Origin of the sequence: Pseudoalteromonas rubra (assembly GCF_005886805.2) — a bacterium.
Taxonomy (GTDB): domain Bacteria; phylum Pseudomonadota; class Gammaproteobacteria; order Enterobacterales; family Alteromonadaceae; genus Pseudoalteromonas; species Pseudoalteromonas rubra_D.
The window spans coordinates 1553604-1611274 of sequence record NZ_CP045429.1; the positions used below are offsets into that span (position 1 = coordinate 1553604).

61 protein-coding genes (2 of these 61 cut by a window edge) are annotated in these 57671 nt (G+C 47.7%); 46 read left to right on the forward strand and 15 right to left on the reverse strand.

What is annotated here, in order from left to right; all coding sequences use genetic code 11:
* The 25 genes from fliH to CWC22_RS06715 form a co-directional block, all read left to right on the forward strand.
* On the forward strand, positions 1-678 hold the 3' portion of the coding sequence (gene fliH / locus CWC22_RS06595; RefSeq protein ID WP_138538170.1) for a flagellar assembly protein FliH. It extends 138 nt beyond the left edge of the window; only the last 678 of its 816 coding nucleotides appear in the window; its start codon lies off the left edge, out of view; it ends in the stop codon at positions 676-678.
* 97 nt (positions 679-775) lie between these two features.
* Positions 776-2119 (forward strand): flagellar protein export ATPase FliI, encoded by a 1344-nt coding sequence (gene fliI, locus CWC22_RS06600; protein WP_125563822.1) that lies wholly within the window; start codon positions 776-778, stop codon positions 2117-2119.
* Entirely contained in the window at positions 2119-2565 is a 447-nt protein-coding gene (gene fliJ, locus CWC22_RS06605; RefSeq protein ID WP_138538171.1) for a flagellar export protein FliJ, read from the forward strand. The genes fliI and fliJ overlap by 1 nt, the downstream gene beginning before the upstream one ends.
* A gap of 110 nt (positions 2566-2675) precedes the next feature.
* Complete coding sequence (locus CWC22_RS06610; protein WP_138538172.1) at positions 2676-4988, forward strand: flagellar hook-length control protein FliK; 2313 nt, start codon at positions 2676-2678, stop codon at positions 4986-4988.
* Between the two features lie 44 nt (positions 4989-5032).
* Positions 5033-5557: a flagellar basal body-associated protein FliL gene (gene fliL / locus CWC22_RS06615; protein ID WP_010385679.1), complete on the forward strand. Its 525-nt coding sequence runs from the start codon at positions 5033-5035 to the stop codon at positions 5555-5557.
* 9 nt (positions 5558-5566) lie between these two features.
* The gene (gene fliM / locus CWC22_RS06620) at positions 5567-6661 is read left to right on the forward strand and encodes a flagellar motor switch protein FliM (protein ID WP_010385680.1); all 1095 of its coding nucleotides are present in this window, start codon (positions 5567-5569) and stop codon (positions 6659-6661) included.
* A gap of 28 nt (positions 6662-6689) precedes the next feature.
* Complete coding sequence (gene fliN / locus CWC22_RS06625; protein ID WP_010385682.1) at positions 6690-7091, forward strand: flagellar motor switch protein FliN; 402 nt, start codon at positions 6690-6692, stop codon at positions 7089-7091.
* 10 nt (positions 7092-7101) lie between these two features.
* Positions 7102-7473, forward strand: coding sequence for a flagellar biosynthetic protein FliO (fliO, locus tag CWC22_RS06630; RefSeq protein ID WP_125563818.1), 372 nt, complete (start codon positions 7102-7104; stop codon positions 7471-7473).
* A gap of 4 nt (positions 7474-7477) precedes the next feature.
* Positions 7478-8218, forward strand: a complete 741-nt coding sequence (gene fliP / locus CWC22_RS06635) for a flagellar type III secretion system pore protein FliP (RefSeq protein WP_138538173.1) — start codon at positions 7478-7480, stop codon at positions 8216-8218.
* 1 nt (position 8219) lies between these two features.
* Positions 8220-8489 carry a flagellar biosynthesis protein FliQ gene (gene fliQ, locus CWC22_RS06640; protein WP_010385685.1) on the forward strand — a complete coding sequence of 90 codons (270 nt, stop codon included), beginning with the start codon at positions 8220-8222 and terminating at the stop codon, positions 8487-8489.
* 6 nt (positions 8490-8495) lie between these two features.
* Positions 8496-9275 carry a flagellar biosynthetic protein FliR gene (gene fliR, locus CWC22_RS06645; protein WP_138538174.1) on the forward strand — a complete coding sequence of 260 codons (780 nt, stop codon included), beginning with the start codon at positions 8496-8498 and terminating at the stop codon, positions 9273-9275.
* Positions 9276-9296: 21 nt separating this feature from the next.
* A complete protein-coding gene (flhB, locus tag CWC22_RS06650) occupies positions 9297-10427 on the forward strand; it encodes a flagellar biosynthesis protein FlhB (RefSeq protein WP_125563814.1) in 1131 nt (376 codons plus the stop codon).
* A gap of 60 nt (positions 10428-10487) precedes the next feature.
* Complete coding sequence (flhA, locus tag CWC22_RS06655) at positions 10488-12584, forward strand: flagellar biosynthesis protein FlhA (protein WP_125563812.1); 2097 nt, start codon at positions 10488-10490, stop codon at positions 12582-12584.
* 20 nt (positions 12585-12604) lie between these two features.
* Entirely contained in the window at positions 12605-14137 is a 1533-nt protein-coding gene (gene flhF, locus CWC22_RS06660) for a flagellar biosynthesis protein FlhF (protein ID WP_010385690.1), read from the forward strand.
* A complete protein-coding gene (locus CWC22_RS06665; RefSeq protein ID WP_010385692.1) occupies positions 14130-14990 on the forward strand; it encodes a MinD/ParA family ATP-binding protein in 861 nt (286 codons plus the stop codon). Before flhF ends, CWC22_RS06665 begins: the two co-directional genes overlap by 8 nt.
* Before the next feature lie 2 nt (positions 14991-14992).
* Positions 14993-15727, forward strand: a complete 735-nt coding sequence (locus tag CWC22_RS06670) for an RNA polymerase sigma factor FliA (RefSeq protein WP_010385694.1) — start codon at positions 14993-14995, stop codon at positions 15725-15727.
* A gap of 43 nt (positions 15728-15770) precedes the next feature.
* Positions 15771-16154, forward strand: coding sequence for a chemotaxis response regulator CheY (gene cheY / locus CWC22_RS06675; RefSeq protein WP_010385696.1), 384 nt, complete (start codon positions 15771-15773; stop codon positions 16152-16154).
* Positions 16155-16173: 19 nt separating this feature from the next.
* Entirely contained in the window at positions 16174-16944 is a 771-nt protein-coding gene (locus CWC22_RS06680) for a protein phosphatase CheZ (protein WP_010385698.1), read from the forward strand.
* Positions 16945-16959: 15 nt separating this feature from the next.
* Positions 16960-19203, forward strand: a complete 2244-nt coding sequence (locus CWC22_RS06685; RefSeq protein WP_138538175.1) for a chemotaxis protein CheA — start codon at positions 16960-16962, stop codon at positions 19201-19203.
* A gap of 80 nt (positions 19204-19283) precedes the next feature.
* Positions 19284-20441, forward strand: coding sequence for a protein-glutamate methylesterase/protein-glutamine glutaminase (locus CWC22_RS06690; RefSeq protein WP_138538176.1), 1158 nt, complete (start codon positions 19284-19286; stop codon positions 20439-20441).
* Between the two features lie 53 nt (positions 20442-20494).
* Entirely contained in the window at positions 20495-21280 is a 786-nt protein-coding gene (locus CWC22_RS06695; RefSeq protein ID WP_010385703.1) for a ParA family protein, read from the forward strand.
* Entirely contained in the window at positions 21273-22085 is an 813-nt protein-coding gene (locus CWC22_RS06700; RefSeq protein ID WP_138538177.1) for a chemotaxis protein CheW, read from the forward strand. The genes CWC22_RS06695 and CWC22_RS06700 overlap by 8 nt, the downstream gene beginning before the upstream one ends.
* A gap of 24 nt (positions 22086-22109) precedes the next feature.
* A complete protein-coding gene (locus tag CWC22_RS06705; RefSeq protein WP_010385708.1) occupies positions 22110-22607 on the forward strand; it encodes a chemotaxis protein CheW in 498 nt (165 codons plus the stop codon).
* A gap of 27 nt (positions 22608-22634) precedes the next feature.
* The gene (locus CWC22_RS06710) at positions 22635-23036 is read left to right on the forward strand and encodes a DUF2802 domain-containing protein (RefSeq protein ID WP_416365153.1); all 402 of its coding nucleotides are present in this window, start codon (positions 22635-22637) and stop codon (positions 23034-23036) included.
* 336 nt (positions 23037-23372) lie between these two features.
* Positions 23373-23741: a hypothetical protein gene (locus tag CWC22_RS06715; RefSeq protein ID WP_195879858.1), complete on the forward strand. Its 369-nt coding sequence runs from the start codon at positions 23373-23375 to the stop codon at positions 23739-23741.
* 110 nt (positions 23742-23851) lie between these two features.
* Here CWC22_RS06715 and CWC22_RS06720 read toward each other — a convergent pair whose 3' ends face one another.
* Positions 23852-24712 (reverse strand): response regulator, encoded by an 861-nt coding sequence (locus CWC22_RS06720; protein WP_138538957.1) that lies wholly within the window; start codon positions 24710-24712, stop codon positions 23852-23854.
* A gap of 5 nt (positions 24713-24717) precedes the next feature.
* Positions 24718-25659: a sensor histidine kinase gene (locus tag CWC22_RS06725; RefSeq protein WP_171045106.1), complete on the reverse strand. Its 942-nt coding sequence runs from the start codon at positions 25657-25659 to the stop codon at positions 24718-24720.
* A 124-nt stretch (positions 25660-25783) separates the two neighbouring features.
* On the opposite strand from CWC22_RS06725, the gene CWC22_RS24540 reads away from it, so the two are divergent.
* A complete protein-coding gene (locus tag CWC22_RS24540; protein WP_268253661.1) occupies positions 25784-25906 on the forward strand; it encodes a hypothetical protein in 123 nt (40 codons plus the stop codon).
* Here the strand turns inward: CWC22_RS24540 and CWC22_RS24545 are convergent.
* From CWC22_RS24545 to CWC22_RS06755, 7 genes are all read right to left on the reverse strand, one after another.
* Positions 25903-26037: a hypothetical protein gene (locus CWC22_RS24545; protein ID WP_268253662.1), complete on the reverse strand. Its 135-nt coding sequence runs from the start codon at positions 26035-26037 to the stop codon at positions 25903-25905. The two genes, CWC22_RS24540 and CWC22_RS24545, sit on opposite strands and share 4 nt — an antisense overlap.
* Before the next feature lie 97 nt (positions 26038-26134).
* A complete protein-coding gene (locus CWC22_RS06730; protein ID WP_171045107.1) occupies positions 26135-26308 on the reverse strand; it encodes a hypothetical protein in 174 nt (57 codons plus the stop codon).
* Between the two features lie 162 nt (positions 26309-26470).
* Positions 26471-26827: a hypothetical protein gene (locus CWC22_RS06735; protein WP_138538959.1), complete on the reverse strand. Its 357-nt coding sequence runs from the start codon at positions 26825-26827 to the stop codon at positions 26471-26473.
* A gap of 76 nt (positions 26828-26903) precedes the next feature.
* Entirely contained in the window at positions 26904-27281 is a 378-nt protein-coding gene (locus CWC22_RS06740; protein WP_138538960.1) for a hypothetical protein, read from the reverse strand.
* A gap of 238 nt (positions 27282-27519) precedes the next feature.
* Positions 27520-27816: an EscU/YscU/HrcU family type III secretion system export apparatus switch protein gene (locus CWC22_RS06745; protein ID WP_010385716.1), complete on the reverse strand. Its 297-nt coding sequence runs from the start codon at positions 27814-27816 to the stop codon at positions 27520-27522.
* 110 nt (positions 27817-27926) lie between these two features.
* Positions 27927-29888: an amidohydrolase gene (locus tag CWC22_RS06750; protein WP_138538961.1), complete on the reverse strand. Its 1962-nt coding sequence runs from the start codon at positions 29886-29888 to the stop codon at positions 27927-27929.
* A gap of 125 nt (positions 29889-30013) precedes the next feature.
* Complete coding sequence (locus CWC22_RS06755; RefSeq protein ID WP_138538962.1) at positions 30014-32641, reverse strand: flagellar hook-length control protein FliK; 2628 nt, start codon at positions 32639-32641, stop codon at positions 30014-30016.
* A gap of 104 nt (positions 32642-32745) precedes the next feature.
* Here CWC22_RS06755 and ccmA point away from each other — a divergent pair, with 104 nt between their 5' ends.
* From ccmA to CWC22_RS06805, 10 genes are read left to right on the forward strand one after another with little or no spacing between them, the layout of a single operon-like run.
* Complete coding sequence (gene ccmA, locus CWC22_RS06760; protein WP_081694295.1) at positions 32746-33369, forward strand: cytochrome c biogenesis heme-transporting ATPase CcmA; 624 nt, start codon at positions 32746-32748, stop codon at positions 33367-33369.
* Positions 33369-34055, forward strand: a complete 687-nt coding sequence (gene ccmB, locus CWC22_RS06765; RefSeq protein ID WP_010385720.1) for a heme exporter protein CcmB — start codon at positions 33369-33371, stop codon at positions 34053-34055. The genes ccmA and ccmB overlap by 1 nt, the downstream gene beginning before the upstream one ends.
* A 1-nt stretch (position 34056) precedes the next feature.
* On the forward strand, positions 34057-34794 hold the full coding sequence (locus CWC22_RS06770) for a heme ABC transporter permease (protein WP_058797778.1): 738 nt from the start codon (positions 34057-34059) through the stop codon (positions 34792-34794).
* Positions 34795-34796: 2 nt separating this feature from the next.
* Positions 34797-35003: a heme exporter protein CcmD gene (gene ccmD, locus CWC22_RS06775; RefSeq protein ID WP_010385722.1), complete on the forward strand. Its 207-nt coding sequence runs from the start codon at positions 34797-34799 to the stop codon at positions 35001-35003.
* The gene (ccmE, locus tag CWC22_RS06780) at positions 35000-35479 is read left to right on the forward strand and encodes a cytochrome c maturation protein CcmE (protein WP_010385724.1); all 480 of its coding nucleotides are present in this window, start codon (positions 35000-35002) and stop codon (positions 35477-35479) included. Before ccmD ends, ccmE begins: the two co-directional genes overlap by 4 nt.
* Position 35480: 1 nt before the next feature.
* Positions 35481-37436 carry a heme lyase CcmF/NrfE family subunit gene (locus tag CWC22_RS06785; protein ID WP_138538963.1) on the forward strand — a complete coding sequence of 652 codons (1956 nt, stop codon included), beginning with the start codon at positions 35481-35483 and terminating at the stop codon, positions 37434-37436.
* Positions 37436-38008 (forward strand): redoxin family protein, encoded by a 573-nt coding sequence (locus CWC22_RS06790; protein WP_138538964.1) that lies wholly within the window; start codon positions 37436-37438, stop codon positions 38006-38008. The genes CWC22_RS06785 and CWC22_RS06790 overlap by 1 nt, the downstream gene beginning before the upstream one ends.
* On the forward strand, positions 38005-38478 hold the full coding sequence (locus CWC22_RS06795) for a cytochrome c-type biogenesis protein (protein ID WP_010385727.1): 474 nt from the start codon (positions 38005-38007) through the stop codon (positions 38476-38478). Before CWC22_RS06790 ends, CWC22_RS06795 begins: the two co-directional genes overlap by 4 nt.
* 5 nt (positions 38479-38483) lie before the next feature.
* Positions 38484-39749 (forward strand): c-type cytochrome biogenesis protein CcmI, encoded by a 1266-nt coding sequence (ccmI, locus tag CWC22_RS06800; protein WP_138539055.1) that lies wholly within the window; start codon positions 38484-38486, stop codon positions 39747-39749.
* Entirely contained in the window at positions 39750-40481 is a 732-nt protein-coding gene (locus tag CWC22_RS06805; RefSeq protein ID WP_138538965.1) for a VacJ family lipoprotein, read from the forward strand.
* A 98-nt stretch (positions 40482-40579) separates the two neighbouring features.
* Here CWC22_RS06805 and CWC22_RS06810 read toward each other — a convergent pair whose 3' ends face one another.
* Together CWC22_RS06810 and CWC22_RS06815 are read right to left on the reverse strand one after the other, a co-directional pair.
* Complete coding sequence (locus tag CWC22_RS06810; RefSeq protein WP_138538966.1) at positions 40580-41083, reverse strand: hypothetical protein; 504 nt, start codon at positions 41081-41083, stop codon at positions 40580-40582.
* Positions 41084-41094: 11 nt separating this feature from the next.
* A complete protein-coding gene (locus tag CWC22_RS06815) occupies positions 41095-42501 on the reverse strand; it encodes a polymorphic toxin type 44 domain-containing protein (RefSeq protein ID WP_138538967.1) in 1407 nt (468 codons plus the stop codon).
* Between the two features lie 461 nt (positions 42502-42962).
* Here CWC22_RS06815 and CWC22_RS06820 point away from each other — a divergent pair, with 461 nt between their 5' ends.
* A complete protein-coding gene (locus CWC22_RS06820) occupies positions 42963-44579 on the forward strand; it encodes a hypothetical protein (protein WP_138538968.1) in 1617 nt (538 codons plus the stop codon).
* A gap of 42 nt (positions 44580-44621) precedes the next feature.
* On the opposite strand, the gene CWC22_RS06825 is transcribed toward CWC22_RS06820, so the two are convergent.
* Together CWC22_RS06825 and CWC22_RS06830 are read right to left on the reverse strand one after the other, a co-directional pair.
* On the reverse strand, positions 44622-46673 hold the full coding sequence (locus CWC22_RS06825) for a TonB-dependent copper receptor (protein WP_138538969.1): 2052 nt from the start codon (positions 46671-46673) through the stop codon (positions 44622-44624).
* A gap of 183 nt (positions 46674-46856) precedes the next feature.
* Positions 46857-48080 carry an EAL and HDOD domain-containing protein gene (locus CWC22_RS06830; RefSeq protein ID WP_138538970.1) on the reverse strand — a complete coding sequence of 408 codons (1224 nt, stop codon included), beginning with the start codon at positions 48078-48080 and terminating at the stop codon, positions 46857-46859.
* A 270-nt stretch (positions 48081-48350) separates the two neighbouring features.
* Between CWC22_RS06830 and putP the strand changes: the two genes are divergently transcribed.
* From putP to CWC22_RS06850, 4 genes are all read left to right on the forward strand, one after another.
* Entirely contained in the window at positions 48351-49829 is a 1479-nt protein-coding gene (gene putP / locus CWC22_RS06835; RefSeq protein ID WP_125564098.1) for a sodium/proline symporter PutP, read from the forward strand.
* A gap of 381 nt (positions 49830-50210) precedes the next feature.
* Positions 50211-50390, forward strand: coding sequence for a hypothetical protein (locus CWC22_RS06840; protein ID WP_138538971.1), 180 nt, complete (start codon positions 50211-50213; stop codon positions 50388-50390).
* Between the two features lie 21 nt (positions 50391-50411).
* Positions 50412-50966 (forward strand): hypothetical protein, encoded by a 555-nt coding sequence (locus tag CWC22_RS06845; protein WP_138538972.1) that lies wholly within the window; start codon positions 50412-50414, stop codon positions 50964-50966.
* A 1-nt stretch (position 50967) separates the two neighbouring features.
* A complete protein-coding gene (locus tag CWC22_RS06850) occupies positions 50968-51291 on the forward strand; it encodes a hypothetical protein (RefSeq protein WP_138538973.1) in 324 nt (107 codons plus the stop codon).
* Between the two features lie 325 nt (positions 51292-51616).
* On the opposite strand, the gene CWC22_RS06855 is transcribed toward CWC22_RS06850, so the two are convergent.
* On the reverse strand, positions 51617-52498 hold the full coding sequence (locus tag CWC22_RS06855; RefSeq protein ID WP_138538974.1) for a LysR family transcriptional regulator: 882 nt from the start codon (positions 52496-52498) through the stop codon (positions 51617-51619).
* 126 nt (positions 52499-52624) lie between these two features.
* On the opposite strand from CWC22_RS06855, the gene CWC22_RS06860 reads away from it, so the two are divergent.
* Entirely contained in the window at positions 52625-53323 is a 699-nt protein-coding gene (locus CWC22_RS06860) for an FMN-dependent NADH-azoreductase (protein WP_138538975.1), read from the forward strand.
* 81 nt (positions 53324-53404) lie between these two features.
* On the opposite strand, the gene CWC22_RS06865 is transcribed toward CWC22_RS06860, so the two are convergent.
* Positions 53405-53851 carry a helix-turn-helix transcriptional regulator gene (locus tag CWC22_RS06865; protein ID WP_125564086.1) on the reverse strand — a complete coding sequence of 149 codons (447 nt, stop codon included), beginning with the start codon at positions 53849-53851 and terminating at the stop codon, positions 53405-53407.
* Between the two features lie 218 nt (positions 53852-54069).
* On the opposite strand from CWC22_RS06865, the gene CWC22_RS06870 reads away from it, so the two are divergent.
* From CWC22_RS06870 to CWC22_RS06885, 4 genes are all read left to right on the forward strand, one after another.
* Positions 54070-54369 carry a helix-turn-helix domain-containing protein gene (locus CWC22_RS06870; RefSeq protein WP_049865423.1) on the forward strand — a complete coding sequence of 100 codons (300 nt, stop codon included), beginning with the start codon at positions 54070-54072 and terminating at the stop codon, positions 54367-54369.
* 302 nt (positions 54370-54671) lie between these two features.
* On the forward strand, positions 54672-55625 hold the full coding sequence (locus tag CWC22_RS06875; RefSeq protein ID WP_125564085.1) for a heme-binding protein: 954 nt from the start codon (positions 54672-54674) through the stop codon (positions 55623-55625).
* A 220-nt stretch (positions 55626-55845) separates the two neighbouring features.
* Positions 55846-57045: an AraC family transcriptional regulator gene (locus CWC22_RS06880; RefSeq protein ID WP_138538976.1), complete on the forward strand. Its 1200-nt coding sequence runs from the start codon at positions 55846-55848 to the stop codon at positions 57043-57045.
* Between the two features lie 72 nt (positions 57046-57117).
* Positions 57118-57671 carry the 5' portion of a TonB-dependent receptor plug domain-containing protein gene (locus CWC22_RS06885; RefSeq protein ID WP_171045108.1) on the forward strand. The gene runs 397 nt beyond the window's last position, so 554 of the gene's 951 nt are visible here — the first part of the coding sequence; the start codon lies at positions 57118-57120; its stop codon lies off the right edge, out of view.

Sequence of the window (57671 nt, forward strand, 5' to 3'; positions counted from 1 at the left end):
CTTGAAGAGCTCTATCAACAAAAAGTTAGTCAGCCAGAGCCAGAGCCTGAAGCCGAAGAAGTCCCTATGCTCACACTCGAAGAGTTGGAGCAGATCAGGCAGGATGCCTATGAAGAAGGTCTGAAACAGGGTCACGAGCAGGGCTATATCGAGGGATTTGATAAAGGTGTCAGTGAGGGGAAAGAAGCGGGCTACAAAGAAGGAGTAACGCTCGGTAAAGAGCAGGGGATAGAAGAATCAAAGCCGCTGATTGAAGAGCGATTACATTCTTTGTCCGCGTTACTTGAAGCCACTCAAAAACCCCTTCGCCAGATAGATGAAGCTGCCGAAAAACAGTTGTTGCAACTCGTCAATTTATTGGCAGAGCAAGTGATCTTTGAGCAAGTAAAAACTCGTCCTGAGCTGATTTTACAGGCCCTTAAGAGAGGCATTGATGCTTTACCGCTGCATGACACACAGATGCGGATCAACCTGCACCCGGAAGATTTAGCCCTGGTTAAAGAAGCCTATGGTGAGGAAACCATCGCTGAGCAACACTGGCAGTTAGTGCCAGAGCCGACGCTTGAACGCGGTGGCTGTCATATCAGAACACCAGAGTCGTCAATTGACCTGAGCCTTAAAAATCGCATTGCTGAAGTGCTTGGCAGTTTTCTGCAAGCCAGTGGTGCTGACACCTGAATCTAAGCACAAGGCGGCGTACTGATTTAGTCGCCGCAAAAAATGTTGGAGAGATTTTTGCATAAGTGAATTATCTGAATTTTTTCACTGACAGCAAATGACCGTATCTAGTTCGACAGAGCAACCCTTGGCTGAGCGCCTGCAAAAGTTTCAAAAACATATCCAGCCTTACGGTGTCGCCGTTGCGGGCAGTTTGACTCGGGTCGTTGGTCTCACGCTTGAAGCCAAGGGCCTCAATGCCCCGGTTGGCAGTCAGTGCAAAATTGAAACCATTCGTGGTTTTGTCGATGCCGAAGTAATCGGCTTTAATCATGACACCCTCTATTTAATGCCTAACGATCATATATCAGGTGTGTTACCTGGCGCTCGTGTTATCCCGCAAATCAAAGAGGCAGGCTTGCCCGTTGGGATGACCCTGTTGGGCCGAGTTGTAGATGGCCTGGGTCGTCCTTTGGATGGGCTCGGGCCGATTGAGGCAGAAACCCACCTGAAATTTGCACAGGCTGCAATTAACCCTCTGGCCAGAAGGCCAATTAAGGAACCAATGGACGTCGGCGTGCGTGCCATTAACTCCATTGTAACGGTTGGACAAGGGCAGCGAATGGGTCTGTTTGCCGGTAGTGGTGTCGGTAAATCAGTGCTGCTAGGTATGATGACGCGTGGTAGTGAGGCAGACGTCATTGTGGTTGGTCTGGTTGGCGAGCGGGGCCGGGAAGTAAAAGAGTTTATAGACGAAATCCTCGGTGTTGAAGGGCGACAACGTTCCGTCGTCGTCGCAGCACCGGCCGATGCATCCCCCTTGATGCGATTGAAGGGGTGTGAGAGTGCAGTCACGATTGCAGAGTATTTTCGTGATCAGGGGCTGAACGTATTGTTGCTGCTCGATTCGGTGACTCGTTATGCCATGGCGCAGCGTGAAATCGCGCTGGCAGTGGGTGAGCCTCCGGCAACCAAAGGTTATCCACCTTCGGTGTTTGCTAAATTGCCGGCTTTGGTCGAACGGGCGGGTAACGGTGGGGAAGGTCAGGGGTCGATCACGGCTTTCTTCACGGTATTGAGTGAAGGGGACGATATGCAAGACCCGATTGCAGATTCCGCTCGGGCAATTCTTGATGGGCACATTGTTTTGTCGCGGGAGCTGGCTGACAGTGGTCATTATCCGGCCATTGATATTGAGAAGTCCATTTCACGGGTAATGCCGCAGGTGGTATCGGAAAGTCACATGCAGCAGGCGCGTGTGCTCAAACAGGTTTATTCTATGTATCAGCAAAATAAAGATATGATCACATTGGGTGCCTACCAGCAAGGGAGTGATCCCATGTTGGATCAGGCTATCAATATGATGCCCAATATCAACGCCTTCTTGCAGCAAGGAATGAAAGACGTGTTGCACTATGATGAATGCCTGCAAGGTCTGGCACAACTTCTGGGACAGGGCTAATGGCAAATAACAAACTTGACTTATTGTTCAAACTTGAAAGCGAGAAAGAAGAAAAGCTACGCCTTAATTTTATTCAGGCGGAGCAAAATTTTCATGCGAATCAACAAAAGCTCAATGGCCTGAATGATTTTCGTCTTGAATATAGTCAACAGCTTCATCAAAAAGCGCAGCAAGGTCTCTCGAGTGCGGGGTTTGGCCAATATCACGCTTTTATCAGTAAGATTGAAGAGGCCATTCGGCAGCAGGCTAATACCGTTGCCACCGCTAAGCGAGTGGTGGATCAGCGTCGTAAGTTATGGTTAGAGCAACAAGTGAAAGCCAAAGCGATTGCCAAGCTGATAGAGAAAAAGGCGTTTGAAGAACAACAAAGGCTGGCCAAAGCAGAGCAGAAAATGCTTGATGAGTTTGCTACCAATATCTTCATGCGTCGCAAGCTCGCACAATAATAAAAGGTGTCAAAAATAGTTCATGAATGGCGTGCTTTTTGCAATGTTAATCCAGTATATCAATTTAATCCGGTTAGCGGCGCAAGTTTGCCGCACATATAGGTGGAAATATGGTCAATGTTTCGCTAGAAGTAGCAATCAATAACGGAGTTTCGGCGAAGGGAAAAGATCAAACGGAACAAGCGGAAGAGTCAGGGTTTCTTGCCATGCTTGCTCAGGCAGAGCAAGACAGCGGTGATGAAACGTCTCAGTCTGATGGGCAAAACGCGGGCGAATTTGCCCCATTGCCTGAGGGCCTGGACCGCCGTTTAGGTCTCGATGATAGCCATTTGCCGAAAAAACAAAATACCGCGCCGGATGAACCTTTACGGCTGGATGACTCCGAGTTACCAGGCAAGGGAAGTGCGGCAGCAGGTAGTGGTGCAAACCCCAGTGATGCTGATGAGCTGCTTGCTCAAATCACTTCCTCTAACGCGCAAAGTACAGACGTTGCCCACAATTTGGCACCAGTTCCCAAAGCGCTAAAAGATTATTTGGGTAAAGAAACGCTGGTGGTGCCACCTGAAACGAAAAAACCGCTCGACAACATTGGACCTGGACCGGTTGTACCAGCTCCTTTGGGTCAGGGGGAGTTGAGTCAGACTGACGACGCTGTGGATCCTAAGCTGCAAGAAGCGACATCTAAATCTGTCACCGCAGGCGCAAATGCGCTTCCCGATGGTAATCATCTGAAAGGCAAAATTCAGGTGGAGAGCGTGGATGAGTTAGTTATTCATAAACGGATTGATCGTGTGGGGCCTGGTATCATACAACCCAGCGATTCGTCTGGACCGGTGGCTGATGAGCTGCTTGCCAAAGGCGAAGGAAAATCTGCCAGTATCATGGAAGCGTTAAAATCTGACAATGCTGAAATAAATTTGAAAAGCAGTGACAAAGCGCAGGTCCAGGCCAAGTCTGTGAATGCTGAGCAGCCGCTTCCGGATGCTAAACTAGCTACTACACAAGCCGCGTCTGTACAAGCGAACCCTGCAAACGCAAACCCTGTAAATGCTCAAGAGATCTCATCGCAGCACGAACAAACACCTGAACAGGTTGCCGTGCATAAAGTGGTAACAGAAAAAGTGCCGTTCGACGGTAAAATCGCTCAGCGCCCGGTTGATCAGGTAGGCCCGGTGATAACAGCACCTCAGGGCGACCAGAAAGAGACCAAGCTCAGTGATAAAGTTCAGAGTGAGCAGAGCGAGTTTTTGCGCAATAGTAAATCTCAGGTGTCAGTCGCCGATAATGTGACTAAAGCACAACAGCCTGTGCAGCCACCTCAGGGCGCAAATGTAAACAGCACCGCTGACTTGAAAGCCATGGTTGACACACTTACTCCGCAGCAAAAGCAAACACTTGCGGCTAATTTACAGTCACAGCTAGATAGTGAAGAGCTAAGTGATCCTGAACATCGTGCAAAAGCGGAGCAGTTGTTGCAGCAGTTGGGTGTCAAACCGACCGGGACAACGTCCGGCAAAGCTGAAGGTGTAACAGCACCAGTTGTGTCAAATGTGGAGCAGTCAGGTCAAGCTGAGCAGGCCAAAGTGTCTGATAAAGACAATAACGCTGCCAGAATAACTGATCCGATAGCGCCAGAAAAGGTTAACAAACAGGCGGCGACAGTGAGCCAGTCTGGAGCAAATAGCGTAGATCAGAAACCGCAAAGTAAAGATGCTCAACATCAGACGACTGTTACTGAGTTGCAAGAGAGTGAGCATCCGGAATTAGCCCAGCTTAAAAAAGAGGGTGGACAGTCCGAACAGCAAAATTCACAACAGCGTAGTGCTATGCCTGCACCGGTAGAAAATATCTTTAAAGCCATTCGTGGCGAGCGCATAGATGATGGACTGAAGCATGAATTTAATGAAGTGCTGGCACAGGTAGAGCAGGTTCGCCAGAATCAACAGGTTAATCAACAAAGCGCAGTAAATCAAAAAGCCATGCAAACCGACCCAGCTGTTAGTCAGGCCATCAACATTGCCCGCAATGATGCTGTGAAAGCATTGCAAGAGCGTGTGAACATGATGCTGAATATCAACAATAAAGAAGCAGAAATTCGTCTGGACCCACCCGAATTGGGCAGTATGCAGATCCGAATTCGTTCTGAAGGCGAGCAGGCTCAGGTAAACTTTGTGGTGCAAAACCAGCAAGCCAAAGAGCAGTTAGAACAGTCCATGCCCAAGCTCAGAGAGATGCTTGCTGAGCAGGGGATCCAGCTCGGAGAAAGCAATATTCAGCAGGGGCAGGGGGGAGAGCAACAGCAACAGGAATCATCCCAAGGTCATGGAACACTTGCTAATAATGGCAGTGAAGCGCAAAATAACGGCCAACAATCAACGACTAGCAGACGGCAAAGTGATTCAGCAATAGATTACTATGCATAACAGCTGCTATGATTAAGGTTAAAGTGATTTAAAGAAGCGCGAATATGGCAGAAGAAAGCGATTTAGAAATAGAAGAAACTGGTGGATCAAAGAAAAAGTTGATCATCATTATTGCCGCTGTGGTTGTTGTTTTAGGCGCAGTAGCAGGCTACTTTTTATTTGCAGGGTCAGATGACGCGCCCGAATCGCTGGCAGAAGAGACGACTGAGCAGCAAGAGCAGGCATCGCAGGAAAATGCGGCGCAAACAGGCAGCGCACTGTATGTTGCCATGCCTCGTCCCTTTGTATTTAACGTACCAGGCGCCAGTCGCGACCGCATTGTACAAATCAAAGTGCAACTGTTGGTACGCGGTGACGTCAACGAAGAGGTTGCAAAGAAGCATATACCTCTGATTGAAGGGACACTGCTAAGTGTGTTTTCGACCACAACCGCTGATGAACTGAGTACCAGTGCGGGTAAAGAAACTCTGCGCCTTGGTGCACTGGACAAAGTTCAGGCTGCAATGGAAAGCGTTGAGGGCAGCAAGGTGGTCGAGCGCGTGTTATTCACCGGTTTTGTAATGCAGTAGGAAGAGTCAGTGAGCGACTTATTATCACAAGACGAAATCGATGCCTTATTGCATGGTGTCGATGAGGTCGAAGAAGAAGAAGTCCCGGATAGTGACGATGGCGGCACCAGTAACGCCTTACAATATGACTTTTCGTCACAGGACCGTATCGTCCGTGGTCGCATGCCGACTTTGGAAATCGTTAATGAGCGATTCGCGCGGCACATGCGGATCAGTTTGTTTAACATGATGCGTCGTACTGCCGAGGTATCAATCAATGGCGTACAGATGCTCAAGTTCGGTGAGTACATTCACACGCTATTTGTTCCTACCAGTCTGAACATGGTACGTTTTCGTCCGCTCAAAGGAACAGGGTTGATCACTATGGAAGCCCGCCTGGTGTTTATCCTGGTGGATAACTTCTTTGGTGGGGATGGGCGCTACCATGCGAAAATCGAAGGGCGAGAATTTACGCCTACAGAGCGGCGGATCGTTCAGATGCTGCTCAAAATCATTTTTGAAGATTATAAAGAAGCCTGGGCACCGGTTATGGATGTGTCGTTTGAATATCTCGACTCGGAAGTGAACCCGGCGATGGCGAACATAGTCTCTCCAACAGAGGTTGTGGTGATCAGCTCATTCCATATTGAGCTGGATGGCGGGGGAGGAGACTTCCATATATCCTTGCCTTACTCAATGCTTGAACCTATTCGTGAACTGCTAGACGCGGGTGTTCAGTCTGACACTGAAGACACCGACCTGCGTTGGAGTAAGGCGCTGCGTGACGAAATTATGGATGTTGAAGTGGAGCTGTCTACACAATTACTCGAAGTAGACTTATCGCTTGACCAAATCATGCAGTTAAAAGCGGGTGATATCATTCCTGTTGAGATGCCCGAGCATATCACAGTATTTGTGGAAGAACTGCCGACCTTTAGGGCTAAAATGGGGCGTTCTCGTGACAATGTTGCGCTGCAAATCAGTGAGAAGATTAAACGTCCAGAATCTGTGAAGTCAGAACTTCACGTGTTTACGAAGGGCGGCAAGAAGCTGGACTCGGATGCTGAGTTGGCGGAGTTAGAAGAAGATCTGCACCTGTCTGAAGGTGTGGATTTAGATTGGTGATGAAGAAGTTAATTAAGGTAGTCAGTGCATGAGTGATGATCAAGATACAATGGACGAATGGGCGGCTGCACTCGCAGAGGCCGAGGAAGCTGACCAGGACGGTGCTGAAGCCGAAGTTGCGGAATTGGAAGAGTTGCAAGACAGCGGCGCTTCTCTGAGCGCTGATGAAAAGCGTAAGCTCGATACGATTTTAGACATCCCGGTCACCATTTCGATGGAAGTTGGGCGCTCTAAGATCAACATACGGAACTTACTTCAGTTGAACCAGGGGTCTGTTGTTGAACTGGACCGAGTGGCCGGTGAGCCTCTGGATGTGCTGGTCAATGGCACCCTGATTGCCCATGGCGAAGTGGTTGTTGTTAACGATAAGTTCGGTATTCGCCTGACTGACGTTATCAGCCAGGTTGAACGTATCAAAAAGCTTCGCTAACAGACCGCTAATGAGTGCTTTGATATTCTCCAGTGTGGCTGCGGTGCAGCCACCAGGTGGGCTCAGCAGTGAGCTGTTGTCTATGGGCCTGTCTTTGGCGTTTGTGGTGGTGGCAATCATTGGACTGGCCCTGCTTGTGAAACGCTTCAATCCCAATCTCGGTAATAGCCAGGATTTTAAAGTGATCCGCAGTCTGCCGCTTGGCAGCAAAGAGCGATTACTGGTCATTGAAATAGACGATAAACAACACTTGCTTGGTGTGACACCACACAGTATTAATTATTTATATCAGTTAGAGTCGCCTTTAGAAGTGACACCCACAGCCCCATTTGCTCAAGAACTCAGCCGCTTAATGTCTGGCGCAAATAACAATAAGAAATGAACCTATGATCCGATTTTTACTCCTTATCACAGTGTTGTGCTTTGCTCCGGGGGCGTTAGCTGACGGCATTGAGGCACTGAGTGTGACAACCAATCCGGATGGCTCTCAGGAATATTCAGTCACGCTGCAAGTGCTGGCCATAATGACAGCGCTGAGTTTTATTCCTGCTGCTGTGATTATGATGACTTCCTTTACCCGCATCATTGTGGTTTTGGCTATCCTGCGTCAGGCGATTGGCTTGCAGCAATCACCGTCTAACCAGGTATTGGTGGGAATGTCTTTGTTTCTGACCTTTTTTATTATGGCACCTATCTTTAACCAGATTAATGACCGTGCGGTACAGCCTTATCTGAATGAAGAAATGACGTCAATTCAGGCGCTTGAGCAAGCCAAGGAACCGATCAAAGCGTTTATGTTATCGCAAACTCGGATAAAGGATTTGGAAACATTTGCTAAAATAGCAGGCTACGATAAGCTGGACAGCCCGGAAGATACCCCGTTTGTGGTCATTATTCCGGCGTTTGTGACCAGTGAACTGCAAACCGCTTTTATCATCGGCTTTATGTTTTTCATCCCCTTCCTGATTGTGGATCTGGTGGTTGCCAGTGTACTGATGGCGATGGGTATGATGATGCTGTCACCTATGATAGTGGCCTTGCCTTTTAAGATTATGTTGTTTGTGCTGGTCGATGGCTGGTCTCTGATCATGGGTACCCTGGCTCGCAGCTTTGGCTTAGGAGTGTGACATGGAACCAGAAGTTTTTGTCGATATTCTGAGTGATTCGCTTTTTATTGTTATTAAACTGGTGACCGCCATTGTATTGCCGGGCCTGATGATAGGTCTGGTCGTGGCGGTATTCCAGGCGGCAACCTCGATCAACGAACAAACCTTAAGCTTCCTGCCCAGACTTATCGTCACCATTGTAGCCCTGATTTTCGGTGGTCACTGGATGACTCAAGTACTGATGGATTTTTTCAACCAGTTGGTGCTTCAGATCCCAGAAATCGCAGGGTAACGTGCCATGGAGTACCCCTTCGAACTCATTATTCAGGCGCTCAGTGACTATATGTTGCCGTTTATCAGGATCAGTTCGATGATTATGATAATGGCAGGTTTAGGGGCACAGAGTGTCCCAACCCGTATCAAGCTTGCTATGTCAGTTGTTGTGACTGTTTCGGTTGTTCCGGCTATTCCTCAGACCCAGTTCACCGACTTATTTTCTTTCGCCATGGTACTGGTGGTGATGCATGAAATTATAGTCGGGGTCTCAATCGGGTTTGCTTCTATACTGCTGCTCAATACGTTTATTGTTGCGGGTCAGATTCTGGCAATGCAAACGGGGCTTGGTTTTGCTTCAGTGGTCGACCCGGCCAATGGTTTGAGCGTACCGGCAGTCGGTCAGTTTTATCTGATTCTGGCGACATTGTTGTTTTTTGTTTTTAATGGCCACCTGATGATGATCAAGATGGTGGTGTATAGCTTTCAGAGCTGGCCCATTGATGGTAGCTGGTGGGTCGTTGATAATTATTGGCAGATTGTGACCTGGGGCAGCTGGCTATTTGCCACTGCGCTGGCATTGTCGCTGGCACCACTAACCGCCATGCTACTGATAAACCTGTCATTCGGTATTATGACGCGTGCAGCACCGCAGATGAATATTTTCTCTGTGGGGTTTGCTTTTACTATGGTGTCGGGTTTGTTGATCATCTGGGCAACGATGGGGAACTTTGTGATTCAATACGAGTTTCAGTGGCTGAAAATGACAGAATTAATGTGTAACCTGATCGGGTGCACGGTGTAATCGAGTAGCGGGAGCAAAACGATGGCAGAAGATTCTGGTCAGGAACGTACAGAAGAACCCACGGATAAGAAAATTGCAGATGCCCGTAAGAAAGGGCAAGTTGCCCGCTCAAAAGAGTTGGGCACGACATTTGTACTTATATTTTCTGCTGTGTCATTGTTGCTGTACGGCCCGGACATCGCCAAGGGGCTGTACAACATGATGGGTCGAATGTTTACACTGAACCGCAATGAAACCTATGACACCACCAAAATGTTTTCTGTCTGGGGAGATGCATTTTCCGAAATTATTTTTCCGCTGAGTATGTTTGTATTGATCATTATGGTGGCTGGGATTATTGGTAATACGCTGTTAGGTGGCTTTAATTTTAGCTGGCAAGCAGCGGCACCTAAGCCAAGTAAAATGTCCCCAATGAAAGGCATTAAACGGATGTTTGGGCCACAGGCCGCGGTGGAGTTGGTTAAGTCGATCCTCAAGTTTGTATTGGTGGCCGGGTTTGCGATATTGCTAATTAAGGTTTTCTTTTACGAGATACTGCACCTCAGTATCGAGCAAATCCCGGGCAGCATTATGCACTCCCTGGAAATTTTGGCCTGGATGTTTCTGGCGCTGAGTTGCACCATGATCATTATCTCGGCAATTGATGCGCCATATCAGAGTTACAATCATCATAAACAGCTCAAGATGACGCTACAAGAGGTCAAAGATGAGTATAAAAACTCGGAAGGTGATCCTCAGATTAAAGCCCGTATCCGGCGCACACAGCGTGAAATGTCGCAACGACGGATGATGCAGGAAGTGCCTGATGCCGATGTGGTGGTCACCAACCCAACTCATTACTCTGTGGCGCTAAAATACGACACAGAAAAAGCGGGGGCGCCTATGGTGATTGCCAAAGGCGTTGATGAACTCGCCATGCAGATCCGTAAAATTGCTAAAGGGAACGAAGTCCCCATTGTTGAATCACCTGTTTTAACCCGCTCTTTGTATCATACGACCGAAGTTGGCGACCAAATCCCACAAAAACTATTCACCGCTGTGGCCCAGGTGCTGGCCTACGTGTTTCAATTGAAAAAATTTAACAAGGGCCGTGGTAAGCGCCCGGTTGAATTAAAGAAAGACCTGCCCATTCCAGATGAACTGAAACACTAAGCTAATTGGTATCAAACTTGCTTTAATGTAACTGCGTCAATAATTTGTGGTTTGTAAGTTATGGATTTTAAAGCGGTTTTACAACAGATTAATCGAGATAAAAAAGAATATGCAAAAGGGGTCGGTACACCGGTACTGGTTCTGGCTGCATTGGGCATGGTGGTGTTACCTATGCCGCCATTTTTGCTCGATATCTTATTCTCATTCAATATCGCGCTGGCCCTGGTGGTTCTGCTGGTGACGGTTTACACCATGAAACCGCTTGAATTCGGTATGTTTCCATCAGTGCTACTGATTGCGACCATTTTGCGATTGGCGCTGAACGTTGCCAGTACCCGGGTGGTTTTGTTGGAGGGTCATAACGGCGGTGACGCAGCCGGTAAAGTGATCGAAGCATTTGGTTCCGTTGTGATTGGCGGTAACTATGCGGTGGGTCTGGTGGTCTTCCTTATTCTAATCATCATTAACTTTGTGGTTATTACCAAAGGTGCCGGTCGTATCTCTGAAGTATCTGCACGTTTTACCCTGGATGCAATGCCGGGTAAACAGATGGCGATAGACGCAGATTTGAATGCCGGATTTATCTCAGCAGACGAAGCGAGAACACGACGTGAAGAAGTAACCCGTGAAGCCGATTTTTATGGTTCGATGGATGGTGCCAGTAAATTCGTAAAAGGGGATGCCATCGCAGGCATCGTTATCCTGGCAATTAACATCATTGGTGGGTTGTTTGTAGGTATGGTTCAGCACGACCTGACGTTTAGCAGAGCCATGGAGGTATATACCTTACTGACAATCGGAGATGGTCTGGTTGCCCAGCTTCCTTCACTGTTACTGTCAATTGGTACTGCGATTGTGGTGACGCGTCAGAATGAATCGCACAACATGGGTGAGCAAATGACGCAGCAGCTGGGCAATGAGAAATCTTTGTCTATCGCTGCGGGGATCCTGATTGTTATGGGACTCGTACCTGGTATGCCTCATGTTGCCTTCCTCGGTCTGGGTGCCCTGATTGGATATCTGGCTTATTACTCACATCAACAAAAAATTAAAGCACAAGAACAGGAAGCTGAAGAGTCGAAAGGTGGCGCGGTTGCGTCTCAACAGCAGGAACAAAAAGAGCTAGGCTGGGATGATGTACAGCCAGTCGATGTGATTGGCCTGGAAGTGGGTTATCGCCTGATCCCGCTGGTTGATCAGTCGCAAGGTGGTGAGCTGTTAAATCGAATTAAAGGGGTGCGTAAAAAGCTATCTCAGGAACTGGGCTTTTTGGTACCGCCCGTCCACATCCGCGATAACCTGGAACTGGACCCAAATGCATATCGCATCACCTTGATGGGTGTGGGTTCTGGAGATGGTGAGCTGAAGCATGGTGATGAGCTGGCCATCAACCCTGGTCAGGTATTTGGTCCAATTAATGGCGTGGCGACCAAAGATCCTGCGTTTGGCCTGGAAGCGGTATGGATCAAACCAGAGCAAAAAGATGAAGCACATTCTCTGGGCTACACAGTGGTTGACGCAGCGACGGTCGTGGCGACACATATCAGTCAGCTGTTGACCAATAACGCGTCTTTACTTCTGGGGCATGAAGAGGTACAGAATCTGCTTGATATGCTGGCTAAGAGTCATCCTCGTCTGGTTGAAGGTCTGGTACCAGATATCTTGCCACTCACTACGATTGTGAAAGTACTGCAAAACTTGCTGAATGAAGGCGTTGCAATTCGTGACATGCGCTCTATTGTTCAGACCCTGGTTGAGTACGGTCCACGCAGTCAGGACCCGGATGTACTGACGGCTGCAGTGCGTATTTCACTGCGTCGATTGATCGTTCAGGATGCGGTAGGTGGGGCTGAAGAAATCCCTGTCATAACATTGGCGCCCGAGTTGGAACAGATGTTGCATAAGTCTCTACAGAACGCAGGTGATGAGGGGGCAGGCATAGAGCCAGGCCTTGCAGAGCGGCTTCAAGGTTCATTAAGAGAAGCCCATCAAACGCAAGAAATGCTCGGCGAGCCGTCCATCTTATTAACCTCAGGTATGTTAAGAAGTGTGCTGTCAAGATTTGTAAAACACACCATACCGGGACTGAGAGTGATGTCATATCAGGAAGTACCGGATGAGAGACAAATCAAGATAGTGAGCTCAGTTGGACAGTAGAGGACTAGAAGGGGCTGACCATGAAAATTAAACGTTTTTTTGCAAAAGATATGCGTACTGCTTTAAAAGAAGTGAAAGAAGAGCTAGGTGCAGATGCAGTGATCATGTCAAATAAGAAACTGGCAGATGGCGTTGAAATCGTCGCTGCAGTAGACAATGATCGGACACCCGCTCCACAGCCTCAGGCAGCGCAGTCAGCTCCTCAGCAAAGCGCAGCGCAGGCTGCACCTCGCCAGGCAGCCCCAGGGCAAAGTGCTCAGCATAGTTACAGCCAGCCTGCCAGAATGGTTCGTCCTCAACCTCGCCGCGCAGAGCCTCAGAAGCAGGCGCAGGTTGCAGACAGTCTTGAAGCCTTGCTTGAGCGCCAAGCCCCTCGTCCTAAGTCGCCCGAGCTTGCTTCTATGTTTTCTCAGTCTGGCATTAACACCGATGACATGTTCGGCGCTCAGCAACGTAACGAAGCACCGGCAAAAGCAGCGCCCCAGGCTGCACGTCAACCGCGTTATGAAGCGCAAAGTCATGACTTTGATGGCCGTGATGCAGCCACTTCCTGGGAGTTTGGAGATGACCTCGATCAGGGCTTTGGTGACGAACCAGCGGCGCAGAAAAAAGCCAACGATGATGAAATGTCTTCGATGCGTGATGAAATGAACGCCATCCGCCAGTTACTCGAGTTTCAGTTGTCTGGGCTGATGAATCAGGAAATGGCACGTCGTGATCCAACCCGCGCTTGTTTGGTTGAGCGTCTTAAAGGCATGGGAATTGGTGCGGAGGTCGCAGAGCAGATGGCTTGCTTCATTCCTGATGACGTTTCTCGTAAAGAAGCGTGGAACGCATTGCTGAATATGGTTGTCAATCAAATGCATACAACAAACAACGATATTTTGCGTCAGGGCGGTGTATATGCGATGGTCGGACCAACAGGGGTTGGAAAAACCACAACAGTTGCAAAATTAGCAGCGCTGGGCGCACAGAAATATGGTGCAGACAATGTGGCACTGATCACAACGGATACCTATCGTATCGGTGCGTACGAGCAATTGGCGACCTATGGTCGGATCATCGGCTGTCCTGTTAAGCAAGTAAAAGATGCCAATGAACTTGCAGAGGTTCTTTATCATTTACGCAATAAGCGTCTAATATTAATAGACACGGCGGGAATGAGTCAGCGTGACTTGCGTCTGACGGAGCAGCTAAACACCCTGATGCGTAGTAGCCGTGTTGACATTCGCAGCTACCTGGTATTAAGTGCGACTGCGCAGATGCATGTACTGCAAGAAACCGTAAACCACTTCAAAAAAGTCAATTTAAGTGGTTGTATTTTTACAAAACTTGATGAAAGTCTAAGTTTAGGTGAGATAATTAGCATAGCGATTCAAAATCGTCTGCCAATAGGGTATCTTACCAATGGTCAACGAGTGCCTGAAGACATTCGCGTGGCAAACGCTCAGAAGTTAGTCAAAAAGGCTGAGCAATTGTATTTAAAGAGAACAAAAGCACAACATTCGCGACGTGTACCAGTGGCGTCCCAGACAGTAGGAATGTATGATTAATACAGTTTTAGATCAAGCAAGTGGCCTGCGGAGAATGAACCAAAAAAATAACCACAGTGTAAAAGTAATCGCAGTGACTGGTGGTAAAGGTGGAGTAGGTAAAACCAATGTATCCCTCAACACTGCCATCGCATTAGGACAGCAGGGTAACCGGGTCTTGGTGCTTGATGCTGACTTAGGTCTGGCTAACTGTGATGTCATGCTAGGCTTGAGGGTCGAGAAGAATTTATCTCATGTATTGTCCGGCGAATGCGAGCTAGACGAAATTTTGGTAGAGGGTCCGGCTGGGATCCGTATCGTGCCTGCAACGTCAGGCTCACAAAATATGGTCGAATTAACGCCTGCCGAGCACGCTGGTTTGATCCGTGCCTTCAGTGAGCTGAGCAGCGAATTTGATATTTTAATCGTCGATACGGCGGCTGGTATTTCAGACATGGTGCTGAGCTTCTCTCGAGCTGCACAGGATGTACTGGTCGTAGTGTGTGACGAGCCGACTTCTATTACCGATGCGTATGCGCTTATCAAAGTATTAAGCCGTGAACATGGCGTCTACAAGTTCAAAATTGTGGCCAACATGGTACGCAGCTTAAGAGAAGGGCAGGAGCTATTTGCTAAGCTGTCCAAGGTTACAGACCGATTCTTAGATGTCGCTTTAGAGCTGGTTGCAACGATCCCATTTGACGAAAATATGCGTAAGTCTTCGCGTCGTCAAAAAACCATCGTTGAGCTTTATCCTAATTCACCTGCTGCTGTGGCATTTAGAGGCCTGGCAAGCAAAGCTGTCAAGTGGCCCATTCCCCACCAACCTTCAGGTCATTTGGAATTCTTTATTGAGCAATTGGTAAACGGTTAAAGATGGCTTCACCGGTCAACCGCATGGCGGGATATAAAACGACAGACCACCTGCATAAGGTGGTGGAACGTCATACGCCTTTAGTTAAAAAGGTGGCCTGTCATTTGTTAGCCAGATTACCAGCTAGTGTTCAGCTCGATGATTTAGTCCAGTCAGGTATGATTGGACTGATCGAAGCCTGCAAAAATTTTGACGCGAGCAAAGGGGCAAGTTTTGAAACCTTTGCAGGAATTCGAATTCGTGGCGCAATGATTGATGAGATCCGCCGTGGAGACTGGGCGCCCCGCTCGGTACACAAAAACGGTCGCATGGTTGCTGAGGCCATTGCTGAGCTAGAAGCACAGCTTGGGCGAGAACCAAAAGATACTGAAATCGCTGAAAAACTTGATATTACGCTAGATGAGTACCATCATATTTTACATGATGTCAATGCAAGTAAAGTGATCGGCATCGAAGACTTGGGGGTAGATGAAGACGTAATTTCTCCCGCAGGCAACGATTTTGCGCTAGACAAACCATTCAATAATGTTAAAAATGAGCGCTTTAACGAATCGTTAGTCAATGCGATCAAGACTTTACCTGAGCGCGATGCTTTGGTGTTGTCTTTGTATTATAACGATGAGATGAATTTAAAAGAGATTGGTGCGATCTTAGAGGTCAGCGAATCTCGAGTGAGTCAGATTCACGGTCAAGCAATGATCAAGCTTCGTGCGAAGATCAATGACTGGATCAATTAGAGTTAGTTTTACAATATAGGTTCAAACCTCACCGGAGGAAGTTTTGGATAAGAACATGAAAATTCTCGTGGTTGATGATTTTTCTACGATGAGAAGAATAATCAAAAACCTGCTAAGAGACTTAGGCTTTACCAATGTTCAAGAGGCTGATGATGGCAGTACGGCACTTCCAATGTTGCAAAATCAGGAATTCGACTTCGTCGTAACTGACTGGAATATGCCAGGCATGCAAGGTATCGATTTGCTTCGTGCAATTCGTGCTGATGATAAGCTTAAACACATCCCAGTACTCATGGTTACAGCGGAAGCGAAAAAAGAACAAATCGTAGCTGCTGCCCAAGCTGGAGTTAATGGTTATATCGTTAAACCGTTTACGGCAGGTACCCTGAAAACCAAACTAGAAAAAGTGTTCGAACGTTTAGGCTAGTATTGATAAGGGTAGGCTTATGTCAACATCTTCTGTGCCACAGATAACTCTGGAACAGGCTAAACTGCTCGTTGAATACCTTGAACAAGGTGAGCAGGAAAAGGCTGATGAGATATTAATTGAGGCCACCAATAAAGAACAATCAGAGCTTTTTGCTGAAGTGGGCAAGCTAACTCGACAACTTCATGAATCGTTGAAGAACTTTGAGTTAGATACCCGTTTATCTGATCTCACGACAGAAGCCATTCCAGATGCCAAGCAGCGCCTTAATTACGTCATGGAGATGACCGAAAGCGCTGCCAATAAAACCATGGATGCCGTAGAAGCAAGTCTTCCCTTAGCCCAAGAACTAGCCGATGAACTCTCTGAAATTAAGCCCACCTGGGACAGATTAATGAGCCGGGATATCCAGCTTGGAGAGTTCAAATCCTTGTGCCACGATCTTGACAGTTTTATGCAGTCGTCAAAAGGCCGTACAGATGAATTACAAAATCTGATGACCAATGTGTTGATGGCACAAGATTATCAAGATTTAACCGGACAGGTTATCCGGCGTGTCATTGAGTTGGTTCGTGAAGTTGAAGACAGCCTAATTCACTTGTTGACCGTATTCGGCAGCGCAGATGAAAGTCAACAAACTGCAGCCCAGCCACAGGCACAAACTAAAGCCCCCGCCGTTACTGATGAGTTATCAGGTCCTGAGGGTCCAATTTTGGACGCTGAGTCTCGAGATGATGTCGTATCCGGGCAGGATGAAGTTGATGACCTGTTGTCTAGTTTGGGCTTCTAATAGGAGAGTATGCGAATGAGCTTTGAAGTCGATGAAGATATCTTACAAGACTTTCTTGTTGAAGCTGGGGAAATACTCGAACTGTTATCTGAGCAGCTTGTCGAACTAGAAAACAACCCGGAAGATAAAGAGCTGTTAAATGCGATTTTCCGTGGTTTCCATACCGTTAAAGGGGGCGCAGGCTTCCTTAGCATGACTGAGCTGGTAGATGCTTGTCACGGTGCGGAAAACGTGTTTGATGTCCTGCGTCAGGGGCAGCGTCAGGTAACACCAGAATTGATGGATGTGATTTTACAATCACTCGATACCATCAATGAAATGTTCTCGTGTATTCAAAACAGAGAGCAACCAGACCCCGCTGATCCACACTTACTGGAAGTTTTACATCAGCTCAGTCAGCCACAGTCAGAAGACGAAGTGATTGATGCACCCGCTGCAGCAGAGCCTGAGCCTGAACCGGTTGTGGCGACACCCAGTGCTGATGATGTGCTGTTCGATGCGCCAGCAGATCCTGTTGATGAACCTGCAAGTGACGGTGCTGACAGCATAGACGAGATTTCTGAAGAAGAATTTGAGAGCTTGCTCGATGAGTTACATGGCTCAGGTAATGGACCCTCAGTCGCATCGCAAGAACCTGCCGCACCGAGTGCAACACCGGCTCCATCAAGCAGCGATGATGGCGACATTACCGATGATGAATTTGACAGCTTGCTTGATGAGTTGCACGGAGTCGGAAAATTTGGTGCGACACCAGAACAAGCGCCAGCTGAGCAGCCTAAGGCGCCGACCCAACCTGCAGCGTCAGAGCCGCCGAAAGCATCTGGCGGTGATGACGATGAAATCAATGATGACGAATTTGAAGCTTTACTGGATGAGTTGCACGGAAAAGGGCAAGCACCAAAATCAACGGAAGAGGAAGTAGCAGCAGCGCCGAAAGAAGCGCCCAAAGCACCTCCTAAACCTGAGCCTAAACCAGCTGCACCTGCGGCTAAGGCGCCCGCACCTGCTGCCAAACCGGCACCTGCTAAACCAGCAGCTGAGAGCAAGCCTGCGGCCGACAATAAAGCCGCCGCGAAAAAACCAGCAGCACAGGCAGAAACAACCGTTCGGGTTGATACTAAGCGCCTGGATGAGATCATGAATATGGTCGGTGAGCTGGTATTGGTGCGTAACCGGTTGGTTAGCTTAGCCAATAACTCTAACAGCGAAGCCATGGGTAAAGCCATTTCCAACCTCGATGTGGTGACCGCAGACCTTCAGGGCGCGGTGATGAAAACCCGGATGCAGCCAATCAAGAAAGTGTTTGGTCGTTTCCCTCGAGTGGTTCGGGACTTGGCTCGTAGCCTTAAGAAAGACATTAGCCTGGTGCTGGAAGGGGAAGACACCGATCTGGATAAAAACCTGGTAGAAGCCCTTGCGGATCCTTTGGTTCACTTGGTTCGTAACTCAGTGGACCATGGTATTGAAATGCCGGATGTTCGTGAAGCTGCAGGTAAATCAAGAACCGGTACTGTGACCTTATCTGCTTCTCAGGAAGGTGATCATATTCTGCTGACTATTCGTGATGATGGTGCAGGTATGGACCCGGAGAAGTTGAAGAAGATTGCGATAAGCAAAGGGGTTATTGATTCTGACCAGGCAAGTCGCTTGTCAGATAATGAAGCCTACAATCTGATCTTCGCACCAGGTTTCTCAACCAAAGAACAAATTTCTGACATCTCTGGCCGAGGTGTTGGTATGGACGTGGTCAAAACTAAAATCACCCAATTAAATGGTTCCGTCAACATTCAGTCAGAGCTGGGTGTGGGTACCATACTGGAAATTAAAGTGCCACTGACATTGGCCATTCTGCCAACACTGATGGTGATGATTGGTCAGCAAACATTTGCACTGCCGCTGGCTGGGGTAAGTGAAATATTCCACCTTGATTTGACCAAGACCAACGTGGTTGATGGTCAATTGACTATCATAGTGCGTGAAAAAGCAATTCCACTGTTTTATCTGGAGCACTGGTTAGTAAAAGGTGCTGACAGAGGCGCCCGGAAAGCAGAAGGGCACGTGGTAATCGTCCAGATGGGTACTAAGCAAGTAGGCTTTGTGGTTGACTCTCTGATAGGCCAGGAAGAGGTGGTGATTAAGCCGCTTGATGCCTTATTGCAAGGTACTCCGGGTATGGCTGGTGCGACTATCACATCTGATGGTGGCATCGCGCTGATTCTGGACGTCCCCAGCATGTTAAAATATTACGCCGGCAAGTAAATTCCCGGCGCATTTATACCGACAAAGTGGTGTCAAAGACACCACTTTTCGGATCTGTAACGAATAAAAGAGCAATGCCAATGGCAGTTAAAGTATTAGTTGTAGATGACTCGAGCTTCTTTCGTCGTCGAGTGAGTGAAATACTAGAAAAAGATCCTGAAATCAAAGTGATTGACTTTGCGGTAAATGGTCAGGAAGCGGTTGATAAAGCTGCTAAACTGAGGCCAGACGTCATCACAATGGACGTGGAAATGCCGGTAATGGATGGGATTAGCGCAGTAAAGCAGATAATGCAGAGTTCCCCCACTCCCATTCTGATGTTTTCGTCATTGACCCGTGAAGGAGCCAGCGCGACGTTAGACGCGCTGGATGCCGGTGCGGTCGATTTCTTACCGAAGAAGTTTGAAGATATTGCCCGTAACAGTGAAGAAGCTATCCGCTCTTTACAGAATAAAGTCAAAGAAATTGGCCGACGTCGTGTGAGCCGCTTTACCCGACCTATTAGTTCGTCATCAGCGCCTGCACCAACACGTAGCGCGCCAAGTGCATCTTCAGGCCTGCGTCCTGCTGCTAAGCCAATTGCACAACCAGATCGAACTTTTTCACGTCCTGCATCAGACACACCAAGTTCAGGTGCGTCGTTCAAAGCGTCTGGCAAAAAGTATCAAATTGTTGCTATCGGTACATCTACCGGTGGCCCGGTTGCACTGCAAACCATTTTAACTCAGTTGCCTGCAAATTTTCCGCACCCTATCTTATTGATCCAGCATATGCCAGCAGCATTTACGCCAGCGTTTGCGCAACGTCTGAATAGTCTGTGCAAAATCAAAGTAAAAGAAGCGGAGCAGGGGGATCGTTTGCAACCAGGTGTCGCTTATTTGGCGCCGGGAGGCCAGCAGATGTTGGTTGAAGCCAGAGGCGGTAGTAAAACCTTAAAGGTGTTTGAGGATGACAGCCCTCGTATTACCTATAAACCCAGTGTAGATGTTACTTTTGCCAGTACAGCCAAAGCATATAACGGAGATGTGCTCGCGGTGATACTGACTGGTATGGGTGCGGATGGGCGAGACGGTGCCAGAATGTTGAAACAAAACGGTGCGACTATCTGGGCACAGGATGAAAAAACCTGTGTGGTGTACGGCATGCCACAAGCTGTTGCAAGCGCGGGGATTTCAACTGAAGATATCGCTTTGCAGGATGTCGCACTGAGAATAAACAAAGAAATAGGCTGCGCATAATTGATGTTAGCCTGAATGCGATCTGTGTTTGGCCGAAGGAATAAAAAAATAACGTGAAAATCTGGACGGTAGCGAACCAAAAAGGCGGGGTGGGTAAAACCACCACCACAGTTAGTCTCGGCGGGATCCTGGCGCTCCAGGGGAAACGTGTATTATTGATAGACACAGATCCGCATGCCTCATTAACATACTACTTTGGCATTGATTCGGAAGAGTTAGAAGTCAGTGTGTACGATATTTTCATTCGCGGTTCAAATATGGCCAGCGAAGAAATTCTTCAGGCTCTTTGTCCTTCAACTATCGAGAATCTCGACATATTACCGGCGACTATGGCTATTGCGACACTGGATCGCAGCATGGGCAATCGCTCGGGGATGGGGCTCATTCTGAAAAAGGCGCTTGCCAAGATCAGTGAGCATTATGACTATGCCATTTTGGATTGCCCGCCTGTACTTGGTGTGCTTATGGTGAATGCTCTCGCTGCAAGCGAGCGTATTCTCATCCCGGTACAAACAGAGTTTCTGGCATTGAAAGGGCTGGATCGTATGATGCGGACAATGTCATTAATGCAAAGTTCGCATTCCAAGCAATATCAATATACTATAGTGCCAACTATGTATGATAAGCGCACTAAAGCATCTCTCGAAGCCTATAAGTCTTTGGTAGAGACTTATCAGGATAAAGTTTGGCCTGGTGTGATCCCGGTTGATACCAAGTTCAGAGATGCTAGTTTAGCGCAGCAAGTGCCGGTGCAGTATTGCCCTAAATCGCGTGGCGTCTATGCATATCGTGCCTTATTAGAACACCTTGCAGAAGTTGATAGAGGTAGTAATGAGTAAGCATCTGTTTGCCAATGAACAGGTCATGAAACAGTATCTGGGTGCCTTGTTACGCGAAGAAGAGGAAGATGAAGTCGCGCTTGCACCTGTGGCTAAATTGTTGGAGTCTGTGCCTGAAGCACAGGAAGACAATGCCGCAGCTCCCAGTGTTGTTGAGCGCTCAGAGACTGCTCATACTGAAACACTCGCGGAGCAACCCATTGCTCAACCTCCGACTGAACCCGTTGTTGAGCAGGAAACCGCTCAGGACGTGCAGGTAATTACCCCTGCCGGTGATCTTGAGATAACTGAAAATACTACTATTATCAAAGAAGAAGCTGAGCAGGCTGTGCCAGCTCGCGCGCGTGATGCTTATCTAGAAAATGAATTTCAGGCGCTGTTTTTCGAAGTAGCAGGGCTTACTTTGGCTGTGCCATTGAAGTCACTGGGTGGTATACATCAGCTTACTGAAGTTAATCAATTGTTTGGTAAGCCAAAATGGTTTAAAGGTGTGATGCTTAACCGGGAAGAAAAACTCAATGTGGTGGATACAGCCCGTTGGGTGATGCCGGAAAAATTCACGCCTGAGCTGGAAGAGAACCTGGACTACCAGTACTTGATCATGCTGGGCGATAGTCAGTGGGGTTTGTTAGCCGAAAATCTGGTCAATAATATTACGTTGAAGCCAGAAGATGTGAAATGGCGAACAGCCGATGGGAAAAGGCCATGGCTGGCGGGCGTCATTAAAGAAAAAATGTGCGCACTGATAGATGTTGAGAATTTAAATCGATTGCTAGAGCATGGCCTCGATAGCCGAGAGCAGTAGCTAGCATCTAACTGGAGTAAAATCATGAGTCAAGAGAGAATACTTTCGGCTGATAAAAATGCAGATAGTAATGATGAAGTCCTTCAGTGGGTTACCTATAAGCTAGAGGATGAAACCTACGGCATTAACGTAATGCAGGTGCAGGAAGTATTACGCTATACCGAGATTGCCCCTGTACCAGGTGCACCAACCTATGTGCTTGGTATCATCAATCTACGTGGTAATGTTGTGACTGTCATCGATACCCGCTCTCGTTTTGGGCTACCAAGCTCTGAGGTCACAGACAACTCTCGTATCGTGATCATCGAGGCAGAAAAGCAAGTTGTTGGTATTCTGGTCGACAGTGTTGCTGAGGTAGTGTATCTGCGCAGCTCTGAGATTGACAGTGCACCAAATATTGGCACAGAAGAAAGCGCTAAATTCATTCAGGGTGTTTCCAACCGTGAAGGTGAGCTGCTGATCCTGGTTGATTTAAATAAACTACTCAGTGATGATGAGTGGGATGAGTTGAGCCATATTTAACCCGTGCAAGCAGTAACCCAAAACGAGATTTTATTGCTCCTAGTAATCGCCTCAAGCCTGCTGTGTTTAGTGTGCTTGGGGTTTATTTTTGCGCTAAGCAAAAAAGTACAAAAGCAAAATAACGAACATGGTAAGTTGCTTCAGCATCTCAAGCGCGAAAATGAACAAGTTGCTATCCTACGTAGCGAAATAGCAGAAGTTCGCGCCAGTGTCCTGAGTATTGGTAAGCGTCTGGTTGCCTGTGAAAATTATGCCAAGGATCTTGCCCAGCAACAGGCCGCTCAAAAGTATGACGATCCTGATGCGAAGATTTATTCCCGCGCAGTCAAGATGGTCGAACTGGGCGCCGACATCGAAGAGATAATGCGAGAGTGTGAACTGCCTCGCGCTGAAGCAGAATTGTTGATGTCCCTACATAACAAACAATGAGATGGTTGCTCATTGTCAGCCAACGACGAACCGGGATGAATAAACCGGCTGTGCGTTGGCTGCCTTTCCTCAGGCTGAGAAGGCCTTAAACGTTTTACTGATAAACAGATCTTTTTGTTTAATATTAACCAATGCCTTACAGGTTGACACCATAAAGGGCAATTGCACCACTCCGGTTTTCTGTCCAGTGGGGCACTAACGCCATAAACGAGTGGCGTTTATTGGGTTTGACTTGTTTGCTGCGATATTGGTGTGTGATCAAGTCTGCCTGCTACTTGCCTTGCTCAACCGCCAGGTAGCCTGGTTTGGTTTCGCCAACATCTGCAATGTCGCCTAGTGCAAACGTATATTGACAGTTATGGTATGCCGACTGCCGACTGCCGACTGCCGACTGCCGACTGCCGACTGCCGACTGCCGACTGCCGACTGCCGACTGCCGACACATTGCACCAACACAAATTTATCGCGCTGAATGAGCGACTGGCACATTTACCCTGGAACGAGTGGATCAATATGCATGCAGCAGTCGAAAATATCTCATTTACCAGCTCGGCTGCGCAGATTATCACGGCTGCATTACACCAGAGCTTGGGTATCTCAGTATCCACGGTACAGGCAATTGCAAAGTACGAGCAGTTGATCGTGCTTGGCTTACATGACCCCGGACACTGGATTGTTGGTTGCTTGTACACAGGGATATCCTGAATATCCTCAAAGTGCGTAAGTTTATTGATCTGATTAAAGAGAGCCCGGCACCAGACGGTTCCTTGCTGGGCTAAACTGGGCTCATATATTCAGAATGGACTTCACAGCGCTTAAGGGCGCTCGGATTGCAGATGAAACTGGCTAGGCGCGACGCCATATTGTGCTTTAAAACACAGACTAAAGTAGCTTTGCGACGAAAAACCGCATTCAAAGGCAACCTGAGTCACACTCATACCACTTGCAAGCATTTCGGCGCCTTTATTGAGCCTGAATTTTTTGACGTAATCAGAAAAAGTTTGTCCTAACAGGGCTTTGAACTTTCTTTGTAGCTGTCGCTCACTCATGGCAACCGTGGGCAGAAGTGATTTGATTGTTAAGCTTTGCTCTGCAAAATGCGCAGTCATCCAGTGCTCCAGTTGGTCGATAAACTGAGCATCTTTGCTGCTGATCCCGGCGTATCTTTCACTGTGTGTTATGTTGGCGGCCAGAGCGCTGGGTTGTTCGCCCACTCTTTGACTGATTAGGCTGCGTATGTTGAGTAAGTTATGGATCCGGATTCGTAATCGCTCTGCGTTAAAAGGCTTACTCATAAATGCATCAATGTCCATTCTCCAGGCCAGTGTCTGACTGTCTTCGTCGCCCTTTGCTGTGAGCATGAGTATTGGGATATGACAGGTTGTGAGCTCTTCACGCAGTTTTTGTGCTAACTGAAATCCATCCACATTTGGCATCATTAGATCAGTTAAGAGGAGATCGGGCACATGTGTTTTTGCCAGGGCGAATCCGCTTTCTCCTTCACTGGCAAACAACACCTGGTATGTGCTGTGCAGGCAATCCGCTAGGTAAGCTCGCATATCAGGGTTGTCCTCGACAATCAGTATACTGGGCTGATGTTGTACATCTTCATGGGGGCATTGCGGCACACTGGGTGTGATTTGATGTTGCAGATTAGCTTGCTCCAGTGTAACCACATCGCTTATTTGCAGGGGTATTCTGTATTGGACATGTTGTTGCTCAGAGGGAAGGTGACGGTGAATTGCGTTCCCGAAACACCATCGCTACACACTGTGATGTGACCATGTGCGCGCTGCACCAAATCTTTGACGAGAGCAAGGCCAATGCCCGTGCCCGCAACTGTGTTAGCTAAATCTGTGTCGAGGTGCACAAAGCGTTCAAAAATACGGTGTTGATCCTGAGGCGCAATACCAATGCCGGCGTCGTTGACGCTAAGCTGCACGGTATTGTCGACCTGTTCACACCTGATCTGTATTTCGCTGTCAGGTTTTGAATATTTAATTGCATTAGATATCAAATTACAGAGGATGGCTTCAGCATCTTGTATTGGCATATCAATCAGGCAGTCGCTGTGCGTATGGCATTGAATGTCTATCTTCTCTTCCCTCGCCAGGGCGATAAAAGCAGTGGTTATTTGTTCTGCGATACTGTCTAGCGCCAGTGTATGCTTATCCTCAGGCAGGATGAAATCAGATTTGGTCAGCTCTAAGGTTTGTTCTACTAATCTTTGCAGGCGCTTTGCGTTGCTCAGGATTCTTGTCAGTGCTGCCTTTTCCGGTGTCTCAGAGCTTGTGATGATGGATTCAAGGGGGCCTGTTATAAGCGTTAACGGGGTTCTGAACTCATGGGAGATGTTGGCGAAAAAGGTGTTTTTCTTTGCAAGGGCTTCTTCGGTCAGCTGTACTTTCTCTGCTGCCATCTTGGCAATTTCTTGCTCTGCTGCCATCTTGGCAATTTCTTGCTCTGCTTCCATGGTGGCATTATAAAAATGAAAGCAGGTGAGGCCCAGTGCTATAAACGCAATGATCAGATTGGATACATGAATATAGGGCAGCAGTTCTGAATAGGCATACGTGTACTCAATGTCCTGAGCAAACAGGTAAAACGCAACAAATAGCCCCATACAAGACACCGTACAGGTGACTATTCCCCACAACGGAATTTTCCGGTAAAACAGGATAAAGGGGACTGCGGCCCATAAATAATGTTGGAATCCGGGTGCCAAACCCAGAAAGAGGACCACGATTGTGGAGTGGACAAGCACTTCGCCGACCATCAGCAATACGGCACCTGACGTGTTATTCGTGCGATTTAATCGCAGTGCAACATACCAGGCAATGGTGCTGCACACTTCCAGTGCAACCAGCTAGGGGATCGCCAGAATAATAAAATCGACTATCAGTAAGGCGTGTACAACCAGACCCAGTATACCCACCGCGTTGATGATGGTTTGCATCCGGGTATGACTTACGGTGATGAAGGGGTTCTGTGCAGCGTCCATAATGTCTCAGCGATGAAATTCAATAATTAAAAAATAACCCAGAATAACATAGCGCAAAAGTGTGTAACAAAACTGGAGTTCAGGCAAAGCTGCCCGATCATTCTGATGGCAAGGCTTTCACTGGCAAACGAGTATGCAGCATTGTGAGCTGTTTGTCGGCTTCTTCTCTCACCCAAAGGGTTAACCCATAGTTGGCCAGATAACTCAGGTGCTGTTCAATCTGAGGTGCATCCTTGATTTCCAGTAATCTAACTAATGCTTCCTCCTGCACATCTTCGTATTGTGATGTCAGATAAGGTATGAGCGCGTCGAGATGTTCAGGTTGCAGTACATTTTCCAGTGAGATCAGTAAATTTTCTTGTAACAGGGCATCAAGTGCTTGTGATTGGTTCAGAATCTTATTCGCATGCGCGAAGAGTAACTCTGGTTGTTTTTAGAGTAACGCTTGCTCGGTTAAGGTCAGTAAATCATATGGTTGTTCAGCGGAGGCGAAGCGTTTATTCAGCTCGTCTTTCAGATTTGTGAGCGACTGACTGATCAGCTGAGCAGACGGCACTGAAGCGAGTTGGGCTGTTTGTGGATCAAGCATGATGTTGGGTTGCTTAACCGTGTTTTTCTGATCCATAGGCACTGGTTGTTGAACAACAGGGTTGTCAATGGGCGGACGGACAACACTATGGCAAGTATGAGTGTTTGGTGTGATCGGTTGCGTGTCAGGCGTTACCCAGTAGAGTGCTATGAGTCCATGAATAACCAGACTCACTACGGCGATAAATGCGACTTTGCTCATCAGGAATACTTTGATTTGTTTTTAGTTGAGTGACACAGGGAAGCACATTGACGAGTCTGCCCTGTGTGGTTAGCTATTAGCACTGTGGCTCATTTTTACTCACGGAGACGTAAAAATAGTTTTGCATGTTACCATGTCGGGTAATGTCCAGTTTTAGCCATTTGCGTTTGCCAATCTTACCTTTACGGTAACTAAACCGTGTGTCCTGTACATCAAAGCGGCAGCGATTCGAGTCACATTTTAACTGCGCAGTTTCTCCAGACTTGACTTGTTTTTTACTGTGGGGTGAAAACATCGAGCTGTCTGAACTGTTGTAAGACGCCACTTGCACCCGCTCAATAGTTGTGCAGTTTTTGACTCTGAAACGTTTTGCTTCAGCCGGAGCTGAAATCGCCAGCGTACCCAAAGCGCCAATCACCAGCGCTGTGTTCATGAATAGTTTGATGTGTGACATGGTATTTTCCTCTACCGTTTTTGCTTTACGTGATATGTCCTGTGGGACGCAGCAAGATTATAAAAGCCGGGTAGCACGCGCATTCAATTGACCGACAAACTCAGTCAATGACACGACAGGAAGTGAAAAAATTATGATATATGTCAGGATTTTAAATGAAATGTCGTCAATTTATATGTGGTGCAGACGGGCCTAGAGCGAGGGCAAGGCGTGAGCATTTTGATATGTAATGGCATGCTCAGGCTTTGATATTCAATTTGCCCTGAAAGTGTTTCCAGCCTGGGGGAAATTTACCACGCAATACGTAGGAAAAAGCGATGAGCTCTGCAATCACATAATACAGTTCTTTGGGGATTTCTTCGTGTAGGTCGAGCTGACTGAGCGTCTGAACGAGCGTAGCATCTTCGTGGATCATGATGTCTTTTTCTTTGGCGAGTGCAATGATCTCTTCAGCCAGTTCGCCAAAGCCTTTACAGACCACTTCGGGTGACTTACCTGCTTCATATAATAAGCCAATGGCGGTTTTTTGTTCCATAGGGTTCAACTACATACACATCACTGTTATCAAAGTAGCATGTAACATGCGGGGAGGCCATTAGTTTACGAGCCCTTACCCGGATAAACGGCCGGATAAGGGCAAACAATTTAGCGCGGATAACACAGTCGGCCATTCACCCAGGTCTGATGAACTGGCACATCCCTCAGCCCTTCGGCGGGACGTGTTAAGGGATCTTCATCAAGTATCGTCAGATCGGCTTGTTTACCCACGACCAGCTCCCCAATCAGGTGATCCATATGACATTGCCAGGCGGCATCATAGGTTGCGGCACGCAGTGCCTGCGCCATAGTTGCACACTCCTGCTCATTGAGGATAGGTGGGTGACCATTTCGATAGGCCTCTTCCGGGGCGTCTTCCATCATGCGGGTTACCGCTTGTTCCATCATACGCAGTGGTCCAATAGGAGAGACAAAATGGTCACTGTGTAGGGTATAGCGAAGTGCGTGCTGGCTAGCGGAGGCTGTACGGTCCAGGTGTTCAACCACTGGCTGCTCAGGAAACACTTTACGCTTGAAAGTGTAACCCCAGTAACCCACATGCCCGATCAAGAAGCTCGGTGACAGCCCAAGGTATTCCATATCGGCTAAGTTTTGGTCACTCAGTAAAGAAGCGTGCTCGATACGGTGGCGTTTTTCTAGGCCTGATTTTTCCTGGTTGTTGAGTACATCACGATAAGCCAGGATGGTATTGTTTATGGCATGCGTTCCATTGGCGTGGATCATCAACGGCCAGCCCCGCTCGACTAATTCGGTCACAAGGACCCTGAATGGAGACTCTACTTCATGATCCGCTTCGCCTCCGGGCGGGTTGAAATTCCATACACCATTGGGGTAAGTGTCATTGATATTGCTGTCCGGGAATTGATACTTGGTAAGCTGATACCCGGTCAGACCCTGATTAGACCCATCACTGACGATTTTTGCATTAGCAATATTGAACCAGTCTGTATGGTAATGGGCAGGTTTGGTTGGGGTGATCTTAGTCCACTGATCGGGGCAGGTATAAAACAATGCACCGCCCAGTCGTAACTCGGCAAGGCCACTGGTGGCCATCTTGCTCAATATCTCCAGTTCCGCATTTTTTAAAGACGCACCGAGCGCGGCATCCCACATCAGGGTTACGCCCCTTGACAACGCGAGTTTAAAAATCTTTTGTAGATTACCAAATAGGTCCGTAAAACCTTTAGGGTGCTCCAAAAAGTACTGTTCCAGAGCAATTTTAATGACCGGACCTATCTCATCTGATTCCAGCAATATACCGTTTCCACTCGTGGATTGCTTGGTTGCATTCAGTGCATTGGTATTGACGTAAGCAACGTGGCCGGATGCATTCATAATAAAAATGCACAGGTCTTTTCTGCCAGCCTGATCATTGATTTTATCCAGGTCTTCTTTTGTGAAGTCCTGCCAGGGAGTTGGACTCACTGTTCCGTCAGCAGACGTTGTCGTAATGGGATTGAATTGACTGGGATCGACGCCAAAAGCTAACAGCCATTTACGGTTTTTTGGCAACTCCCGGGCGGCTTCAATCAAAGTCGTGCATACCGACTGTTTGTTGTAGTCCCTGCCTATCAGATATTGGTCGTCACCATCTCCGCCACTTTCAACCCCTTGTCTGAACGGTGCCAGCTGCACCCAGGCGTTAAAGGAGGCTGTCGGTGTCAGGTGGACATGGGGTTCTATCAGTCCGGGTAGTAGACACGCCCCCTGTAAGTCTTCCGGACCAGCGTCTGGGTACAGGCTTTGACATTGATCCCGACTGCCCGTGTGGACAATCTGACCATGCTTGATGACCACCGCTTCAACGGTCTTGGTTACATCGCCGTTTTCAAGTGTCCGGATGGTACCACCGAAAAAAATCTTGTGTTGCTGGGGTGGCCTGACAAACTTATTGGCAATGTAATCATCGATATAATGCTCTGCGGCAATCAGTAGTTTATCGAGATTGAAAACCCCTTTTTCTGATTGGCTGCTATCCCCTTGTACTGCATGACCAAACAGCTGGTAATTACAACAGGCGCAGCCAAGGTGCGGATGATGTGAAGACATAGCGTTCTCCTTTGCATATGTGATGTAGTGTTAGGCAAGTGAATTCTTGCGCTATAAACGTAGAACATCTAAGCAAAAGTGAAAGCAGGTCGATTTTCTTTTGATCTTGGGTAGTAAAAATTGAGTTACACCTGAATACTGACGATGGCATGGCTGTCGTAAAAGCGCTTTACCTGCGAGGCATCTTCGCGCAATTCGATTTCACCAACCTGCAGACCATGTGCGGCAAGTTTGCTACGCAGTGCATCCAGATGCGGCTGTGCCAGCTGGCAGACAGAGGGGCTGTCGCCCACTATCTCACAGTCAACGGCTTTGTCCATCAACTCAGCCTGAACGCTTAACTGGCCGAGTTTAGCGTAATCAAAGTTGAGCCGCACAAACCAGACTTGTTTTTCCGGCATATTGGCTTTGGCCGGTTTCTTGTATTTGCCAATCTGTAGCTCACTTTGGCGACATTCCTGTGGCAATTTGAGCGGCATAAACAAGTTGATCAGCAACTGGCTCTCGCTGTCAAATTTCTGTGCCAACGGTGCCGGGCCGGCATTCGTAGCCAGGTTGTTTTGCAGCAGTGCCAGGTCGTCCATCAGGCTTGACTGTGCCTGTTGAGTTACCGCCTGAATAAACTGACTGGGCGCAGAGAGCTTGGTGCCGGGTTGCAGCGTTTCAACCAACGCGGCAACGCGCTGCTCTATGCTGGTTTGCGGCGTCATAGTCTGAGTTTTGGCTGCAAGTTGGGTGCCCAATAAGGTTACTATGAGCTTGTCCAGCGCTTGTGCAAAGCTACTGTTGGGCAGGGCAGGTTGAAGCTGACTGGCCAAAGCAGGAAGCCGGGCAAATAGCTCATGACTCACTTGCTCTGGTGAGTGTCGTGTTTCGTCCATCATCTTACTGAAGGCCTGATGGACCAGGCGCATCAGGTCGGCAGACTGTGGGTTACGAAATTGCTGGGTTGCTGACAGGGTTTCACTGAGCTGCTGCTGCAGCGGTGGGCCCGATTGATTTGGGGCTGCCTCAGCCTGGCGTAAGGTTTTACTCAGGATCTGGGCAATAGGCAAAGATAAACTGGGCTTTGCTGTGGCCAGTTGCTCTGCCTTTGTCTGACTCATCTGGCCTTGCAGGTGCTCAAGGGGTTTGCCTGGTATCTCAGCTTTAACAGGCTTATCAGTTGCACCTTCAGCTAAAGCCATAGCTTGTTGTACTTGTGGGTTGATTATCTGCTGGGCATTGTACGGTTTTGACTGCTGAGGAACGACAGCCGAAAATACCTGCTGTAGCAGTGCCAGGCGCTGGGTAAAGGCGTTTGACGCTGAGGCCGCAGGCGGGGCTGGGGTCACCGGTTTGTCATTTACAGAGTGACCCGAGGTTGGCGGGTTTTTAGTCTCTGTGGCAGGGGCCGTGCTGCTTAATGCCGCAGTCGTTTGCGGTGATGCTTGAGTCGACTTGCTTTGAGGGCTGGTTGTTGGTGTCGGCGGCACGCCGCGTTCAGCAGCTGGAGTGTTTTTGGCTGCAGTAGACGGTGCAAGGAAGTTGTCTTTAGTGTGGCTTGCCTTTGTTATGTTAGTAAATACTTGCTCTACGCTATCAAGCAGCTGCAATAAAGGCTGACTGTGTACCGGCGTCATACTTTTCAGAACCAGGGCGGTATTATTTGCGGTCATCTGGGGCAAAGCAGCGCTGGGTGATTGAGGTTTGGCTTGTGGCGCTTGCGTGGTGGCCTGTGTTAGAGGCGTGCTGTTAGCTGAGTGAGCGGGTGTTGCATTGAAAAAGGGCCGTGACAGCCACTGACCTATGGCTTGTTTAACCGTCTGTTTTATGTCTGTCATCGACACATTGAGTAAAGGTTTGTCGTAATTCAGTGTCGACTTGGATCCTGCGGCGGTGCTGGTTGCCTGCTCCAGATCTGCGGCAAAACGGTGTGTGGCCAGGTTGGGCAAGGCCTGTTGCAACGATGTGTTCAGCTTAACCTGTGTTGACTGCTTAGCAACACCGATTTGCAACCCGTCAGGTTGTGCTTTTAACTGGGCGTTAAACCAGCTATTAAGTTTCAGTCCACTCTCTGAATGTGGGGTTTTTACTTCAACCTGCTGGTTGGCAAGCTGGAGTGTCGCACTGTTGCGACCCAGTTTAATCTTGGGCTGTTCCTGGTTACCAAGTTGGGCAAGTAAAGAAGTAAGTTTGTGTTTACTTACTGGTGCTTTCATCAGCTCATCACCGAAGGCATTAAAAATTTGTAGCAGCAGGGTATTCTGCCGGGTACTCAGATTCGCGACGAGTTTATTTTCCTGTTTGAGTAAGTCAGCCAGGGCCGGGGGAACGGGCAACGCCAGACCAATTTTGTCCAGTATTAAAGTCGCCTGATTGCCGCCTTTGAGTTGTGCGTCGAGCTGTAAGGCGCTTTGGCTACCCAGCCCTTTGATCAAACTTAACAGGCTCAGTAACGTTTGCGCGGGTTTTATTTGCAGTTTTAATTCCGGGGTGCTGACCGTCAGTAAGGTACCGTCAGCGCTGAGTTTTACTTCGGCTTCAGGGAGTTTGAGTGGCTGCTGTAACTGGCTCTGGCTCGCCAGTCGTACGCCTTGCCAGCGACCATCTATGGTGACTTCCATCTGAATGCTGTCGGGTTTTATTACCAGGTTGCGCGCATTGAAGGTTTGCTCAGCTGCCAGGGTGGGGTTTGCTGATGAACCGCGCTCATTAAGCTGTGAAGTGGCTAAATTTGCATTGTTTTGAATAGAAATCGTCGGCTTATTCATTATTTTAAATCAAATTTTCGTTGATCGGTCGCATCCAATTATTCGTATTACCCTACCATTATGATAGACTAACGCCCAATTTTTTAGCGTCAGAGAGTCGCGCCTTGCTAGAGATAAAGTCCGTCACGTGTGTTAAACAGGACCGCTGTTTGTTTGAGTCATTGAGTTTTTCGCTTCAGGCGGGTCAAATCATGCAAGTTGAAGGCCCAAATGGTGCAGGTAAAACGTCTTTATTACGTATCATTGCGGGTTTCGCCCGAGCCGACGAAGGTCAAATCTGTTTTGAAGGCCAGGATATCAGTCGCGATTACGACACATTCGCTGAGTCCTTGCTGTTTATCGGTCATAAAACCGGGGTGAATCAGCAATTAACGGCCTACGAAAACGTGCAATATTGGTTGCAGGTACATGGCTACGGGGCTGACGAAGAGGAAGTCTATCCCTTATTAGGTCAGCTTGGACTGGTGGGTTTGGAAGATGTTCCGGTACGAACCCTTTCGGCGGGACAGCAACGCCGGGTTGCACTGGTCAGGCTGTGGCTTAACAAGGCCCGCTTGTGGATCCTTGATGAGCCCTTCACTGCACTCGATAAAAAAGGCGTGGCACTGCTGCAACGGCAGTTTGAATCGCATCTTGCAAATGGCGGCGCCATTTTACTGACGACCCACCAGGATCTGACAACTCAGTTCAGCTCCCTGAAAACCCTGGCTCTGGAGTACCGCCATTAATGAAGGTTGAGCATTCTTATTGGCATTTATTTGTCGCTGTTTATCGTAAAGACGTGACTTTGGCGTTCCGTCAACGTGCCGAAATCGTTAACCCTCTTCTGTTTTTTCTGATAGTCATTTCGTTATTTCCGTTGGCAATTGGACCCGAACCGGCCTTGCTGGGGCGTATGGCTGCAGGTATCATTTGGGTAGCCGCGTTACTGTCTACCATGTTGGGTTTGGACAAGTTATTTCGCGATGATTATGCCGATGGATCGCTGGAGCAAATGATTGCTTCACCATATCCTTTGTCTTTGTCTGTGCTGGCTAAAGTTGCCGCACACTGGACCATCACCGGATTGCCTATGGTGCTGATGGCACCTTTGTTTGCGCTGTTGATGAATCTCGACAGCCAGGCGCTGGGCGCAACCATTCTGACTTTGTTGATTGGAACGCCTTTATTAAGTTTTATCGGTGCCATTGGCGCCGCGTTAACCGTGGGTTTGCAAAAAGGGGGCATTCTGATGAGTCTGCTTGTTTTACCTTTGTATATTCCGGTTCTGATTTTCGCAACCTCTGCCATTGATACCGCCAGTATGTCGGTCGCTTATGGCGGACAACTTGCGATCCTTGGTGCCATGCTGGCTGTTGCCATAGTCACGGCACCAATTGCTATATCGTCAGCTTTAAGAGTGAGTGTAAGTTAAAATGTGGAAGTGGTTACATCCCTATGCCAAAGCGGAGCGTGCTTACCAATTGTGTAACACCTTGCTTCCGTACTTTGTTACCGTAACGGCGGTGTGTATCGCCGTCGGATGGATCTGGGGCCTGGCATTTGCCCCAGCAGATTATCAGCAAAAGGACAGCTATCGCATTATCTTTATCCACGTGCCTTCGGCTATTTTGTCTATGGGTGCGTATTCTTCTATGGCCATTGCTGCGATTGTTGCCCTGGTCTGGCAGATCCGTAATGCCGAACTCGCTGTGGTTGCGATTGCGCCAGTTGGTGCAGCTATGACCGCCATTGCACTTATCACCGGTGCTGCCTGGGGTAAACCTATGTGGGGTGCCTGGTGGGTATGGGATGCACGTTTAACCTCTGAGTTAATTCTGCTGTTTTTGTACTTCGGGGTATTGTCTTTATATCACGCTTTTGAAGACAAGAAGTCTGGCGGCAGAGCGGCCTGTATTCTGGCCATTGTTGGGGTGATTAACCTGCCAATTATTCATTTTTCTGTTGAGTGGTGGAACACCTTGCATCAGGGTTCAACCATCACCAAGTTTGATACGTCAGCCATCGATCCGTCTATGTTATGGCCGTTACTTATCAATATTTTAGGATTTGCTGCATTTGTCGGGGCACTGTCACTGGTACGCCTTAAAAATGAGATCCTTCAGGTCGAGAAGCACCGCCCCTGGGTGCGTCAGCTGGTTAGTCGAGGTTAAGTATGCAGTTTGAATCTTTGAGTGACTTTTTTCATATGGGTGGTTACGCCTTTTATGTGTGGCTGTCTTTTGGCAGTTGTGCCTTTATCTTGCTGGGATTAGTGTGGGCGTCGCTAAATGATGCCAAGCGCATTAAGCGTGAAGTAGCAGCACAAATTAAGCGTGAAGCGCGCATCAAGCAGGCTCGCGAAGAGGAGGTAAAAGCATGAACCCAAGACGTAAAAAACGCCTGTTTGCCGTTGTAGCCGTGATCTTTGGGATCGGCTCTGCCGTAGGTCTGACCCTGTATGCGTTGCAGGAAAACATCAATCTTTTCTATACGCCCAGTGAGCTAATTGAAGGTAAAGGGCCAGAGAAAGAGCTGCCTTATATCGGGCAAAAACTGCGCATCGGCGGTATGGTTGTGCCAGGGAGTGTCGATCGAGTTGAAACGTCTCTGGATGTGACCTTCAAGCTCATCGATACTGGTCCTATGGTAACCATTAAATACCACGGCATTTTACCTGACTTGTTCCGTGAAGGTCAGGGGATTGTAGCGCAGGGGACACTGGTTGAACCTAACGTCATTGAAGCATTTGAAGTGTTGGCAAAGCACGATGAAGAGTATATGCCAGCTGAAATCGCTGAGGCAGTGAAAGGGATCAAGCATGAAAAACCTAAGTATAATTTAAACAGCGAGAACTAATATGATCCCTGAGATAGGTTATTTTTCATTAGTTCTGGCCATGGGCCTGAGCCTGCTGTTGTGTATTTTTCCTCTCTGGGGTGCTTATACCGGCAACTTGCGCCTGATGCGCACAGCCCCTTCGCTGGCTGTGGGTCAGTGCTTGCTGGTGTTGTTCTCTTTTGGTGTACTGATTTACATCACATTGACTGATGACTTTACCGTTGCTTATGTAGCGCATCATTCTTCCAGCACACTGCCTTGGTACTACAAAGTCACTTCGACCTGGGGAGGCCATGAAGGCGCGATCCTGTTGTGGTTGGTGATGCAGGCGAGCTGGACCGCACTGGTTGCTATGATGTCTAAGTCCTTGCCTTGGGTGCTGCGGGCGCGCGTACTGGGCGTGCTGGGCTTCCTGGGTGTTGGCTTCATGCTCTACACCTTGTGGATGTCGAGCCCGTTTGAGCGACTACTACCTTATTATCCGGTTGAAGGCCGTGACCTCAACCCTCTATTGCAAGACCCGGGGATGATCATTCACCCACCTCTGCTTTATATGGGCTATGTGGGATTATCTGTGTCTTTCTCTTTTGCTATCGCAGCCCTTTTGACAGGCAAGCTGGACAATACCTGGGCTAAATGGTCGCGCCCCTGGACAATGGCAGCATGGGGTTTCTTAACCTTAGGTATTACCATCGGCAGCTGGTGGGCTTATGCAGAGCTTGGCTGGGGCGGCTGGTGGTTCTGGGATCCGGTTGAAAATGCTTCTTTAATGCCCTGGTTGGTTGCAACCGCGTTATTACACTCTCTGGCTATAACAGAGAAGCGAGGCGTATTTAAGTCCTGGACTGTTTTATTAGCCATCGCGGCCTTTAGCTTATGTCTGTTAGGCACTTTTATCGTTCGTTCCGGCATTATTGTTTCTGTACACGCTTTTGCGACAGACCCGGATCGTGGTTTGTTTATTTTATCTTTCCTCGCCTTAGTGGTTGGCGGCAGTTTGGCACTGTACGGGCTGCGCGTCAGTCAGGTTTACAGCGAAGGTCGTTATAAGCTTGTATCACGTGAAGTCGGGTTATGGGTGAATAATATTTTCCTGGTTGTGGCAACATTGATTGTATTACTGGGTACGTTATTACCCATGATCCATAAAGAGTTGGGGCTGGGGTCAATCTCCATTGGTGTGCCGTTCTTTAATCAGATGTTTGCGATTTTGATTGTGCCGTTTGCCATCTTAATGGGTATGGCGCCCATGCTGCGCTGGAAACAGAACAAGTTGCCACCTCTGGCTAAAAAGTGGGCGGGTATTTTTGTTGCGACCATAGTGATCACCAGTGCCTGGTTGTTCTCCAGCTTTGATGAAATCAGCACGCTGACCTATCTGGCTACGGCATTGGCGGTGTGGATCTGTATCGCCACGGTAGTCGACCTGGTGGAAAAAGTCAGTGTTCACCCAAGTACAGCACAGGGCCTGAAGCGTCTGGGCATGAGCTATTGGGCTATGGTGCTGGGCCATGTAGGTATCGCGTTTGTGATTGCCAGTGTGACTCTGACCTCTGCTTATTCAGTAGAGCGCTCAGTGGTGATGAAAAAAGGTGAAACCGCAACGCTCAATGACTACGAGTATCGCTTTGAAGGGGTGAACGAGATCCGTGGCCCTAACTATGGTGGTCATGCTGGCGAAGTCACCGTATTTAAAGACGGTGAGTACGTGACCTTACTACACGCAGAAAAGCGCTTGTACGATGTGGGTATGCAATTTATGACTGAAGCTGCGATTGACGATGGTTTCTTCCGCGACTTGTATCTGGCGCTGGGAGAATCTATGGGCAATGGTGCCTGGTCACTGCGTATCTATCACAAGCCTTATGTTCGCTGGATGTGGCTGGGTGGTATCCTTATCTCCGTGGCTGGTTTCATTGTTCTGGCTGATAAACGTTATCGTCGTCGCAAGCAAACCTCTGTGGAGCATGCATAATGAACAAAAAGTTTTTAGGCCTGGCGCCACTACTGATTTTTGTGTTGCTGTGCGTGTTCTTGTATCAGGGCTTGTTTGGCAATCCAAGAGAGCTGCAAACCGGCCGACTGGGCCAGACTATGCCTGCGTTTGAGTTGCCAGACTTGATGGATGAACAAAAACGCTGGACAGATCAGGACTTGCTGGGCGAGGTTTACCTGCTGAACGTATGGGGCACCTGGTGCCCAACCTGTATTGCGGAGCTTGGTTACCTTACCGAGCTGCGCGAGCAGGGCGTGCGGATCATTGGCTTATACTACGAGCAAGCCTATGATCCCGATTTTGGCGATCAGTTTGATATCAACTACCTGCGTACCGATGTCCAGCAAATGCTGGCGCGAGCAGGGGACCCTTATCAGTTTAATATTCTGGATTTGGAGCGCACTTTAGCGCTGGATTTAGGGGTTTCCGGCGCACCGGAAACTTTCCTGGTAGACAAAAACGGTAAGATCATTTTGCACCACACTGGCGATATTAATCCTCGGGTATGGCGCAGCAAATTTGCTCCGGCAATTCAGGAGTTGCAACCATGAAAAAACTAATGCTGGCATTGGCATTACTGGCTGGCCTGTGGTCGCTCAGTGCCAATGCTGTTGAAGATAAGTACCAGTTCAAAGATGCGGAAAGAGAGCAAACCTTTAAAGAGCTGGTGCAGGAGCTGAGATGTCCAAAGTGTCAGAACCAGAACATAGCTGATTCTGATGCGGTGGTCGCAAAAGACCTACGTGACCGGGTTTTGGACATGGTTCATGAAGGTAAATCTAAGCAGGAAGTGATTGATTTTATGATCGATCGTTACGGCTACTTTGTTCATTACCAGCCACCCGTTACACCTGCCACGATTGTACTGTGGGTGATGCCTGTGGTGATCCTGGTGTTGGGTTTTGGTTTTATTGTATTCAGACAGAAAAAAGCAGCACGTAAACAAAGCTGGAGCCCGGAAGATGAGCAAAAGCTCGCGGAGCTTATCAAACAAAGCCAGCGTAAGGAGCGTACTTCATGAATGAAATGATGCAAATGTGGGGTCTGTTTGCGCTCTTGACCGTGTTGGCAGCGTTGTTTGTGGTGATGCCGTTTTTCCGTCGCGATAAACTGGTTGCCGTGGATCATGATGCCAATGCTGAACGTATTGATATCTATCAGCAACGTTTACAGGAGCTGGCGGACGAGCTGGCCAATCAGCGCATCGATCAGAGCAGTCATGATGAATCTGTGCTGGAAATGAAACGTCGTTTGCTCAACGAGTTGTCACCAGAGCGTACACTGGATACTCGGGGTAATAATCTGGTACTGGCAGGCACTGGCGTGGCGTTTTTGTTGGTTGTCAGTGCGGTATTTTACTCTTTTACCGGCAGTCAGAAGCAAATCGCAGATTGGTATAAAGCCATTGATATGCTCCCTGAATACGGCCAGCGTGCTGTGATGCAAAGCGGTGATCCTCTTAGCCCGAATGAACTTCAGGCGTTTGCTTTGGGTCTGCGCACTAAGTTGGCAAACAGTGGTGATGATGCCGTTGCCTGGATGCTGTTAGGTCGTGTTGCAATGTCGCTCAATGACTTCGAAATGGCGATGCAGGCATTCGATAAAGCGCTGGAGATGCAACCTAATAACAGTAATGTGAAGGTGAGTTATGCTCAGGCGTTATTGGTTGAAGGATCAGAGAATGCGATGAACCGTGCCGCACGTATGTTGTCTCAGGTATTGCAACGTGAGCCACGTAATATTGATGCAATTTCTTTACTTGCGCTGATCGCTTATGAGCGTCAGGACTGGAAAGAATCTAAAGCGGCGTTTGAAGTCTTGCTGGCATCGATGACGCAGGATGATCCACGTTATACGATGATCAAACAGCGTATCACGGACTTGGACCAGAAGCTGAGCAGCGCGCAAGTTGCACAGCCTGCAATGCCTGAAAATGGCTTGCAAGTGTCGGTTTCCCTGGCAAACGAGCTGGCTGACAAAATTCCTGAGAATGCGACTTTGTTCGTCTTTGCCAAAGCGGCACAGGGACCACCTATGCCATTAGCTGTGGCTAAACTTACAGATTTTAACTTGCCATTGAGTGTCAATTTGGACGATAGTATGGCGATGATGCCTAACCTGAAACTGTCAGGGTTTAAAGAAGTGATTGTTACAGCGCGTATTTCAGTGGATGGCAACGTGGCTCTGCAGAGCGGTGAGCTTGAAGGTGCGACTCAAACTATTACTTTGACCCCAGAGGCACAGCAGGTTTCGGTCACTATCAGTCGTGTTATAACCAGCACAGGAAGCTAAATGTATAAAAAACTCGTTGGCGCCGCTTTGGCGCTAATTTTATCCGGGTGTGCGCAAGTCCCCGAAGAAAAACAAGATCCGCGCGATCCACTGCAGTCGCTCAACCGACCGTTGTATGACTTTAATATGGATGTACTGGATGCCTATATCCTGCGCCCGGCTGCGAAAGGCTATATTGCCATTACGCCTGCGCCGGTCCGCAGTAGTCTGGTAAACTTTACCACTAACCTGTCAGCGCCTACGGACGCGGTTAACGCGGCCTTACAGGCAAAGCCTGGTGATGCAGGTGTCAACGTGGCGCGTTTTCTGGTTAACTCAACGGTGGGTATTTTCGGCCTGTTTGATGTCGCTAAGTCGCTGGGTTTGGAACACAAAGACGAAGATTTTGGTCAAACCCTGGGTGTCTGGGGTGTAGGTGACGGCGCGTATTTGATGCTCCCGGGTTACGGTCCTTCAACGGTGCGTAATCTCTCCGGTGATGTCGTCGACAATGTCGTTATTCCCAAAATTGCACTTACAACACCAGAAACAATTCTGGTATTTGCATTGCGTGCAGTGGAAGCCAGAGCTAGCCTGATGTCACAGGAAAAGCTCCTCAATGAGTCACTTGATCCTTATATTTTCTTTAAGGATGTCTATTTACAGCGTCAGCTTTATGAACTCCACGACGGCAACCCGCCAATTGAAGAGGAGCCAGAAGAGTTTGATGAGGATTTCCTCGAAAACCTGTAAATGAGCGCCTTGTAGCCAAGCCCGGTAATACGGGGCTTGGCTACGTATTCATATCTTTTATTTCCTCTCGTTATCTCGAGCTTATGAGGCGCACAGGCTCATGGAGCATGAAGAAAATATATAGACCAGTTATTTGCCAGGGGCTTTGAGAACTCGAATGACCGTTGCCAGTTTATTTTAGTGAAATCATGAACATCTGGGTTGAACTGAGTTAACGTGTTGCTGTTATAAACGAGGCTGTAGTATTGTCCTGACGATCCCCACCAATTATCCCAGTAAGGAAGAGATAGTAGGCAGCCTTGCTGAGTCCATTCAATTCTTAAGCTATCAAAATTCAACGCTTTAATATTAGAAACCAGTTCATTAAGCTCACTTTTGGCAACCTGGTTCAACTTAGTTTGAGCCTGATCTAAGCGAAAGTAGACAAAGTTAATCTTGTACTTTTTCTGCAGAGCACACGCTAGCTTCTGCACAGAAGCTAGCTTGTCTTGATTGCGAAAATAAAATGCTTCCATCTCACCGAGCTCAGGCCTATGCCTATCACAGCCTGTGAGCAAGGTGATGAGTACAGCCAGGCCGACAAGAGGTTTTTTGCTCTTCATCGGCGTTTTCCTTAATGACACGGCACCATATCTCGCCAGTAGTTACAACCGCCAGTCGTACACACCTGGCCATATTGTGTGCAAAACTCCCAGCCCCCGCCGTAACCACCATAGCCACCGTAGCCGTCATAGCCGCCGTAACCACCATCGCCACTGCCACCTGAGTTGCTGTTTCCACTACCACCTTCAGCATTCACGGTTTTTTGATCTTTGCATGAGCTGGAGCGTTGGTCGGATTTATTATTTTGATAGACTTCTTCAGCATAACGATAACCTCTGGATTCCAGTGCGGCGTCTCCAGGACCATTGCCGCTTTTTGTTACAAAATTGATTAGGCCCTGTGCTAATATCTGGGCCATGTTTTCACCATTGGCTTTGCCATTTTGCAGTGCCTGATAGGCCGCTGCATACCTATGGGTTGAATCTAAAGAAAAACCATGTACTTGCATTACCGCACCATACAAAAAGTTACCTAAGTCCTCGTTACCAGCCCAAGGGCTTTCTGAGGATTTTACGTCTAATGCGCCACCCATCTGATGGTTCGTATAGAGGCGATAATACGTTGCGGTCGTTGCTGCTCCTGGCTGCGTTGCCAGCATACGACTTACTGTTTTTTGCCATCTTTCCTCTTGTCTTAATAGCTTGTTTAAGTCGAGCTGCTGATGTTTGTTGTCCTCTTTACTACCGTAGGGCATCGCTTCAGGTGGTCGATTACTATTGTTACATTGGCTAGCTTCTGATTCGCTCGATCTTGCTGCAGTGTTAGTGGCATACCCCTCAATCGAAAACTGACGTACTTTAGAATACTGCTGTGAGTTTGAAAAACGAACATCATTTACAGTGCTGGTTGAGCGCAATGATTGTGGCAATTCGCCATGCAAGTCAACATAGTATGCGACTGGGTCAAAGTATGCGATGGGAATGGTAATGCCATTACTGTGTATAAAGACCAGTTTATTTTTAAGGTCTCCCGGATCTTCTTTGTGAATAGCACGCAGGGAAATATAAATGATGTTCATTCCCTGGTCGTCATTACCGTGAATGATGTTAAATGTGTAGTGGTGATCTTTTGCACCGTATTGGCTGTCTGGAACTATGGTCAGCTTTGCATTCTTCCCACGCATACCTGACTTGGTAAAGTAAAAACCGTCTTGGTGTGTACGTCCGCTTTTTCTGAATCCATCTGTAGTAAAGGTGGTAGTATAAGCAATTTGATTGGGTGACGTGAAACCACTGATAACAGGGTCTGCAGCAATGATAACCTTATCGTTGCTAAAGTTTGAGAAGTCCAGGCACAGTGATAGCCCACTTTCTGCGGGTATCACATATTGTATTTGTTTATTTTCACTTAAAGTGCGGCACTCTGCTTGTGCAAAGCCTGACATGAGCAATAGAATTGCCGATAGTAGTATTTTCATGATCCTTATCCATACCTAAAATAGGTACTCTACTACGGTTTAATCTGTTCTTCAATGCCCTGTTTGGCTTAACAATGGAGGCACCTGGTGGGAAGGCAAGCTTGATGCATTAATCCAGGACACCGAACGGTCTTTCTTTATTATGGTCTGCAAAACGTTTCTTCTCTTGTGAACGGGCGGTATGCCAGATATTGAGCGTTTTACCTAAAAAGGGTAGTCCATTTAGTAACCAAAAAGCAAATAAGTTTTGTCAAATAGCTGTATTTACGGATATTGCATCCGATCATAGACAACCTGCGTTGTAGCTCAGTATAAACTTGCTTTTATACAGTTGTCGCCTGTATAGAGACGGTGATATTTGCTGCTCTTCCTATTACCTTATCAAGTTTCAGCCTATAGACACTTTGTTGACATTCAGCGCGTTATAGTGGCTGTAATTTCACTCAACAAGGAACTATGACATGAAATACCTAAAATCACTTCTGGCCGTGTGTATTGCATTAAACCTGAGCGCTTGTGGCGATGATGACAAAATTAATCCACCAGGTGGAGGTGGGGAGCAGCCAGCACCTGGTCGTGTTGTGCATGATTTGGCACTCATTGCACCTCAAGCAGGTCGTGAGCTGGTTGAAGACTTTCCGGTCTCAGAATATCTCGATTATGCACCGGGCGCGCAGCCGCTCACCAATCTGACAAGTTTGGACATCAATGGCCCAGACCTGCATACATTTCAGCAAGGCATTGAGGTGGGTAGCATTGATATCAGTGCTTCACCGCGTGTTTATCAGCCGCTGGCGCTGAGATTAACCGCACTGGATAGCATTGTGGCTACAGAACAGTATGAAGATGAGCTGTGGTATGTCACGGGCACCAATGAGATTTTCCAGCGCCATCTGACAAGTGATGAAACCACATCCTGGCGTTTAGAAACGAGCTTAACAATCACCGAATTAGGCCTGGACAGCGATGACAACAGTGATATCTGGGGCTACGACGCGAGTGCCCATCAGGTGATCCGATTTAAACCAGAAGACGAGCAGCTATTGCTGTACCCGTTGTCGGACAATATGACTATTCAGGGCGTGTCTTATCTGGGGCAGCAGCTTTGGATATTGGCCTCAGAGTCCGGGCAGCCTGTGGTCATGCAGTTTGACGTATCAGAAGAGCAGGTAACACAGCTTAATGGCTGGTATGTTACCGGGTTTGGTCAAGCGGAAATAACTGACTTAACGATATTTTCTGGCGAGCAGGTTGTGATCACCACCAATGCCCAACAGAATAACCTGGTACTGCTGGCCGACAGGGACAAGTTGCTGGGAGACGGACCTATTGACGATACCGGTGAACTGGTGGTGCAGAATCGTTACACGTTACCAGACGAGATTAAGCAGCCATCTGGACTTTGGTACACGCAGCAAGGGGGGTGGGAAATCGTCACCGATCAAGCTGAAGTCTACTCTTTGAATGCGGATTTGCAGATCCAGACCCGCACTGAACTGGCGTTTGCCTCGATACACTGTGGACAGGGTTGTACTGAAGCGGTAACAAGCAAAGACGGGGAGATCTTTGTATTAGCTGATTCTAAGCTGATAGGACATTTTACATTGTCAGAGCAAGGGTATCAGCTGGTGCAAGAATACCCATTAGCACTGCATGAAGAGGGAGAGCCGCCTTATGAGTTCTTAGGTCTAGCGTACGACGCACTCACTGACCGTTACTTCATGGTATCCAATAGCGATGACGCGTCACAACAGGACTGGTTATTTACCCTGGATAGCCAATTTAATCTTGTATCTCGCCAGCCGCTCAGTTACACCGGGGAGACAGAAGGGAGTCTCAATGAATATACTGCAATGGGCCTGTATTTCGCTGAAGATGCGTTGTGGATGGTATCTGAGCAATTCACAAAAGTGCTTAAGTTGACGCTGAGTGGTGAGATTGTGGCCGTCTACGATCTGCTGCCAGAGGATATGACTATGCCCAGTGATCTGGTTGTCAAAGATGGCAAAGTATATTTGATTGGGGATCACGAAAATGGTGAGCCGGTGCCACCGCTTATCGAGTTGACGATTGAATAAGTAGTGATACAGGGGCTGGCATTGCCAGCCCCATTAGCTCAATCAGAAGCGCCAGTTGACGTTGGCCCACAGTGTACGGCCGGCCTCATTCACTTTGTCGATTTGCGCATAGCCACTGACCATAGCGCCTGCGCGACTCAAATGTTCGGCATAGGTTTTATCCAGCACATTATCTACCCCGAGACTCAATAACAGCTCATCTGAATGGCTATAAGATAAGTTCAGTGCCAGTGTGCCAAAGCCATGGCTGGTTCCGACATCCTGACCGGCAATGTTACCCTGGCCGATAGCAACGCGGTTCTGGCTTTTTACGAGACGCCATAAACCGCCTACTTGCCATTTATCCAGCGTGTAATCCATAGCGAAACGTGCCTGCAGGGGAGGCTGCTGTGCCAGCGCCGTATGATCGGTTTTATTACTGCCACGCACATAGTTGATGCTGGTTGTGAAATTCAGTTGTTTGCTGAGCTCAACCCGGGTTTCCATTTCCAGCCCCATTGTTTGCGCATCAATGTTCCGGGTCACCGCCAGCGTTTTGTCCATCACTTCGTACTGATTATCGGTGAGTAAGTAATCATCTATGCGGTTGTAAAACAGAGACACTGAGGTAGTCATAGCGGATTTTTGTAGCATCCAGCCGATATCCAGCTGGTTTGTTTTCTCTGTCTCCAGTAAGAAGGCACCCATGCTATCTATACTCCGGCGTCCGCCACCCATTAACTCCCAGTAATCGGGGAAACGTTCACTGTGCCCGGCACCGATGTAATAGCTCATATCTTTATGCTGGACCTGATAGCGTGTAAATCCGCTCCAGAGGGTGTCATCACGCGTCTGGTCGGCCGTTGGGTTAGGCATTGGCATCATCATGGAGCCAAGTTGCTGACGCTTATCAGTTGCTGACCAGTCATCAATACGCAGCCCGCTGACCCACTGGCTGCGCTTTGGGCCCTCTGTGTTGAGTGCGTATTCAAACTCGCCAAATAGCCCGGTTTGTTTAAACTCGGCATTATCACGGCGAGGCAGTGTTTCCACCGGCATCATTGGCTGGTTCATGCTAACGCGAATGCGGTGGCGGTTTTGCTGATGATCGACCCCGTAACGCAATGTGTGCTCTGTATTGATGTTTGAGGTGAGCATCAGTTTGCTACCCCAGGTGCGACGGTCGGGATTGGATGAGGTCGGGGTTTTCATCATCATAGTGGGCGTAAATGTGCGCAGGCTATGGTTATCCATGATGTGATCTATGTTGTTGTAATACACATTGGCTTCCAGCGCTTGGATAAACCCGGTGAGTTCATCCAGTTCAACGCTGAGTGCAACGTGATTACGGTCAAACTTGCTGCCATCCATCATGCGATCGGCATAGGCGACCTCGCCATCACTGCGACCCAGGCTCAGGCTATAGAGGCTGTCATCATCGGGCGTGTAGGCAAACTCGGAATCGAGGTTCCACTTGTCATATGCCGAGTGAATGGACTGACCTTCGCCGTCCTCATAGTCATCGGCGTCGCTTTTACTGGCAGCAAGGCGTGCATAGTAATCTTCTGTGCCCCCTTTAACATCTGCATTTACCATGCGCTTACCAAAACTGCCCAGGGTTGCATTGGCAAACCCTTGCCAGCCCGTTTCGCTCAGGCGCTCAGATTCACGCTCAAAAATGACAGTGGCGGCGCTGTTACCGGGGCCATAAAGGACGGTTTGAGGTCCTTTAATCACCGTTAAGGTATCGTAGGTTTGCGGTGTAATGTAAGCCGTAGGTGGATCCATACGGCCACCGCAGCCGCCAAGCGTCTGGCCGCCATCAGTAATAATGTTCAGACGTGATCCGGCCATTCCCCGAAAAACAGGGTCGCTGCTCGCGCCGCCTTTTTTAACTAAAGAAAAGCCGGCAATACTGGATAGCAGATCTGCACCATCCTGTGCTGGCAAAGGTTGCCTTGGGGCTTTAGGGTCGGTTTTGATATCTAAAGGACTGTGCATGGGCGCGATAACGACGATGCGCTCTAAACTGTCAGAGTGTGTGTCGTGCTGTGCATCCTGGCTGTGTGCAGAAAAAGCGGCCGTAACAGCAAGCCAAATAAGGTTTCTGGTCATGATTCTTCCCAAAGTGTTTTCACGTTGTTATTGAGAAGAATTTTACTTGTCAGACAAAAGGTTGGGATGTGACAAATTGTCGCACTTGCGTAAGATGTAGGGGAAAATATCGAAAACTTTGACCTAAAACAAAAACAGCCACCAAATGGCAGCTGTTTTTTGGATGATAAAATGCAGTGCAACCTATATGGCCATCACTTCCATTTGTTGATCACACCATTGCAGGGCTTCGTGGTAATAATCAGGCAACAGATCAGGGTCAAGTCCCAGATGTTGCGCCAGTTCATTGGCCCCCTGCCAGTCGGCTTGCTCATAGAGTTTGATGAGCGCAAGGTAACTGGCCAGCAGACCTTCTTGCTTCAATAGGGCATCTTTGATTTCAATGGCCAGTGGCAGCTTGCTCATTACACTGTCCATGCTTTCATCTAAAATTGCGTCCATCAGTGACATCATACCTGCCAGGAAGGCCATGCCGGTATCTTTTAGTTTACGGTGTTTAACCGCCAATAACTCGGCAAAACGCGCGCGAGTCAGAGACAGACGGACCAGTTCGAGTGGTTTCTCTGAAGACACCTGAGAGGCAAACAGTAAAGAAAGAAACTTCTTCAGCTCCTGATTGCCAAGTACCACCAAAGCTTGCTTAATGGTGGAGATCTCGGCACGACGTTTAAACGCGGCTGAATTCGAGTAGCGTAGCAGCTTATAGCTGAGGTTAACGTCGCGCTCGAACACTTGTGTGATGCGCTTTAAGTCGACGTCAACACTGGATGTTTCGTATAGCAGTTCGGCCAGTGCCATCTCTGAAGGGGGCAGTGTTTTACTCTGAACCACTTCGGGCTTAGCGAAAAAGAACCCCTGGAAATAACTGAACCCAAGATCGAGGGCCTGCTGGTACTGCTCATGTGTTTCGACTTTTTCGGCAACCAGTTCAATGTTTTTAAACGGCGCAATGGCTTCTTTGATCTCTTCAATGGTCGCGACATCTGTGGTCAGCATGTCTATTTTGATCTGATCAATGAAGGGATAGAAATGTCGCCACACTTTTTGATGCTGATAATCATCAAGCACTATGGTGTAGCCTTTTTGCTTCAGGTCCTGCACTGCACCCAGCAGTCGTTTGCCTGGCTGCACGGTTTCAAGGATTTCCACAACCAACTGCTCGCGCCCCATCATTGTGGGGTAACCTTTCAGCAAGGTGTCGAGTGTGAAGTTGATATAAGCCGGTTTATTGTCGGTTAAATCTTCCAGACCAAAGTTAAACTGACTGCCTTCGATCAATCTGGAGGTCGCTTCTGAGCCATCTATTTCAGGGAAGACATTGTCTAAACCATCGCGAAAGAGCAGCTCGTAGCCCACGAGTTCTTTGTTTTTGTTTAGGATTGGCTGCCTGGCGGCATAAAAATACATGAAAGATACACCTGACTGAATACTTCTACTGTTCATCAATATAAGGCAATCTCAGGCATATTTCATTAATTAATTCAGCTTGTTTCAGCTTTTGGTATTAAGGTATGAGGTTGTTTGCGCGCAATTCATAGGCACTTCACCTTGTGTAACTTGGGTGGCGATCTTTGCCATGTTATAGTGGCCCTTTCGCAATGGCTTTTGTCCCAATCTCAGCTAACAACAAAACAGCATCTGATATTGTGGAGAGGAGCCCGACTATAGGAGGTAATTTTGGAAACTGGCACTATGATCTCTCTTGCCATGTATTTCATCGCCATGTTGGGAATTGGACTGTACGCGTATCGTAAGTCTACCAGCGATGTGTCGGGTTATATGTTAGGTGGAAGAAGCCTTCCACCCAGTGTCGCGGCCCTGTCTGCGGGTGCCTCGGATATGAGTGGTTGGATCCTGATGGGTCTGCCCGGCGCCATGTTTGTAAGCGGTTTTAGCAGTACCTGGATTGCCATAGGTCTGCTGATTGGCGCATTTTTAAATTACTTGCTGGTGGCACCGCGTTTACGTGTGTATACCGAGCTGGCGAACGACGCGATAACCATTCCGGACTATTTTGCCAATCGCTTTGAAGATAAAGGCAATGCGTTGCGTATTGTATCCGCGTTAGTGATCATTGTTTTCTTCACGCTGTACACCTCTGCAGGTGTGGTTTCCGGCGGTAAGCTGTTTGAAAACTCCTTTGGTATGAGTTATGAAGCCGGTTTGTATATCACGACTGGCGTGGTTGTTTTGTATACTTTGTTTGGTGGGTTTCTGGCGGTTAGCCTGACTGACTTTGTGCAGGGGTGTATTATGTTCCTGGCGCTAATTTTAGTGCCTGCGGTGACTTATTCTTTACTGGATAACCCGCTGAGCGTTACGCTTAATGAAATCAACCCACAGTTACTGACCTGGATTGGCGCAGGTGGCGCAATCGGTATCGTTTCTGCCATGTCCTGGGGGTTGGGTTATTTCGGGCAGCCACACATTATCGTGCGCTTTATGTCAGTGCGCAGCGTTAAAGATATGCCAACGGCGCGTCGCATTGGCATGAGCTGGATGCTGGTGGCTACTTTAGGTGCCATCACAACGGGCCTGTTTGGTGCAGCGTATGCCCACGAAAAGGGCATTGTGGTTGAAGATCCCGAAACCATTTTCCTGATCTTATCTGAATTGCTCTTCCACCCGCTGATTGCTGGTTTCTTACTGGCTGCGATTCTGGCGGCGATTATGAGTACCATTTCGTCTCAGCTGCTGGTGAGCTCCAGTTCATTGACTGAAGACTTCTATAAGATCTTCCTGCGCAAAGAGGCGTCAGATAAAGAGCTTGTGCTGGTAGGGCGGATCAGCGTGGCGCTGGTTTCCATGTTTGCAATCTATCTTGCATACGACAGAGACAGCACCATTTTAAGCCTGGTGAGTAATGCGTGGGCTGGCTTTGGTGCCGCATTCGGTCCTCTGGTACTGCTTAGCTTATTCTGGAAGCGTATGAACTTTGCAGGCGCATTGTCGGGCATGATAGTGGGCGCAGCAACCGTATTGTTCTGGATCTATGGCCCGGTAACGGTAGATGGCCAACCGCTTAGTGCGCTTATCTACGAAATCGTACCAGGGTTTATTGCTTCAGCCATCGCGATTGTTGCCGTGAGCCTGGCGACATCCGAGCCTCGTGCTGAGATCACAAACAAGTTCGAAGAAATGCAAAAAGCACTTTAAAGTGTTGCATCGACTTCAATAGCCGCAGCGTTTTAGCTGCGGCTTTTTTGTATTTGATTTCTGACACAGACGGATTTTTCTACCATTTAGCCAGAAAATCTGACAGTTGAGCAGATTTATGGTCTCGCCAGTTTTGACCAGGTATAGTTTTCGCATGTCCGATTTGTCGTATTGTTGTTTCAATTTTTCTAATTTTCCTTATGATAAGTCTTACTGTGGGAGGGTCACTACCCATTTTTGACCAACCTCATAGTGTGTAAGACCATTTGCAATGAAGTGAATTTAATACAATTAATGCTTGTTACTATATGTCAATAAGGTTAACATGTGCGCAACCTTCTTGTGGGTGGTCCTTTTAAACCTAAATGAAGGACGGATAGTATGAAATTTTTTATAAAGCGCTTAAATAAGAAAGCAAAAACGAGTCAGTTGGAAGGAATCTCAAACATGAGTGTTGAGTCTGTTCAGTTGGTTACTGGTGGCTCTGGGTCTGGAAATGGTGCGCAACCAAAAATGCAGCGTTTTTCCCCTGAAGCTAAAACGGTTTATTTTGGCGGGTAAATAGTAAGGTTTTTGCCGAGCATGAATGAGTTTTTTATAGTTACTGGATGGATAATAACAGCGTTAGAGCTATTCGTTGTGTTATTCCTGCTGTATTGTTTTAAGCAGCACCGCTTTGATCTGTTTTTCGGGGGGAAAAAGACCCTGAAAAAACAAGGTGACCATGAGCTGCATTCATGCTTTCTTGCTTCTTTGGCAGTGCTTGTTTTTTATACCTCCAGCTCTAGTTTAGGAACTTATATATTAAGCCTTCCTTTTGAACCGACACAGATGCGCCAAGTCTATTACTTTGCTCTTGTGTGTACTGGTGCGGCCTTTATCACTGTATTATTCCTATTGCATGTCATTCGAGGTTGTAACTTTTCTGCTACAGCTCGGCTTGTATCCTATATCTCGTTTATGTTGATGTTTATGAACTTTAGCCAGTTGGTCCTGCGTGGTTATTTAGACAACGATATGTTGTATGACGTATATGGGCCATTTGTAGTGATGGGAAATGTTTGTATATTCGTTACACTTGCCAAATACCCTTTCTATAGAATAATGGAATCTAAACTAGCCAAAGGAGAGATATAATATGGAACTGATATTGATTGGTAGTATGTTAATTATTATGGCGCTGATTTTTGTTTTGGCCATGATTGTAAAGGGGTCCAGCCTGAAGCCGTTTGAACAACGCTTTAGGTCGTTGATAACTGTTTCAAAAGACGAAGAAGAAGTCGACGACAAGTACAGTGAAGCCTATGAAATTGTGATGGAGTTTGGTGATTTGCTTGCTGCTGAAAAGAACCTGGAACAATATTACGGTGTTAAAGATATTTACGACCGCGTTGAAGAATTCAGAGCGGAGAACAATCAGGCCGTTGATAAAGGCAAAGTCGTCCTGAAGGTGGTTAAATAGGCCTGTTACGCCGCGCGCTTTCCCATGGGTGTTTTACACGTATTTCCAGTGGTATTCGCCACGGTATCAGGCGCTCTCGATTGCTGATAGGCGAGTAAATCTCTTGGCGCAATCATTAACCCATATTGTTAGACCAATTTCACTTAATACCTGTTCTATTTGAAGGATCAAATATGACGCTAATAGCGTTAACAGTTTCTCATTTAGAACCTTAGACATAGGTTCACAAATTTTTTGCCTGCCTATATGGATGTAGATGCCTCTGCGATAGCAGGGCGCGGGAGCGGTGTTATCGACCCTATTTTCTCTCCTCAAAATAGAGCACTTAATCAAGCAAATTGGTATTACTCTTTAGTCCCACTAAATTCTGAACCCATTCAATAAATTTTACGGCGTTGTGCGTTCTGAATCGCGATTTATTGGGGATGTAGTAACATAATGACGAAGCAATGCTTCTTCCTCCTACTGGAGTTAACTGGCCGGCTGAACACATACCACGGACCAGTACCTCTGAGCAAAACACCAATGCGTTTTCTATCACTGCCTGCTGTATACCAAACAACTCCTGATCAAACTCTCGGATAACAAAGTCTTCCTTATTCAGCTCGTTGTGTGCCAGCCAGTCATCCAGTGGTGGTGCGCACAGTGCGCGGTTTTTCCAACGTGTTGTATAGATTACTGGTCGGTCCGCTGAGTTTTGTATTGCTCTGAGCGCTTTGTTTCCGAACAGATTATATTGTTCCTCGCTCAGGCGATCTTCGAGCGGGACATCTTTGATATTGCCCAGCCTTACAGGGATTGAATTGGGCAGATTGTCCGTCAGCTCTCCGCTTGAAACCTGCATCGAGATGTCCGGGTAACGTGCTGAGAACGCGCCTTGTGCAGGCAATAGCACCAGCGCCGCAAATGAAGAAGTGGTGCTCACCTGGACGACTTCATTGAGTTGCTGAATGTCTGCCAGCGCACTTTCAATTGTTGCAAAGCCCTCGGAAGTCGCATTGGCCAGCAACAAGCCTGTTTCTGTGAGTAGGACCTTTCTGGGCAAGCGTTGAAATAAACGCACATTGAGGCGGTCTTCAAGCTTACTGATATGATGAGAGATCGCTGTAGGCGTTAAAGAGAGCTCTTCTGCGGCGCGTTTGAAGCTGCCATGACGTGCTGCAGCGTCGAACGCCCTGAGTGCCTGTAACGAAACAGATAATGCCATGGTAGTCATCCAATCAAAAAATATATAGATGATTTTAACTCATCTATAGGTGCAAGAGTATCGTTTGTTCAGCTGATTGCCTTAACGCACACTATGACGCGTTCAGTAATTAAAAAGGTAATTAGCATGAGTACAATTTTGCACATAGATTCGAGCGTCAGAGCGATTGACAATGAAAACCCCTCACATAATTCACTGTCAAAGCAGATTGCCCAGCAGTTTGTTAAAAGCTGGCAGAAAACCTCTTCAATAGATGAGTATATCTATCGTGACGTGGGATCACATCCTCCACACTTTATCACTCAGGATTGGATTGGAGCTGTATTCACCCCGGAAGGTAAAAGAACTAGGGAGCAGAGGCAGCTATTGGCCTTATCCGATACGCTGATCGATGAGCTGACTCGCGCTGATATTATTGTTATTTCAACACCTATGTACAATTATGGTATGCCAGCACAACTCAAGGCCTGGTTTGATCAGATTGTTCGGGTTAACAAAACATTTGATTTTGATCTCAAGCGAGGAGACTTTCCGTTAGCGCCATTATTGTCTGGCAAGACACTGGTTGCCATAGCCTCATGTGGCGAATTTGGCTTCGAGGAGCCCGAGATCAGAGCTAAGAGTAATCATCTGATGCCACATTTACGCACGTTAAGTCGTTATCTTGGAGTTGAAACTATGCATGAAATAGTGAGTGAATATCAGGAGTTTGCCGATGACAGGCATCAGGCGTCGCTCACACAGGCTTTTGAGCAAGCGCAAAGCCTGGCAGTTGCACTGGCACGGAGTCAGCAAGTGCAACACACCGATGTACAGTTTGTATGAGCGTGATCACTTAGATTGACCCGTCAAACTACAAAAGTGGTCGCTTTGGGTTACTTTTGTTTTATTCAATAACGCGCTTTGTTAAGCCCGTCTTTTTTCATTGTGTGCGACCGAACTCTGCTGGAGGATGGGTTTCAGGTCGCGCAAAATAATATGGCCATAATCCTGATATCCTGCCTGCGTGCCAGGTGTAAACCACTTCATATGGGAAATAAACTCAAGGGAATTAGCAATGCTGGTGATCAGGCTTTGTTCCATGTCAGAGTGGTAAGCCATCGGCGGCTCTACAGGGGCTGGAGGCGTATGGGTTACGTTTTGATGCTCTCCGGTCAGCAGCCATAATGCACTGTCTTTAGTCACCGGATGTAAAAAGAATTTGCTTACTACCGACAGGGTAGGTTCCCTAACATCTTTCTCATACTTTCGATACGAAGCAGTGGGAATATCCAGCATTTCTGAAAAGCCAACCTGAGAATAACCCAAGTTGATACGTAACTGTTTTAATCTTGTAGCAAAAGTATTTGACATATGACCCAATCCGGTTAATTATTTATCCACCTGACCCGTTCAGACTACATGACTCTCAGTCAAATGTCTAACCGGGACGAAAAATTAAACACTTGGCCGGGACGCTCTCCGGGTAGGTGTAGGCTCAGACCTGTGTTTAGACGTTTGTAAATTTCATGGCTTTAAACACGTTGCTTTAGGTTTGTAAGACACTGTGATTGATAATAAGCGGATATGTTATGACTACTGTTAAAAGAAATGAATCTGTGCGTAAAGCACACACCATAGCAGCCAGGAAGCAAATTCAAACTGCTATTCGTCGCCTACGTAGAGAAATGAACTTAACTCAGGCTGAGTTAGGTAAAAAACTTGTTACGCCTGTTGATCAGGCAACCATCTCTAACTGGGAGTGCGGTAAGTCTGACTTATCTGCCTGTCAATTACTGGATATTATGATGATTTTTGGCCAGCCAAACTTTATGAGTTTGCTGGAGCAGGGAGCGCAAAGCGACCTGGTCGACGAAAAGCAGTCGGCCTAACGCAATTATTCACTGACAGCTCCTCTGTCAGATAAGCCTCCTAGCTAACATATCGTGTTGTCTGGGCACACTCGTGCCCGCTTCTCTTTTTTATTCGTCTAATTGCTGATCTTGTACTAGCTTTCCATTGGGAGCGAGAGTCCTGACTCATGCGATTCTTATCTGGTCAATGGCCAAAGTGCACTGTTTTTAAAAAGAGCAGGCTCTTCTGCTGGTGGTCCCGCCTCGTCACGCCCAACATACCTGTATTGCTTTTTCTATGGTGCGCTGGGTGCAATTAAGCAAGTATAAGGAACCATTTTATGTCGTCAGTTAAATCGAAGTTAGGGTTTGATCAGAACCAACGTAAGATTATTATTGGGGAACAGCAGGACTCTGAACTAGGGCCGTTATGCCACCTCCCTGGCACCTGGAAAAACATAGGTAATCTTGAAGGCCATGGCTGGAATATGATTGCTTTGCCTTTTGCCGCGGGCGATCTGGATTATCGGCTGCTCATGAATCAGTATGACGAAGAGCTGACTTTCAGCTTGGTGGACAAAGGCGTACCAAACCGGGGTATTCCGGAAGATCAATCTGTCGCTACGCTCGACTACACCCAAATCATTAACCAGATTGCTGCACAAGACTATCCACATTCAGGGCTTGAGGGTAAACCTGGCCTGGCAATTCACCATGAACCTGGTCTGTGGTTGCATATGCGTGATCAGTTAACCGATGATCTGGATATCGCCCGGCTGTCCAGTATTCCCCATGGCGATGCGGTGATCGCATTGGGTAAGAGTGCACATTCTCAGTCTGGCTTTGAGATCCCTGCACTGAATGGCTTACCCATAGGCGTATCGGGCGATATAGACACCAATCCCTATCTGGCACCTTATAAACACTTCAGAGATCAGCCTTTTGAAGGCCTGTTTGATCCTACCCAGGCAAATGCTCTGCTGCAAAAAGCGATTGCTCCTTTACTCAGCGCTGGCAAAGTGAAAAATACCACTAAGCTGGAAGTACGTACAACCGCGGCGTCGGGCTCTGTAAACAATATTCCGTTTGTCACACGCCAGGCGAATGCCGCTGAAGTACATTCCACATTTTGGATCTACGAATTAACGGAGACTGACCAAAACGGCAATCCAAAGCTTTGGTTACAATATTCTCAGAACGTGATCCTGGACTTTTTCAATCGTAAGGACAGACCAGGCGAATTAATCCGCTGGCCACACATCAGCATCAACACGCTGGAAAAAGTCGACACCTGATAGTCGCAGTTGCTGCTGCTTACTTTTTGTTTGCAGCAGTGGTGCTTTCTCGCCATGTTATGGAGTCATTTGGATTTTACGTGTGAAACGAGGGGGCACCGACCCATTGCATCTTGCAATTTAACTAATAAGGGAACACACTAGGTGTAAATAATTAACAATAAAGCCACAAGCTAATGGCGCGATTCGCGCCTCAAGCAACACGTCGGTTAGAATTAACATGTTTACACTGGTCATATTATCTTTGGGTTGCCTTCATGGTCTGTATCTCAGTTACGAGCTGATACGGAAGAATACGGCGAATGATGCAAACAGGATGCTTGCTTTGTGTATTCAGTGCTTTGTTGCACTGTTGTTTTTTATACTGCTTGATGAAAGTGGGGCGTTTTACTATTTGCCTCATCTGATTGGAATTCAGGAGCCTCTGACTTTTCTGTTGGCACCGTGTTTTTATTACTACGTACTCAGATTAACATCGCCCGCCTATATTCCGTTTAATCGCGTTCATTTACTCCCGTTTGTTCTGGCGCTGCTCTGTGCCATTCCTTTCTTTTTGCTTGATGCACGCAGCAAATGGCAGTTTTTGTACGGCGATATGTATGCCCCTGACCTGCCATCCTGGTATCTGGCAGGGTTTGAAAATGTCTTTATATTTGGCGCTATGTTGCAGGTTGCAGTGTATCTGATATTTGCGTGGCGCAGGCTCAATGCCTACCAGATCCTGTCGGCCAATAACTTTTCATCCCTTGAACTGATCAACCTGAACTGGCTAAGACGCTTGCTTATGATGTTGTTATCGCTTTATGGGCTGTGGTTCATCGATGAAGCGATAGAAGTGAATGTTATGGCGTGTATTGATCACGACAGTGGGCTTGGCTGTGAGTATGACTGGTTGATTGGCGAGCGCTGGTTCTTTTTCTCTGAGTTGGGAGTGGTCATTGTTTTTTATTTGATGAGTTATTACGGCTTGCGTCAGCCAGAAATATTTATCCAGAGTAATCAATATGTTGAACTGGATAAGCCGAACAGTGAAAAGTACTTAAATTCAGCACTGTCAGAATCACTGGCTGTGCAGCTTTGTGACCTAATTGAAGAGCAGGTGCAGGACGAAAAGCTGTATCTTAAAGCGGATTTAACGCTGCACGACCTAGCCTGTGCATGTGGTCATTCCCGGCACCACGTTTCCCAGGCGATTAATCAAAGTAAAAACATGAGTTTTTTTGATTTTATCAATCAACTCAGAGTGATGCATGCCCAGCAGCTGCTATTGTCCCAGCCAGACAGAAGTATTCTGGATATCTCTTTGGACAGTGGGTTTAACTCCCGCTCTGCGTTTTATGGGGCATTCAAACGTTATACCGAGTTAACACCAGGCGCTTATCGAAAACAAAGTAAAATATTGGCAGAAAATATGTCCTGATCAGTCGGTCAGGACGACAAGCAGCCCTCGCTGCGCAAGGATGTCATTGTTATTTCAATGGAGAAAACAACAATGACAAGACAAATACCCGTTCAGCAGGACAGGCTTTTACGACCGCGGCCATTGCCTTTTTTACTGCCCGGTGCGCCATCAGATCATGGCACTCACCCCGAACAAGCAAAAAATATAACTCAGGTGACTGGCAAGTATCTGGCGCAAGCATCAGGATCACCAATTGTTCTGTTGATTTGTGCCTTTTTAAATACCGCTGTGGTACATGTCAATGCTGCACCGTCTGATCTGGAGCGCATAACGGTCACCGGCAGCCAGTATACGTTAGCCACCCGGCACAATACGCACTTCCTCTCCAAAGAGCGTATTGAGTCAATGCCGCACATTGCCGATGATATTTTTCGACTGATGCCCGCTTTACCGGGGGTTGCCGCAGGTGATTATTCTGCTAACTTTTTTGTGCGCGGTGGGCATTCGGATGAAGTTCTCGTGTTACTGGATGGTCAGCAGCTTTACCGGCCTTTTCATATGAAAAGCTTCAATAGTGCGTTTAGCATTGTCGACACGGACAATGTAGGCGCGATGGACTTTTCCAGTGGCGGATTCACGGCACG

What these genes read in the sequence shown, in the direction of transcription:
- fliI (WP_125563822.1), top strand. Translation starts at nt 776, where the DNA reads ATGACCGTATCTAGTTCGACAGAGCAACCCTTGGCTGAGCGCCTGCAA.
- fliJ (WP_138538171.1), top strand. Translation starts at nt 2,119, where the DNA reads ATGGCAAATAACAAACTTGACTTATTGTTCAAACTTGAAAGCGAGAAA.
- CWC22_RS06610 (WP_138538172.1), top strand. Translation starts at nt 2,676, where the DNA reads ATGGTCAATGTTTCGCTAGAAGTAGCAATCAATAACGGAGTTTCGGCG.
- fliL (WP_010385679.1), top strand. Translation starts at nt 5,033, where the DNA reads ATGGCAGAAGAAAGCGATTTAGAAATAGAAGAAACTGGTGGATCAAAG.
- fliN (WP_010385682.1), top strand. Translation starts at nt 6,690, where the DNA reads ATGAGTGATGATCAAGATACAATGGACGAATGGGCGGCTGCACTCGCA.
- fliO (WP_125563818.1), top strand. Translation starts at nt 7,102, where the DNA reads ATGAGTGCTTTGATATTCTCCAGTGTGGCTGCGGTGCAGCCACCAGGT.
- fliP (WP_138538173.1), top strand. Translation starts at nt 7,478, where the DNA reads ATGATCCGATTTTTACTCCTTATCACAGTGTTGTGCTTTGCTCCGGGG.
- fliQ (WP_010385685.1), top strand. Translation starts at nt 8,220, where the DNA reads ATGGAACCAGAAGTTTTTGTCGATATTCTGAGTGATTCGCTTTTTATT.
- fliR (WP_138538174.1), top strand. Translation starts at nt 8,496, where the DNA reads ATGGAGTACCCCTTCGAACTCATTATTCAGGCGCTCAGTGACTATATG.
- flhB (WP_125563814.1), top strand. Translation starts at nt 9,297, where the DNA reads ATGGCAGAAGATTCTGGTCAGGAACGTACAGAAGAACCCACGGATAAG.
- flhA (WP_125563812.1), top strand. Translation starts at nt 10,488, where the DNA reads ATGGATTTTAAAGCGGTTTTACAACAGATTAATCGAGATAAAAAAGAA.
- flhF (WP_010385690.1), top strand. Translation starts at nt 12,605, where the DNA reads ATGAAAATTAAACGTTTTTTTGCAAAAGATATGCGTACTGCTTTAAAA.
- CWC22_RS06665 (WP_010385692.1), top strand. Translation starts at nt 14,130, where the DNA reads ATGATTAATACAGTTTTAGATCAAGCAAGTGGCCTGCGGAGAATGAAC.
- CWC22_RS06670 (WP_010385694.1), top strand. Translation starts at nt 14,993, where the DNA reads ATGGCTTCACCGGTCAACCGCATGGCGGGATATAAAACGACAGACCAC.
- CWC22_RS06680 (WP_010385698.1), top strand. Translation starts at nt 16,174, where the DNA reads ATGTCAACATCTTCTGTGCCACAGATAACTCTGGAACAGGCTAAACTG.
- CWC22_RS06685 (WP_138538175.1), top strand. Translation starts at nt 16,960, where the DNA reads ATGAGCTTTGAAGTCGATGAAGATATCTTACAAGACTTTCTTGTTGAA.
- CWC22_RS06690 (WP_138538176.1), top strand. Translation starts at nt 19,284, where the DNA reads ATGGCAGTTAAAGTATTAGTTGTAGATGACTCGAGCTTCTTTCGTCGT.
- CWC22_RS06700 (WP_138538177.1), top strand. Translation starts at nt 21,273, where the DNA reads ATGAGTAAGCATCTGTTTGCCAATGAACAGGTCATGAAACAGTATCTG.
- CWC22_RS06705 (WP_010385708.1), top strand. Translation starts at nt 22,110, where the DNA reads ATGAGTCAAGAGAGAATACTTTCGGCTGATAAAAATGCAGATAGTAAT.
- CWC22_RS06725 (WP_171045106.1), bottom strand. Translation starts at nt 25,659, where the DNA reads ATGGGGCTATTTGTTGCGTTTTACCTGTTTGCTCAGGACATTGAGTAC.
- CWC22_RS24545 (WP_268253662.1), bottom strand. Translation starts at nt 26,037, where the DNA reads ATGGACGCTGCACAGAACCCCTTCATCACCGTAAGTCATACCCGGATG.
- CWC22_RS06735 (WP_138538959.1), bottom strand. Translation starts at nt 26,827, where the DNA reads ATGAGCAAAGTCGCATTTATCGCCGTAGTGAGTCTGGTTATTCATGGA.
- CWC22_RS06740 (WP_138538960.1), bottom strand. Translation starts at nt 27,281, where the DNA reads ATGTCACACATCAAACTATTCATGAACACAGCGCTGGTGATTGGCGCT.
- CWC22_RS06745 (WP_010385716.1), bottom strand. Translation starts at nt 27,816, where the DNA reads ATGGAACAAAAAACCGCCATTGGCTTATTATATGAAGCAGGTAAGTCA.
- CWC22_RS06750 (WP_138538961.1), bottom strand. Translation starts at nt 29,888, where the DNA reads ATGTCTTCACATCATCCGCACCTTGGCTGCGCCTGTTGTAATTACCAG.
- CWC22_RS06755 (WP_138538962.1), bottom strand. Translation starts at nt 32,641, where the DNA reads ATGAATAAGCCGACGATTTCTATTCAAAACAATGCAAATTTAGCCACT.
- ccmB (WP_010385720.1), top strand. Translation starts at nt 33,369, where the DNA reads ATGAAGGTTGAGCATTCTTATTGGCATTTATTTGTCGCTGTTTATCGT.
- CWC22_RS06770 (WP_058797778.1), top strand. Translation starts at nt 34,057, where the DNA reads ATGTGGAAGTGGTTACATCCCTATGCCAAAGCGGAGCGTGCTTACCAA.
- ccmD (WP_010385722.1), top strand. Translation starts at nt 34,797, where the DNA reads ATGCAGTTTGAATCTTTGAGTGACTTTTTTCATATGGGTGGTTACGCC.
- ccmE (WP_010385724.1), top strand. Translation starts at nt 35,000, where the DNA reads ATGAACCCAAGACGTAAAAAACGCCTGTTTGCCGTTGTAGCCGTGATC.
- CWC22_RS06785 (WP_138538963.1), top strand. Translation starts at nt 35,481, where the DNA reads ATGATCCCTGAGATAGGTTATTTTTCATTAGTTCTGGCCATGGGCCTG.
- CWC22_RS06790 (WP_138538964.1), top strand. Translation starts at nt 37,436, where the DNA reads ATGAACAAAAAGTTTTTAGGCCTGGCGCCACTACTGATTTTTGTGTTG.
- CWC22_RS06795 (WP_010385727.1), top strand. Translation starts at nt 38,005, where the DNA reads ATGAAAAAACTAATGCTGGCATTGGCATTACTGGCTGGCCTGTGGTCG.
- ccmI (WP_138539055.1), top strand. Translation starts at nt 38,484, where the DNA reads ATGATGCAAATGTGGGGTCTGTTTGCGCTCTTGACCGTGTTGGCAGCG.
- CWC22_RS06805 (WP_138538965.1), top strand. Translation starts at nt 39,750, where the DNA reads ATGTATAAAAAACTCGTTGGCGCCGCTTTGGCGCTAATTTTATCCGGG.
- CWC22_RS06810 (WP_138538966.1), bottom strand. Translation starts at nt 41,083, where the DNA reads ATGAAGAGCAAAAAACCTCTTGTCGGCCTGGCTGTACTCATCACCTTG.
- CWC22_RS06815 (WP_138538967.1), bottom strand. Translation starts at nt 42,501, where the DNA reads ATGAAAATACTACTATCGGCAATTCTATTGCTCATGTCAGGCTTTGCA.
- CWC22_RS06820 (WP_138538968.1), top strand. Translation starts at nt 42,963, where the DNA reads ATGAAATACCTAAAATCACTTCTGGCCGTGTGTATTGCATTAAACCTG.
- CWC22_RS06825 (WP_138538969.1), bottom strand. Translation starts at nt 46,673, where the DNA reads ATGACCAGAAACCTTATTTGGCTTGCTGTTACGGCCGCTTTTTCTGCA.
- CWC22_RS06830 (WP_138538970.1), bottom strand. Translation starts at nt 48,080, where the DNA reads ATGTATTTTTATGCCGCCAGGCAGCCAATCCTAAACAAAAACAAAGAA.
- CWC22_RS06840 (WP_138538971.1), top strand. Translation starts at nt 50,211, where the DNA reads ATGAAATTTTTTATAAAGCGCTTAAATAAGAAAGCAAAAACGAGTCAG.
- CWC22_RS06845 (WP_138538972.1), top strand. Translation starts at nt 50,412, where the DNA reads ATGAATGAGTTTTTTATAGTTACTGGATGGATAATAACAGCGTTAGAG.
- CWC22_RS06850 (WP_138538973.1), top strand. Translation starts at nt 50,968, where the DNA reads ATGGAACTGATATTGATTGGTAGTATGTTAATTATTATGGCGCTGATT.
- CWC22_RS06855 (WP_138538974.1), bottom strand. Translation starts at nt 52,498, where the DNA reads ATGGCATTATCTGTTTCGTTACAGGCACTCAGGGCGTTCGACGCTGCA.
- CWC22_RS06860 (WP_138538975.1), top strand. Translation starts at nt 52,625, where the DNA reads ATGAGTACAATTTTGCACATAGATTCGAGCGTCAGAGCGATTGACAAT.
- CWC22_RS06865 (WP_125564086.1), bottom strand. Translation starts at nt 53,851, where the DNA reads ATGTCAAATACTTTTGCTACAAGATTAAAACAGTTACGTATCAACTTG.
- CWC22_RS06870 (WP_049865423.1), top strand. Translation starts at nt 54,070, where the DNA reads ATGACTACTGTTAAAAGAAATGAATCTGTGCGTAAAGCACACACCATA.
- CWC22_RS06875 (WP_125564085.1), top strand. Translation starts at nt 54,672, where the DNA reads ATGTCGTCAGTTAAATCGAAGTTAGGGTTTGATCAGAACCAACGTAAG.
- CWC22_RS06880 (WP_138538976.1), top strand. Translation starts at nt 55,846, where the DNA reads ATGTTTACACTGGTCATATTATCTTTGGGTTGCCTTCATGGTCTGTAT.